The 57,479-nt window shown below is 39.6% G+C and carries 61 protein-coding genes and 1 other RNA gene (2 of these 62 cut by a window edge); 28 read left to right on the top strand and 34 right to left on the bottom strand.

Going from position 1 to position 57,479, the window contains the following annotated elements; all coding sequences use genetic code 11:
* The 11 genes in view from murC to mraZ are tightly spaced (at most 28 nt apart) and all read right to left on the bottom strand, a layout consistent with a single transcriptional unit that may run on beyond the window.
* Window positions 1-711, bottom strand: the 5' portion of a protein-coding gene (murC, locus tag H5116_RS05900; RefSeq protein ID WP_182715722.1) for a UDP-N-acetylmuramate--L-alanine ligase. It extends 741 nt beyond the left edge of the window; 711 of the gene's 1,452 nt are visible here — the first part of the coding sequence; its start codon is at window positions 709-711; its stop codon lies beyond the left edge, outside the window.
* Window positions 712-1,788, bottom strand: a complete 1,077-nt coding sequence (murG, locus tag H5116_RS05895) for an undecaprenyldiphospho-muramoylpentapeptide beta-N-acetylglucosaminyltransferase (protein ID WP_182715721.1) — start codon at window positions 1,786-1,788, stop codon at window positions 712-714. It lies immediately after the preceding gene.
* Window positions 1,785-2,960 (bottom strand): cell division protein FtsW, encoded by a 1,176-nt coding sequence (ftsW, locus tag H5116_RS05890; RefSeq protein ID WP_024606332.1) that lies wholly within the window; start codon window positions 2,958-2,960, stop codon window positions 1,785-1,787. The genes murG and ftsW overlap by 4 nt, the downstream gene beginning before the upstream one ends.
* Entirely contained in the window at window positions 2,957-4,291 is a 1,335-nt protein-coding gene (gene murD / locus H5116_RS05885; protein ID WP_182715720.1) for a UDP-N-acetylmuramoyl-L-alanine--D-glutamate ligase, read from the bottom strand. The genes ftsW and murD overlap by 4 nt, the downstream gene beginning before the upstream one ends.
* The gene (gene mraY / locus H5116_RS05880) at window positions 4,292-5,374 is read right to left on the bottom strand and encodes a phospho-N-acetylmuramoyl-pentapeptide-transferase (RefSeq protein WP_002957990.1); all 1,083 of its coding nucleotides are present in this window, start codon (window positions 5,372-5,374) and stop codon (window positions 4,292-4,294) included.
* Complete coding sequence (murF, locus tag H5116_RS05875) at window positions 5,374-6,756, bottom strand: UDP-N-acetylmuramoyl-tripeptide--D-alanyl-D-alanine ligase (protein ID WP_165743106.1); 1,383 nt, start codon at window positions 6,754-6,756, stop codon at window positions 5,374-5,376. Before murF ends, mraY begins: the two co-directional genes overlap by 1 nt.
* Complete coding sequence (gene murE / locus H5116_RS05870; protein ID WP_182715719.1) at window positions 6,753-8,231, bottom strand: UDP-N-acetylmuramoyl-L-alanyl-D-glutamate--2,6-diaminopimelate ligase; 1,479 nt, start codon at window positions 8,229-8,231, stop codon at window positions 6,753-6,755. Before murE ends, murF begins: the two co-directional genes overlap by 4 nt.
* Window positions 8,224-10,041, bottom strand: a complete 1,818-nt coding sequence (locus tag H5116_RS05865; RefSeq protein ID WP_182715718.1) for a penicillin-binding transpeptidase domain-containing protein — start codon at window positions 10,039-10,041, stop codon at window positions 8,224-8,226. Before H5116_RS05865 ends, murE begins: the two co-directional genes overlap by 8 nt.
* Complete coding sequence (gene ftsL / locus H5116_RS05860) at window positions 10,038-10,364, bottom strand: cell division protein FtsL (protein ID WP_002957986.1); 327 nt, start codon at window positions 10,362-10,364, stop codon at window positions 10,038-10,040. Before ftsL ends, H5116_RS05865 begins: the two co-directional genes overlap by 4 nt.
* On the bottom strand, window positions 10,361-11,299 hold the full coding sequence (gene rsmH, locus H5116_RS05855; RefSeq protein ID WP_024606338.1) for a 16S rRNA (cytosine(1402)-N(4))-methyltransferase RsmH: 939 nt from the start codon (window positions 11,297-11,299) through the stop codon (window positions 10,361-10,363). Before rsmH ends, ftsL begins: the two co-directional genes overlap by 4 nt.
* A gap of 28 nt (window positions 11,300-11,327) precedes the next feature.
* Complete coding sequence (gene mraZ, locus H5116_RS05850) at window positions 11,328-11,786, bottom strand: division/cell wall cluster transcriptional repressor MraZ (protein WP_007582904.1); 459 nt, start codon at window positions 11,784-11,786, stop codon at window positions 11,328-11,330.
* A 496-nt stretch (window positions 11,787-12,282) separates the two neighbouring features.
* Here mraZ and H5116_RS05845 point away from each other — a divergent pair, with 496 nt between their 5' ends.
* Genes H5116_RS05845 through H5116_RS05835 form a run of 3 tightly spaced genes read left to right on the top strand, consistent with a single transcriptional unit; the run spans window position 12,283 to window position 13,327 of the window.
* Window positions 12,283-12,621, top strand: coding sequence for a hypothetical protein (locus H5116_RS05845; RefSeq protein WP_002957982.1), 339 nt, complete (start codon window positions 12,283-12,285; stop codon window positions 12,619-12,621).
* 6 nt (window positions 12,622-12,627) lie between these two features.
* Window positions 12,628-13,083, top strand: coding sequence for a hypothetical protein (locus H5116_RS05840; protein ID WP_024596382.1), 456 nt, complete (start codon window positions 12,628-12,630; stop codon window positions 13,081-13,083).
* Between the two features lies 1 nt (window position 13,084).
* Complete coding sequence (locus H5116_RS05835; RefSeq protein WP_024596383.1) at window positions 13,085-13,327, top strand: hypothetical protein; 243 nt, start codon at window positions 13,085-13,087, stop codon at window positions 13,325-13,327.
* 3 nt (window positions 13,328-13,330) lie between these two features.
* Here H5116_RS05835 and H5116_RS05830 read toward each other — a convergent pair whose 3' ends face one another.
* The gene (locus H5116_RS05830) at window positions 13,331-14,305 is read right to left on the bottom strand and encodes a glutathione S-transferase family protein (RefSeq protein ID WP_182715717.1); all 975 of its coding nucleotides are present in this window, start codon (window positions 14,303-14,305) and stop codon (window positions 13,331-13,333) included.
* 21 nt (window positions 14,306-14,326) lie between these two features.
* Window positions 14,327-15,169, bottom strand: a complete 843-nt coding sequence (locus H5116_RS05825) for a pirin family protein (protein ID WP_154903858.1) — start codon at window positions 15,167-15,169, stop codon at window positions 14,327-14,329.
* Between the two features lie 201 nt (window positions 15,170-15,370).
* Between H5116_RS05825 and H5116_RS05820 the strand changes: the two genes are divergently transcribed.
* A complete protein-coding gene (locus H5116_RS05820; protein WP_182715716.1) occupies window positions 15,371-18,475 on the top strand; it encodes an EAL domain-containing protein in 3,105 nt (1,034 codons plus the stop codon).
* 88 nt (window positions 18,476-18,563) lie between these two features.
* A complete protein-coding gene (locus tag H5116_RS05815) occupies window positions 18,564-19,451 on the top strand; it encodes a LysR family transcriptional regulator (protein ID WP_154903856.1) in 888 nt (295 codons plus the stop codon).
* A gap of 3 nt (window positions 19,452-19,454) precedes the next feature.
* Here the strand turns inward: H5116_RS05815 and H5116_RS05810 are convergent, their stop codons facing one another.
* A complete protein-coding gene (locus H5116_RS05810; protein ID WP_154903855.1) occupies window positions 19,455-20,408 on the bottom strand; it encodes a YihY/virulence factor BrkB family protein in 954 nt (317 codons plus the stop codon).
* Window positions 20,409-20,535: 127 nt separating this feature from the next.
* Between H5116_RS05810 and H5116_RS05805 the strand changes: the two genes are divergently transcribed.
* Window positions 20,536-21,615 (top strand): mechanosensitive ion channel family protein, encoded by a 1,080-nt coding sequence (locus H5116_RS05805; protein WP_154903854.1) that lies wholly within the window; start codon window positions 20,536-20,538, stop codon window positions 21,613-21,615.
* Window positions 21,616-21,913: 298 nt separating this feature from the next.
* On the opposite strand, the gene H5116_RS05800 is transcribed toward H5116_RS05805, so the two are convergent.
* On the bottom strand, window positions 21,914-22,252 hold the full coding sequence (locus H5116_RS05800) for a transposase (RefSeq protein ID WP_259395014.1): 339 nt from the start codon (window positions 22,250-22,252) through the stop codon (window positions 21,914-21,916).
* A 320-nt stretch (window positions 22,253-22,572) separates the two neighbouring features.
* Between H5116_RS05800 and H5116_RS05795 the strand changes: the two genes are divergently transcribed.
* Both H5116_RS05795 and H5116_RS05790 read left to right on the top strand, forming a co-directional pair.
* Window positions 22,573-23,103, top strand: coding sequence for a DUF6795 domain-containing protein (locus H5116_RS05795; RefSeq protein WP_154903853.1), 531 nt, complete (start codon window positions 22,573-22,575; stop codon window positions 23,101-23,103).
* A 32-nt stretch (window positions 23,104-23,135) separates the two neighbouring features.
* Window positions 23,136-24,284: a lipase family protein gene (locus H5116_RS05790; protein ID WP_154903852.1), complete on the top strand. Its 1,149-nt coding sequence runs from the start codon at window positions 23,136-23,138 to the stop codon at window positions 24,282-24,284.
* A 268-nt stretch (window positions 24,285-24,552) separates the two neighbouring features.
* On the opposite strand, the gene rnpB is transcribed toward H5116_RS05790, so the two are convergent.
* Both rnpB and rsmI read right to left on the bottom strand, forming a co-directional pair.
* Window positions 24,553-24,930: RNase P RNA component class A (rnpB, locus tag H5116_RS05785), an RNA gene on the bottom strand.
* Window positions 24,931-24,971: 41 nt separating this feature from the next.
* Window positions 24,972-25,829, bottom strand: a complete 858-nt coding sequence (gene rsmI / locus H5116_RS05780; RefSeq protein WP_154903851.1) for a 16S rRNA (cytidine(1402)-2'-O)-methyltransferase — start codon at window positions 25,827-25,829, stop codon at window positions 24,972-24,974.
* A 61-nt stretch (window positions 25,830-25,890) separates the two neighbouring features.
* On the opposite strand from rsmI, the gene H5116_RS05775 reads away from it, so the two are divergent.
* Genes H5116_RS05775 through dolP form a run of 4 tightly spaced genes read left to right on the top strand, consistent with a single transcriptional unit; the run spans window position 25,891 to window position 29,349 of the window.
* On the top strand, window positions 25,891-27,768 hold the full coding sequence (locus tag H5116_RS05775) for a penicillin-binding protein activator (RefSeq protein ID WP_182715715.1): 1,878 nt from the start codon (window positions 25,891-25,893) through the stop codon (window positions 27,766-27,768).
* Between the two features lie 24 nt (window positions 27,769-27,792).
* On the top strand, window positions 27,793-28,164 hold the full coding sequence (locus H5116_RS05770; RefSeq protein WP_149602130.1) for a YraN family protein: 372 nt from the start codon (window positions 27,793-27,795) through the stop codon (window positions 28,162-28,164).
* 32 nt (window positions 28,165-28,196) lie between these two features.
* On the top strand, window positions 28,197-28,790 hold the full coding sequence (locus H5116_RS05765) for an SIS domain-containing protein (RefSeq protein WP_002957968.1): 594 nt from the start codon (window positions 28,197-28,199) through the stop codon (window positions 28,788-28,790).
* Window positions 28,783-29,349 carry a division/outer membrane stress-associated lipid-binding lipoprotein gene (gene dolP / locus H5116_RS05760; RefSeq protein WP_039485369.1) on the top strand — a complete coding sequence of 189 codons (567 nt, stop codon included), beginning with the start codon at window positions 28,783-28,785 and terminating at the stop codon, window positions 29,347-29,349. Before H5116_RS05765 ends, dolP begins: the two co-directional genes overlap by 8 nt.
* A gap of 57 nt (window positions 29,350-29,406) precedes the next feature.
* Here dolP and H5116_RS05755 read toward each other — a convergent pair whose 3' ends face one another.
* From H5116_RS05755 to zapE, 8 genes are all read right to left on the bottom strand, one after another.
* Window positions 29,407-29,844 carry a ClpXP protease specificity-enhancing factor gene (locus tag H5116_RS05755; protein WP_002957966.1) on the bottom strand — a complete coding sequence of 146 codons (438 nt, stop codon included), beginning with the start codon at window positions 29,842-29,844 and terminating at the stop codon, window positions 29,407-29,409.
* Window positions 29,844-30,470, bottom strand: coding sequence for a stringent starvation protein SspA (sspA, locus tag H5116_RS05750; RefSeq protein WP_002957965.1), 627 nt, complete (start codon window positions 30,468-30,470; stop codon window positions 29,844-29,846). The genes H5116_RS05755 and sspA overlap by 1 nt, the downstream gene beginning before the upstream one ends.
* Window positions 30,471-30,550: 80 nt before the next feature.
* Window positions 30,551-31,300 carry a cytochrome c1 gene (locus tag H5116_RS05745; protein ID WP_002957964.1) on the bottom strand — a complete coding sequence of 250 codons (750 nt, stop codon included), beginning with the start codon at window positions 31,298-31,300 and terminating at the stop codon, window positions 30,551-30,553.
* Complete coding sequence (locus H5116_RS05740; protein ID WP_002957963.1) at window positions 31,297-32,562, bottom strand: cytochrome b N-terminal domain-containing protein; 1,266 nt, start codon at window positions 32,560-32,562, stop codon at window positions 31,297-31,299. Before H5116_RS05740 ends, H5116_RS05745 begins: the two co-directional genes overlap by 4 nt.
* On the bottom strand, window positions 32,562-33,152 hold the full coding sequence (petA, locus tag H5116_RS05735; RefSeq protein ID WP_002957962.1) for a ubiquinol-cytochrome c reductase iron-sulfur subunit: 591 nt from the start codon (window positions 33,150-33,152) through the stop codon (window positions 32,562-32,564). The genes H5116_RS05740 and petA overlap by 1 nt, the downstream gene beginning before the upstream one ends.
* A 581-nt stretch (window positions 33,153-33,733) precedes the next feature.
* Window positions 33,734-34,126: a 30S ribosomal protein S9 gene (rpsI, locus tag H5116_RS05730; RefSeq protein ID WP_024595789.1), complete on the bottom strand. Its 393-nt coding sequence runs from the start codon at window positions 34,124-34,126 to the stop codon at window positions 33,734-33,736.
* Window positions 34,127-34,134: 8 nt separating this feature from the next.
* Entirely contained in the window at window positions 34,135-34,563 is a 429-nt protein-coding gene (rplM, locus tag H5116_RS05725; protein WP_002957960.1) for a 50S ribosomal protein L13, read from the bottom strand.
* Window positions 34,564-34,846: 283 nt separating this feature from the next.
* On the bottom strand, window positions 34,847-35,935 hold the full coding sequence (gene zapE, locus H5116_RS05720) for a cell division protein ZapE (protein WP_002957958.1): 1,089 nt from the start codon (window positions 35,933-35,935) through the stop codon (window positions 34,847-34,849).
* Window positions 35,936-36,070: 135 nt separating this feature from the next.
* Here zapE and H5116_RS05715 point away from each other — a divergent pair, with 135 nt between their 5' ends.
* The 3 genes from H5116_RS05715 (at window position 36,071) to H5116_RS05705 (ending at window position 39,181) form a co-directional block, all read left to right on the top strand.
* Window positions 36,071-36,514, top strand: coding sequence for a YhcB family protein (locus tag H5116_RS05715; RefSeq protein WP_076923715.1), 444 nt, complete (start codon window positions 36,071-36,073; stop codon window positions 36,512-36,514).
* A 129-nt stretch (window positions 36,515-36,643) separates the two neighbouring features.
* On the top strand, window positions 36,644-37,996 hold the full coding sequence (locus H5116_RS05710) for a Do family serine endopeptidase (RefSeq protein ID WP_024606350.1): 1,353 nt from the start codon (window positions 36,644-36,646) through the stop codon (window positions 37,994-37,996).
* A 102-nt stretch (window positions 37,997-38,098) separates the two neighbouring features.
* Window positions 38,099-39,181, top strand: a complete 1,083-nt coding sequence (locus H5116_RS05705; protein WP_024595792.1) for a trypsin-like peptidase domain-containing protein — start codon at window positions 38,099-38,101, stop codon at window positions 39,179-39,181.
* 86 nt (window positions 39,182-39,267) lie between these two features.
* Here the strand turns inward: H5116_RS05705 and murA are convergent, their stop codons facing one another.
* The 7 genes from murA to H5116_RS05670 are packed head-to-tail and all read right to left on the bottom strand — an operon-like array spanning window position 39,268 to window position 43,932.
* Window positions 39,268-40,527, bottom strand: a complete 1,260-nt coding sequence (gene murA / locus H5116_RS05700; protein ID WP_002957954.1) for a UDP-N-acetylglucosamine 1-carboxyvinyltransferase — start codon at window positions 40,525-40,527, stop codon at window positions 39,268-39,270.
* A gap of 13 nt (window positions 40,528-40,540) precedes the next feature.
* Window positions 40,541-40,798, bottom strand: a complete 258-nt coding sequence (locus H5116_RS05695) for a BolA family protein (RefSeq protein ID WP_002957953.1) — start codon at window positions 40,796-40,798, stop codon at window positions 40,541-40,543.
* Between the two features lie 5 nt (window positions 40,799-40,803).
* The gene (locus H5116_RS05690) at window positions 40,804-41,097 is read right to left on the bottom strand and encodes a lipid asymmetry maintenance protein MlaB (RefSeq protein WP_002957952.1); all 294 of its coding nucleotides are present in this window, start codon (window positions 41,095-41,097) and stop codon (window positions 40,804-40,806) included.
* Window positions 41,090-41,770, bottom strand: a complete 681-nt coding sequence (locus H5116_RS05685; RefSeq protein WP_039485391.1) for a phospholipid-binding protein MlaC — start codon at window positions 41,768-41,770, stop codon at window positions 41,090-41,092. Before H5116_RS05685 ends, H5116_RS05690 begins: the two co-directional genes overlap by 8 nt.
* A 5-nt stretch (window positions 41,771-41,775) precedes the next feature.
* The gene (gene mlaD, locus H5116_RS05680; RefSeq protein ID WP_002957950.1) at window positions 41,776-42,324 is read right to left on the bottom strand and encodes an outer membrane lipid asymmetry maintenance protein MlaD; all 549 of its coding nucleotides are present in this window, start codon (window positions 42,322-42,324) and stop codon (window positions 41,776-41,778) included.
* Between the two features lie 13 nt (window positions 42,325-42,337).
* Window positions 42,338-43,117 carry a lipid asymmetry maintenance ABC transporter permease subunit MlaE gene (mlaE, locus tag H5116_RS05675; RefSeq protein WP_002957949.1) on the bottom strand — a complete coding sequence of 260 codons (780 nt, stop codon included), beginning with the start codon at window positions 43,115-43,117 and terminating at the stop codon, window positions 42,338-42,340.
* Window positions 43,117-43,932 (bottom strand): ATP-binding cassette domain-containing protein, encoded by an 816-nt coding sequence (locus H5116_RS05670; protein ID WP_080945050.1) that lies wholly within the window; start codon window positions 43,930-43,932, stop codon window positions 43,117-43,119. Before H5116_RS05670 ends, mlaE begins: the two co-directional genes overlap by 1 nt.
* Before the next feature lie 255 nt (window positions 43,933-44,187).
* On the opposite strand from H5116_RS05670, the gene H5116_RS05665 reads away from it, so the two are divergent.
* The 13 genes from H5116_RS05665 to H5116_RS05605 all read left to right on the top strand — a co-directional run bounded on the left by H5116_RS05665 (window position 44,188) and on the right by H5116_RS05605 (window position 54,110).
* Entirely contained in the window at window positions 44,188-45,156 is a 969-nt protein-coding gene (locus tag H5116_RS05665; RefSeq protein ID WP_182692636.1) for a calcium/sodium antiporter, read from the top strand.
* A gap of 3 nt (window positions 45,157-45,159) precedes the next feature.
* The gene (locus H5116_RS05660) at window positions 45,160-46,131 is read left to right on the top strand and encodes a KpsF/GutQ family sugar-phosphate isomerase (protein WP_002957946.1); all 972 of its coding nucleotides are present in this window, start codon (window positions 45,160-45,162) and stop codon (window positions 46,129-46,131) included.
* Entirely contained in the window at window positions 46,132-46,683 is a 552-nt protein-coding gene (gene kdsC, locus H5116_RS05655; RefSeq protein ID WP_007580311.1) for a 3-deoxy-manno-octulosonate-8-phosphatase KdsC, read from the top strand.
* Complete coding sequence (gene lptC / locus H5116_RS05650) at window positions 46,680-47,234, top strand: LPS export ABC transporter periplasmic protein LptC (RefSeq protein ID WP_182715714.1); 555 nt, start codon at window positions 46,680-46,682, stop codon at window positions 47,232-47,234. Before kdsC ends, lptC begins: the two co-directional genes overlap by 4 nt.
* Window positions 47,224-47,769: a lipopolysaccharide transport periplasmic protein LptA gene (gene lptA / locus H5116_RS05645; RefSeq protein WP_182715713.1), complete on the top strand. Its 546-nt coding sequence runs from the start codon at window positions 47,224-47,226 to the stop codon at window positions 47,767-47,769. Before lptC ends, lptA begins: the two co-directional genes overlap by 11 nt.
* Window positions 47,766-48,491, top strand: coding sequence for an LPS export ABC transporter ATP-binding protein (gene lptB, locus H5116_RS05640; RefSeq protein ID WP_002957942.1), 726 nt, complete (start codon window positions 47,766-47,768; stop codon window positions 48,489-48,491). Before lptA ends, lptB begins: the two co-directional genes overlap by 4 nt.
* Before the next feature lie 69 nt (window positions 48,492-48,560).
* Window positions 48,561-50,060, top strand: coding sequence for an RNA polymerase factor sigma-54 (locus H5116_RS05635; RefSeq protein WP_002957941.1), 1,500 nt, complete (start codon window positions 48,561-48,563; stop codon window positions 50,058-50,060).
* 26 nt (window positions 50,061-50,086) lie between these two features.
* Window positions 50,087-50,374, top strand: coding sequence for a ribosome hibernation promoting factor (gene hpf, locus H5116_RS05630; protein ID WP_007580301.1), 288 nt, complete (start codon window positions 50,087-50,089; stop codon window positions 50,372-50,374).
* A 4-nt stretch (window positions 50,375-50,378) separates the two neighbouring features.
* Window positions 50,379-50,831, top strand: coding sequence for a PTS IIA-like nitrogen regulatory protein PtsN (gene ptsN, locus H5116_RS05625; RefSeq protein WP_024595797.1), 453 nt, complete (start codon window positions 50,379-50,381; stop codon window positions 50,829-50,831).
* Between the two features lie 18 nt (window positions 50,832-50,849).
* Window positions 50,850-51,695, top strand: coding sequence for an RNase adapter RapZ (gene rapZ, locus H5116_RS05620; RefSeq protein WP_002957938.1), 846 nt, complete (start codon window positions 50,850-50,852; stop codon window positions 51,693-51,695).
* 42 nt (window positions 51,696-51,737) lie between these two features.
* Window positions 51,738-52,010 (top strand): HPr family phosphocarrier protein, encoded by a 273-nt coding sequence (locus tag H5116_RS05615; RefSeq protein ID WP_002957937.1) that lies wholly within the window; start codon window positions 51,738-51,740, stop codon window positions 52,008-52,010.
* 131 nt (window positions 52,011-52,141) lie between these two features.
* Window positions 52,142-53,500, top strand: coding sequence for a magnesium transporter (gene mgtE / locus H5116_RS05610; protein WP_002957935.1), 1,359 nt, complete (start codon window positions 52,142-52,144; stop codon window positions 53,498-53,500).
* A 202-nt stretch (window positions 53,501-53,702) separates the two neighbouring features.
* Window positions 53,703-54,110, top strand: a complete 408-nt coding sequence (locus H5116_RS05605) for a protein disulfide oxidoreductase (protein ID WP_239022708.1) — start codon at window positions 53,703-53,705, stop codon at window positions 54,108-54,110.
* Between the two features lie 168 nt (window positions 54,111-54,278).
* On the opposite strand, the gene H5116_RS05600 is transcribed toward H5116_RS05605, so the two are convergent.
* Entirely contained in the window at window positions 54,279-56,456 is a 2,178-nt protein-coding gene (locus H5116_RS05600; RefSeq protein ID WP_182694728.1) for a YgiQ family radical SAM protein, read from the bottom strand.
* A 131-nt stretch (window positions 56,457-56,587) separates the two neighbouring features.
* A protein-coding gene (locus H5116_RS05595; protein WP_182715712.1) for an EAL domain-containing protein crosses the window boundary here: on the bottom strand, window positions 56,588-57,479 show its end. The gene runs 1,298 nt beyond the window's last position; 892 of the gene's 2,190 nt are visible here — the last part of the coding sequence; its start codon lies beyond the right edge, outside the window; its stop codon occupies window positions 56,588-56,590.

Genomic DNA, 57,479 nt, shown 5'->3' with positions numbered 1-57,479 from the left:
CTCAGCTGCAACTTCAGAGTCAATACATACAACAGCTAAACCATAAAACGGCAAGTTATGAATGAAATCGACATACGTGTCTTTCATTTTTTCAAGACTGCCGCCATAAGTATCCATGTGATCTTCTTCAATATTTGTGATGACCGAGACCATTGGCTGCAAGTGTAAAAACGACGCATCGCTTTCATCAGCTTCTGCTATTAAAAAATCACTTTTACCTACTTTTGCGTTACTACCTGCGCTATTTAACAAGCCACCAATAATAAAAGTTGGATCGAGCCCTGCTTGTCCATAAATACTTGCAATTAGGCTTGTTGTCGTTGTTTTACCATGCGTTCCCGCAATCGCTATACCGTGGCGAAAACGCATTAGCTCTGCGAGCATTTCTGCGCGGCGCACAACAGGGATTCTTGCGGCTTTAGCTGCAATAATTTCAGGATTTGTTTCATCAATCGCGCTTGAAACAACCACTACATTGGCATCTTTCACGTTATTTTCATGATGGCCAATAAATACCTCAGCACCGGCTTTAATTAAGCGATCTGTCATAGCGCTATGAGCAATGTCAGAACCTGTAATACGGTAGCCTTCAAAAGCGAGTACTTCAGCAATACCGCCCATACCGGCTCCACCAATACCAATAAAGTGAATGGTTTCTATTCGGCGCATTGCTGGGCGCGTGTGTTTTCCTTGTACTGACGTTTCTTTCACTTATTTTCTCTTATTTGTTACTTGCTCACAGTGCGTTGCTACGCTTGCTGTGGCATCTAAAATGGCTTGTTTATTTGCATTTGTAGCCATTTCAGTAATTAATGAAGGTTGGGCTAAATATGGGCTTAATAGTTCAACAATTGATTGTTTATTAAACTGCCCTTGTGGCATTAATAATGCGCCATTAGCCATCACTAAATATTGTGCGTTTGCTGTTTGATGGTCGTCCACAGCATGTGGAAAAGGGACAAAAACAGCCATTTTACCTGCTGCTGCAATTTCGCTAACAGTTAACGCACCAGCACGGCAAACAACAATATCAGCCCAGCTATACGCCGCGTCCATATCATCAATAAATTCAGCTATTTTTGTACTACCATCCGCAAAGCCATGCATTTTATAAGCTGTTTCTACAGTAGATAAATGACCCTTACCTGTTTGATGCCATACGCTTATAGGAGCTGTATTATTTAGTACTTTAAATGCTTCTGGTAATGTTTGATTAAGCACTTGTGCACCGAGCGAGCCCCCTACCACTAAAATATTAATAGGGCTTGATACATCGCGTTTGGCTATATTCATAACGCTTTGGCGAACTGGGTTACCTACTAGCTCGGCTTGACCCTGTGCAAAAGCACTTGGAAATGCTGCTAATACACGTGTAGCCACCTTAGCTAGCAGTTTATTACTCATACCCGCTACAGCGTTTTGCTCGTGAATAACTAACGGAATACCTAAACTCTTTGCGGCAATTCCCGTGGGTCCCGTAACATAACCGCCCATTGCGAGTACTACATCAGGACGCTGTTCTTTCAATACCTTACGCGCTTGCAATACTGCATTAACTACCATGAATGGGGCTTTAATAAGACGTTTTAATCCGTTACCACGAACACCTTTTACATTAATAAAATCAATATCTATATTATGCTTAGGTACAACGCTTGCTTCCATTCGATCTGGTGTGCCAATCCAGCTAACTTGCCAGCCCTGCTGTTTTAAATAATCAGCCACTGCAATACCAGGAAAAATGTGTCCGCCAGTTCCACCAGCCACTACTACTAATTTTTTACTCATCGCTTGCCTCCACGTGAGGTGGCTTGTTTGGTTGCCATTTTGGTTTCAAAATCTACGCGCAATAAAATGCCTGTGGCAATGGTCATAATTAACAAGCTTGAACCACCATAAGAAATAAATGGCAGGGTTAAACCCTTAGTTGGCAAAATACCCGCGCTCGCACCCACATTCACCATGGTTTGAAATGCAAACCAAATACCAATGGCAAACGAAAAATAGCCTTCGTATTCTTTGCCACATTTAAGCGCTTGTTGGCCTATTAATAACGCTCTAAATACTAAAGTAGCTAATACCATTAAAATACTTACAACGCCTATTAAACCAAGTTCTTCACCTATTACAGCAAAAATAAAATCGTTATGCGCTTCAGGTAAATATTGCAGTTTTTGTACACTGTTACCTAAGCCTTGGCCAAACCAACCACCTTGGCTATAAGCCATTAGCGATTGAACTAACTGATAACCTTTACCAAAAGGATCATCCCAAGGGTCCAAAAAGCCGACAACACGCGCCATTCGATATGGTTCAACAATAATCAGTAATACAACTAAACCGACGCCAGTTAGAATAAGCACAAAGAACTGCCATAATTTAGCGCCAGCTAAAAACAGTAAACCAACCGTTGTTACAAACATAACAACCACTGTGCCTAAATCAGGTTGCAGCAAAATAAGTAGCGCATACACTGCAAATACAGCTATTGGCTTTGCAAAGCCTTTAATATTTTCTTGTACTTCTTCGCGTTTTCTTACCAAATAACCCGCAATATAACTAAAAAAGTATAATTTAGCGGCCTCAGCAACCTGAAAACCAACAGGACCAATAGGTATCCATCGTTTAGCACCATTCACTTCACGCCCAACAATTAATACAGCTATTAACAGCACCATACCTAGTATTAATAAATAAGGGTTGGATCGTTTCCACCAATCCATTGGCACACAAACACTTATCCAAAAAAGCACAAAAGACATTGCCAAAAACATGCTGTGGCGAATAGTAATATGGTATGGGTCATCAAATAACCGCTCAGCGGTCGGCATTGAAGCGCTGGTTACCATGATAAAACCAACACCAATTAACATAATTACGCAGTACAACAGCGGTACATCATACAACTGACCTGAAGGTTTTGGTGTTAATGCATCTCTTATATCGGCAAAAGCAATCATAGTTGCCCTGCCATAACACATTGAATAAAGTCATCACCACGTTGCATATAGTTGTTATACATATCAATGCTGGCACATGCAGGTGCTAACAAAACAATATTGCCTGTACTACTAAGTACGCTGGCCAAAGCAACGGCTTCTTCCATGTTGTTAGTTAAATAGCTCTTATTGGTAATCGCAGCTAAGTCACTTGCATCTTTACCAAAACAAATTAATGCTTTTACATGCTGTTCTATGTAGGGTTTAAGTGCGTTTAAATCAGCGCCTTTAGCATCGCCACCTGCAATAACAATCAGGTTTTCACCATTACTAGCCAAACTATCTATTGCAGCAATGGTCGCTCCAACATTCGTTGCCTTTGAATCGTTAAAATACTTTACACCGTTAAGCTCAGCTACAAATTGGCAGCGATGAGCCAACCCATTAAATTGACCTAACGCGTTCTTATATTGCGCTTTACTTACTTCAAACGGACTTAAAAGCGCCATTACTGCAAGCGTATTTAAATAATTGTGTTTACCCACTACCGCAAGCGTATCAACAGGTAAAAAGGCATCGCCTTTAAGCATAAAATGAGTTTCGCCATTATGCTGCGCTAAATGGTAATCACCTTGTTGAGCACCAAAGCTGATTAGGGGGGCTGTACCACGCTCAACTGGATGTGTTTGAATATCGTCGGCATTGACAACAATAAGCTCTGCACCGTCATAAATACTTAGCTTTGAGTCTATATAAGCTTGGTAACTGTCGTATCGGTCAAGGTGATCTTCTGACACATTTAATACCGTTGCACTCACAGGTTTTAAACTCGTTGTGGTATCTAGCTGAAAACTAGATAACTCAAGTACATACACATCAAAATCATCGTTGAGTAAATCAAGCACCGCTGTGCCAATATTCCCACCCAAAGCAACTTTATAGCCGGCTTCTTTTAATACTTCATAAGCGAGGGTAACCACGGTTGATTTACCGTTAGAGCCCGTAACAGCAACAACCGGTTTTGTATTAATACGTGCAAATAACTCAACGTCGCCAATCACTTCAACACCTGCGTTAATTGCATTTGCAACAGCTGGTATTTTTAAGCTAAGCCCAGGGCTTATAATAATCATATTGCTTGAACAAAGCTCAGCGTCATCTAAATTACCAAAGTGGGTATCTAGATTTGGCGCATGCTCTTTTAACCAATCAATCCCCGGCGGGGTTGCTCGGCTATCAACGACCTTGGGGGCGAGGCCATGAGATAATAGAAAACGCACAATGCCCAGACCGGTTACACCGAGTCCGAGCACTGTTATTTGTTTGTTTTTTATCTCGTTTAAATACTGCATTTATCGAATCTTTAAAGTAGCTAAGCCAGCAAGCACTAGCACAACAGAAATAATCCAAAAGCGCACAATAACGCGAGGCTCTGGCCAACCTTTTAATTCATAATGATGATGAATCGGCGCCATTCTAAAAATGCGTTGACCGCGTAATTTATACGACCCCACTTGTAATATTACCGATAGTGCTTCCATTACAAATACACCGCCCATAATAATAAGTAGTAACTCTTGGCGTACTAAAACAGCAATAATACCTAATGCGCCACCAAGTGCTAATGAGCCAACATCGCCCATAAATACTTGTGCTGGGTAAGTGTTAAACCATAAAAAGCCAAGCCCTGCGCCCACAATGGCAGTACACACAACCACAAGCTCACTCGCTAGAGGTAAATGTGGAATATGTAAGTAAGCCGAAAAGTTAATATTACCTGTTAAGTAAGCAATAATTGCCAATGCTGCAGCCACCAAAATAATTGGCACAATCGCCAAGCCATCTAAACCATCGGTCAGGTTTACTGCGTTTGATGTACCGACTATCGCAAAGTACGTAAGCACAATATAAAACAAACCTAATTGCGGTAATACGTCTTTAAAAAATGGAACAACAAGAGATGTCTCAGATGCTTGTGCACTGGTAAAGTACAAAGCAGTAGCTACAACTAATGCAATGACCGATTGCCAAAAGTACTTCCACTTAGCAATTAAACCTTTTGGGTCTTTACGAATAACTTTACGGTAATCATCAACAAAGCCAACAATACCTAATGAGCCAATTACAAACAGTGTTGCCCACACATATTTATTTGATAAATCGGCCCAAAGTAGCGTGCTGGTAAAAATAGCCGCTAAAATAAGTAAGCCACCCATTGTCGGTGTACCCGACTTAGACAAATGCGATTGCGGACCATCGTCGCGAACTGTTTGACCTATTTGCATACGTTGCAAACCACGAATTAATTTAGGCCCCAAATAAAGAGACATAATTAGCGCAGTTAAAATACCTAAAATGGCACGTAGCGTTAAATACGAAAAAACATGAAAACCACTAAAATACTGTGTTAAATACTCTGCCAGCCAAACTAACATTATGATACTCCATTGATGGCTTGTTGCTGGCCATTAACTAAATCGGTTACTAATAATTCCATGCGAGAACTGCGCGATCCTTTCACTACTATTGTTGTTTTTTTATTCACTTTATTAATGCTTTCTTGAATTTTTTGCTGCATCTGTTCGCGGCTCGAAAAGTGACGATTAGGGAGTTCAAACACATCACTTGCGTATTTACTTAACACGCCTAATGTAAATAACTCATCAATCCCTTGTTCAAGTGCATACTCGCCAACTTCTTGATGGTACTTACGTGCATCTTCACCAAGCTCACCCATATCTCCGAGTGCTAAAATGCGGTGACCTTGCATATCACTTAACAAGTCAATTGCAGCCTTTACCGACTTAACATTGGCATTATAGGTGTCATCAACCACGGTAAGTAAATCAGACACTTCAATTAAATTAACGCGCCCTTTTACATCACCCATTGTGGCAAGTGCATTGGCTATTTCTTCAAGGGTTACATCAAATTCACTGGTCAGTGCTGCTGCAATAAGTGCATTACTAATATTATGCTTACCAGGTAGTGCCAAAGTAACAGGTACTTGCTTGTTTTTAGTGCAAAGCGTAAAGCTTGCACGTGCATTGGCATCAAGCGTGATGTTCTCTGCCCAAATATCGAGTTTTTCGGTTGTAGAAAAGCGTTTAACATTACGCCCTTCAAGTTTATCTAACCAATACTGGCTAAATTCACTATCGCAATTAACAATGGCAACGCCGTCATCTTTAAGGCCATCAAAAATCTCACCTTTAGCTTTTGCAACGCCCATTAAGCTACCAAAACCTTCCAAGTGAGCTGCTGCAACATTACATACAACGGCCACATCTGGTTTTGTCATTGCCGTTGTGTAAGCAATTTCACCTAAGTGATTTGCACCTAGCTCAATAACAGCAAAACGATGTTGAGGCTCTAAGCGCAATAACGTAAGAGGGACGCCAATATCGTTGTTAAAATTACCTTTAGTAGCTAATACATCACCGTGAACCGACAAAATTGCTGCACACATTTCTTTTACGGTGGTTTTGCCTACACTCCCTGTAATTGCAATTGTTTTAGGCGCCACTTGGGCCATAACAGCGGTGCCAATTGTACCTAGTGCAATACGTGTATCGCTTACTATAAATTGTGGAATATCTACATCAACTTTGTGCTGAACAATAACGCCTATAGCGCCTTTTTGTTTAGCCTCAGCTATAAATTTATGGCCATCAAAATTTGGCCCTTTAAGTGCTAAAAACACTTCGCCATCGCACACTGTGCGAGTATCAGTATTTATATTTAGCACGTGTTGATTATCACCTTGATAATCAGTTGTTAGCACATTAGCTAACCAATCAAAATCCATTGGGATCATTGTGTTATCCCTCTTACTGCTTTTTTTAGTTGTTCTTGTACATAGCGGCGATCGCAAAAGTCGATGCGCTTATCGCCTATAATTTGATAATCTTCGTGGCCTTTACCTGCAATCAAAATAACATCATCAGCTGTAGCATTTTCTATAGCAAAACGAATTGCAGTTGCTCTATCAGTCTCTAGATGTGCATTTTGAGGATGGGTTAGACCGCCTGCTACATCTGCAATAATGTCATCAGGATTTTCTGTTCGAGGGTTATCGCTGGTAATAATCACTTTATTAGCGTTTTGCTCTGCAGCTTGCGCCATTAATGCGCGCTTACCTTTGTCTCTGTCGCCACCGCAACCAAATACACAACTTACACCACCTGGCACATGCAACTGCAATGCTTGTAATGCAAGTGCAAGTGCATCGGGTGTATGGGCGTAATCAACAACACACGTTGGCATGCCAGCTTGGCTAAAAGCTTGCATTCGACCAGCGACTGGCTGTAACTGCGCACAACCAGCAACTAATTGCTCAAGCGGATAACCTAGCCCTAGTAATGTAGCGAGCGCTGCCGTTAAGTTATATAAGTTGAATTCGCCAAACAGAGGCGATTTAATAGAAATATCACCCCAACTTGTCGACAACTGCGCCGAAATACCTTCACTTGAATATTCAACATCAGAAAAATAAACGTATCGGGCATTCTTAGGAGCTAAGTTTTTGCGGCCATAACAAATTAGGTTATTAAAATCATACTTTTCAAGCCATTGCTCAGCTTGAAAGTCATCTTGATTGAGCACTACAACTTGCGGCTCAAAATCACGGAAAAGCATTAATTTCGCATCACCGTAACTTGCCATATCACCATGGTAATCTAAGTGATCGCGCGAAAGATTAGTAAACACAGCCGCTTTAAACTGACATTTAGCAACGCGTTGTTGCACTAACCCATGAGATGATACTTCCATGGCTATCAGCTTTTTATGCTGCGAATTTAAATCGCTCAAAATATGCTGTAAATCAACTGTTGAAGGCGTTGTGTTTATCAGTGGAATTAAGTTATCAGGATGGCCATAACCTAAAGTACCTATAATAGCCGACTCAGTACTACAAAACTGTGCTAAGTGGGCAATCATTGCTGTGGTGGTCGATTTACCATTTGTACCTGTCACACCAATTAAATCAAGAGTCTGACTTGGTTGGCTATAAAAGCGACTAGCTAATTCTGGAAGCTTTTTATCAAGCTCTGAGACTAAATACAGTGGCTCAAAACTGCTTTCAAATTCACATAATCTGTCAGCAATGATAGCTATTGCGCCATTTTCAATTGCTTTATTAATAAATTGTCCGCCATCAAGTGTATGGCCTTTAATAGCAACAAATACATCACCTGGCGTTACTTCACGGCTATCAAGGCGTAAATGCTTTACCAGTTGCGAGGGCGCATCTATTTCGATGTATTTTAAAATATCCTTTAAATCACGCATCGTTATCTTTACCTTGTACGTACGCAACCTCTTCCTTGTCAGGCGCTACGTTTAATATTCTTAATGCGTTAGAGATGATTTCTGCAAATGCAGGGCCAGCGGTGGCACCTCCATAGTACACATCACCACCTGGTTCATTAATCATAACTACCACGGCTAAACGAGGATTACTTGCCGGTGCTACACCTGCAAAGTAACCTACATATTCATCACCATAACCACCTGCTACGGCTTTTTTAGATGTACCTGTTTTACCGGCAGCACGATACCCATCAACTTTTATGTTGCGAGCAGTACCGTCTTTTTCAAATACACTTTCCATCATGTGGACTACGGCTTCTACGTCTTTTTGTTTAAAAATACGTTCGCCTTCAGGTATATTATCTTGCTTTAAAATAGTCAGTGGTCGATTAACTCCACCAGCGCCTAACATGGTATAAAAGCGCGCCATTTGCGCAGTACTTACCGAAATTGCATAACCAAATGATAAAGTGGCAATTTCAAAGTCAGACCAACGACGATTTGGATAAAACAAACCGCTGCTTTCACCTACCATTCCAGTACCGGTGTCACTGCCAAAGCCTACTTTTTGATATAAGCCAACAAGGTAATCTTTAGGCACTAACTGAGAAACCTTCGCAACCCCCATATTTGAGGAGTACTTTAGTATTTCGCGCAGTGTTAGTTCGCCGTGATTACGAGTATCTCTAACTAAACTACCACCTAAACGCATCCAACCTGGGTAGGTATCAATCGTGTCATCTGCCTGAATGGCGCCGTAGTCTAGCCCAGCTAAAATGGCTAGAGGCTTAACAGTTGAGCCTGGTTCAAACAAATCTGTAATTGCGCGATTACGACGCTTATGAGGTGCAGCATCGCTTAAGTTATTTGGATTAAATGAAGGACTATTTACCATTGCCAGCACTTCACCGGTTTTAACATCAACTACTATAGCTGAGCCCGATGTGGCTTTGTAAGTCAGTACAGCTGATTTTACAGCTTTGTAGGCAATAGCTTGAATTCGCTGGTCAATACTTAGTTCTATACTTTCTGGCTCTACGCGCTCACGCTCGTCAAGCACTTCTACTTCACGCCCTTGTGCGTCTTTACGTATAGTACGGCGGCCTTCCTCGCCCGTTAAAGCGTTTTCGTATAGCTTTTCAATGCCTTCAATGCCTTTACCGTCTATATTAGTAAAACCAATAACATGCGCGGTAACCTCACCGGCGGGGTAATAGCGTTTAGATTCATCTAGTAAATGAATACCTGGTAGGCGTAAATCGCCAATATAATTTGCTACAGCAGGAGTAACTTGGCGCTTTAAATAAACAAAGCGACGCGAGGGATCGTTTAAAAGTCGAGAATTAATCTTTTTAGGATCAATGCGCAATACATCTGCAAGCTCACGCCAGCGTAAATCGTTTTTATAATAAAGTGCAGTACGCTTATCAAGCTCGGCGGTATTTTCAGCTAAAGATAAATGATCTTCGCCGCTTTTACGTGCTTGTTTAATTACTTTAGAGACAAGCGACTTGTGCAATGCTTTAGGATCAGCATATACACTTACAACAGGCACACTTACCGCTAACTCTTTACCATTACGGTCAAAAATCATCCCGCGTTGCACATGTAGTTTTTCAACGCGCACGGTACGTTTGTCACTTTCTGAACGTGCTTTATCAGGTTCTATTACTTGTAAATAAGCAGCGCGAGATACGAGTGTTACAAACACCATAAACACAACTGCACACACCAGCATAAAGCGCCATGTGATTAAATTAGTGACTGGTTTTTTGCCTCTATTTCTCATTGTACTATTATTACCTGCTCATCTTGACTCGTAGGTCTTTTCATTTTCAATTGTGATGTAGCTACTTCTTCAATGCGTGCATGTTGCGAATAAAATTCTTCTTCAACAAGTAAGTAGCGCCACTCTAAATCGAGCTCATCGCGTTCTTGTAATAATTGATCTTGCTGTATAAGTTGGCCACGAGCTAAGTGGGTTGTTTGCACAACAGCTAAACTAGAAGCGAATATCACAACCAACAAGGCCGAGGTTAGCTTATTAGCTCCTAGGCCTTTTAATATTTCAAAGAATAAATTAGGTTGCCGATAGCTCGCTTTTTTACTCATCCCAACCTCTGTGCAATCCTAAGTACAGAACTACGAGAACGTGGATTACGCTCTACTTCTGCAGCACTTGGCTTAATAGCTTTACCCACTGCTTTTAACGTCAGATTTTTATTTATTTGTGCATCAGTTAAAGGCAAACCTCTGGGTAATGCTTCTCCCTTACTCTGTTTTCTAATAAACTGTTTTACAATACGGTCTTCTAAAGAATGAAACGAAATCACTACTAAACGTCCGCCTGGCTTTAGCACTTTAACTGCAGACTGTAGCGCAGTTTGAATCTCTTCAAGCTCACTATTAATGTAAATACGAATAGCCTGAAAAGTACGGGTAGCTGGGTGTTTAAACTTATCTTTTACCGGTACAGCTTCATCAACAAGGTCAGCAAGCTGCTTGGTAGTTGTGATTGGCGTGTGCTCACGAACTTCAAGTACTTTGTGTGCAATGCGTTTACCAAACTTTTCTTCGCCCAATTTTTTAATTACGTGGGTAATATCATCCAACTCAGCCTCTGCTAACCACTGTGCTGCACTGCGACCTGTTGTAGGGTCCATACGCATATCGAGTGGGCCGTCTTTCATAAAACTAAAGCCACGCTCAGCGTCATCTAATTGTGGTGACGAAACACCAATGTCTAATAAAATGCCATCGACTTTACCAATTAGATCGTTTTGCTGTGCTACTTCGTATAAGTTTGAAAAGCGAGTATGTGCAATTGCAAAACGCGGGTCATCAGCAAATTTTTCAGCTGATTGTATTGCTTGTGGATCTTGGTCAATTGCTTGCAGGCGACCTTCATCACCAAGGCGTGCTAAAATTTGCCCAGAGTGGCCACCACGTCCAAATGTACCATCCATGTATATACCGTCTGGCTTAATTGCAAGGGCATCGATGGTCTCATCCATTAATACGGATACGTGTTCAAATTGCGCTGTCATTAGCTATTGTGTGCCTTTTTTTGTGCCGTTAGAGTGTAAAATTATCTAAATCTTGGTTAGGTTCAAAATCACCAAGCCTTTCAAGCTCAGTATCTTGCTGCATTTGCTCGTGCCAACGCGCCTCGTCCCAAATTTCAAACTTATTCATCAAACCAACCAGCATGATTTTTTTGCCAAGAGATGCATGGGCACGTAATGACGGCGCAAGCAAAATTCGACCATTTTTATCAAGTTGATACTCTGTAGCGTTACCTAGCAACATACGTTGCATTCGTCGAGCTCGTGGATTCATATTAGATATTTTCGCTAAACGGCTTTCTATTTCGAGCCACTCAGCCAATGGATATAACCATAAACACGGTTCATTTAATGCGACGGTACAAATAACTGTCCCCTGATCTTCAGACAACAGAGATTCTCGGTACTTTGTCGGTACCGCAAAACGCCCCTTATCATCCAAACTCAGTGAACTCGCGCCACGAAACATAAAAAACCTACTTTGAAATTGTTTTATTCAATTTTTTGTTTATTTTATCCAATGAGATCCACTAAAAACCACTTTTTACCACAGTGCTCCAGTTTAGGGCTTGACAAGCCATTTTGTCAAGTAAGCTGACCAGCTTTAGTGAGTCTCAAAGCTAGAAAAAATAAGGGCTCAAGCGAAGCGTTTGAATTACGTGGGAAAAAGTGGGATTGAGGTAAAGAAAAATATCAGCATTGCTTTTATAACTTTCTGTTTACATGCATTGCTTACTGAATAACCAATGAATATTTACAATTTTTAAGGCGTTTTTATCCTCTTTGTAAAATTTACCTAGCCGTGTAGTAATAGTTACTGTTTATTTTAAAATACTAATTATCAAAAATTAAAAAATACAAACAAAAACCTTCAAATTCAGGCAGTTAAAATAAATAACAAGTTTGGTTTAATCATTGCATCATCTAAATCACTATTTAAATTTTTAACTTATTAAGGATTGATTATGGCTACTGCAACGAATACGAAACCAAATACAACTTCAGATGTTAAGCCTGACGTTAAACTAACAAATACTGAGTCTCCTCTTACAGAGAAAGCAACATCAGCGGCGCACGATGCTGTAGATGCACTTTCTAGCAAAGCTGCAACAGCTGAAAGCAGTGTGCGTAAAGGAGCTTCTAGCTCAGCAGATGCATTGAGCGAAAAACAACTTATTGCACGTGAAAAACTAAGCGAATGTACTGCAAAAACTCGTGCTTTTGCTTCTGAAAATCCATTAGCAACTGCGGGTATTGCTTTTGCTGCGGGTATGTTAATCACATCACTACTTCGTCGTAAGTAATTAGTGATGAATAACCCACAAACAACAGCAACCAAGGATGGTAATGCGCAAGACCAAACTACTGAGCAACATAGCCAAAAGGACGATTGGCAAGATCATGTTGCAATGCTTTTAGAGTATTCTAAGCAGCTCAAGGATGATTACCAAACTCAAGGAAAGATCACCCACCAGCTTGCTAAAGCTGAATGGCGGTTATCGCTTAGATCGCTTGCATTGATCACTATATTTTTAGGATGCTTTGCCAGTGGTTTGGTTTTGTTGTGGGCAGGATTTCTAGGTGCTGTTGGATACGGTGTATACGATGTTTTTGGGTCGGTATGGCTAAGTATAGCAACAGCTACTTTACTACAAGTTGCTTGTTTAATATGGCTTTGGAAAAATACAGTTTACTTAAGCAATAAAATTGGCTTTAGTAAAACACTTAAAAGTTTAAAGCAGCTATTTAACTTACAAGGAAATTAGTATGTTAGTTAACTACTTAATTAAAGCACCTAATGAAAACGTTGATGCTCTAAGTAAGCAAATGGATACGCGCAGTGAATTGAAACGCCAACATCATGCAGCGTTCCAATATAGACTAAAGCGTTTTGCCGTAACCAAAGTTGGGCTTTCAAGTGCCTTTATCGCAGGTGCAGCAGTACAAGCGGGTAAAAGCGAAACCAGCTTCGTAAGAAAATACGGCTGGCTAGTGAACTTGATAGCTTAAGCGCTAAACATTTCTACCGTGATCAGATAAGTAATCAATACTTGGACCACTTGGCACAACTTGTGTTGGGTTGATCATTGTGTGACTAAAATAGTAGTGACGCTTAATATGATGAAAATCAACTGTTTCAGCCACTCCTTTAACTTGATATAGCTCCCTAAGGTATCCACTTAATGCAGGATAGCTTTCAATTGTGCGTAAATTACATTTAAAATGGCCAACGTACACACTATCAAACCGAATGAGTGTAGTGAATAATCGCCAATCTGCCTCGGTGAGCCTATTACCTGTTAAATAACGCTGCTTGCTCAGTATCCCTTCTACTTTATCGAGTGCTTTGAATAAATCGTTAAACGCCTCTTCGTATGCATCTTGAGTTGTTGCGAATCCCGTACGATAAACACCATTATTTATATTTGGATAAATCAACGCATTTAATTCATCAATTTTTGGTCGTAGTGCCTCTGGGTAGTAATCATCGTTATTACCTGTTAATTCATTAAATGCACTATTGAACATACGTATAATATCGGCAGACTCATTACTGACAATTTTATTTAGCTTTTTATCCCACAATACGGGTACGGTAACTCGCCCGGAATACTTAGGATTATTTTTTGTATACACTTGATGTAAGTAGTTACTATTAAATAAAGCATCACCAGTACTGTGGTTTTGCGTATCAAAAGCCCAACCACTATCAAGCATATCAGGGCTAACAACCGACACCGTAATTAAATCTTGCAGTCCTTTTAACGATCTAAATATAAGCGTTCGATGCGCCCAAGGACACGCAAGTGACACATATAAATGATACCTGTTCGCTTGTGCTTTAAATCCGGCCTCGCCCGTTATTCCAGCGCTACCATCAACAGTTACCCAGTGACGTAACTGCGCCGTTTCGCGTTCAAACTTACCGTTACTTGAATCTGTGTCGTACCATTTATCTTGCCATTGGCCGTTAACTAATAATCCCATAAAACTCTCCTAAAAATACCGTTATATTTTGCCAAACTCGCCGCTTTGATAATCACGCACTGCTTGCTGTACTTCAGCTTGCGTCGTCATTACAAACGGACCCATATGAGCAATTGGCTGATTAAGTGGATCGCCTGCAAAAACCAAAACGCCAGCGCCGTGCTCAGAGCTAATATTAATATCACTGCCTGGTTCTAAAATAAGTAACTTACCCGCTGGTATTGTTTGATAGTCGCTCATTATTAGTGAGCCGCTATGAATATAAAGCATTACTTTTTGTTGGCTAAGAGGCTCTAAATAAATGCTTTTACCAGCAGGTAATGTAATATCAGCGAGCGCCGCATTAGCAGCTAAACTTTGCAGCTCGCTTGCAAGCGTTTCACTTTCGAACTGCCACGATCCCGCAAGTGCTTTTAACGTCACGCCTTGCGTATTTGTAAAACTAGGAGCTGGGTTTTTAGTCGTATCTTGATAACGTGAATCACGCATTTTTTCTGCGCTTGGCATGTTTATCCAAATTTGAAAGCCATGCAGACCATCTATAGCATCAGCGAGTGGCATTTCACTGTGCATGACGCCGCGCCCTGTGCTCATCCATTGCACATCGCCTGCTTTAATTGCTTCTTTGTTACCCATTTGGTCACGATGCTCAAAGCCACCTTTTAGAATATAAGTAAACGTTTCAATTCCTCGGTGCGGATGCTCTGGAAAGCCTCCCATATAATCTTTTTTGTCGTCTGACTTAAGTTCATCAATCATCAAAAACGGATCTAAATATTTACCATCAAACCCAGGTATACGGCTAATGCTCACGCCATCGCCATCTTGAGTTGCATAAGCTGTAAGTATTTTTGATATTTTCATTTTTTAATTCACTCTAAAGAATAAGTTTATGAGGCTATTAAATCATTCATTAAACAAAACAACTATGTCTTTAAATCGAGCTTAAGGTTCTAAAAAATAGAACGACATTGATTCATTGGTTACATTTTCAACCTTATAATTACTATGGTTATTTGGAGTGAATTTGGATACAATTGTTATTGCAAAATACGAAACTAAGGAATGGTTATTTTTACTTATTCTCTCAAACATCAGCTTTATCGTTTGCTTATATTGCTAAGCATTCCGGGCACAGCTGTAATTATTTTTACCCTGCTGCTTGAACGCCACCACTCTATTGAGCAAAGTGAAAAAAAAGTAGAAAACATTGCTAAGCAATTAATTTTACAGCAAAAGCACTTAGTCGATGATATTGACCGTTTAGCGCGTTATTTGTCTAAAGAGGAAAGTAAGAAAGAAAATCTAGCAACGTCCTGCCCTAATTATTTTAATCAATTTAGAGCTATTTATGCCCATGTTGCCAATATCGGGATTATAGATCCAAATGGCATTGTCATGTGTACAACAAGCGGATTAGCCAAAACAATAAGTATTGCAGATCGTGCGTATTTTCAAAATGCCTTAAAAAGTAACCAATTGTCAGTAGGTTATTTTCAGCACGATAGAAACTTGCAAAAAAACACCCTTAACTTTGCGTTACCTATCATTAATAAAAAAAATGTAATTCAGGGCGTTGTAGTTATCGTTGTTGCGCTTGACTGGTGGAACAATGCTTTTAATAATATTGAACTGCCACCTGGCTCTATTGCTGCAATCGCTGATTCTAATGGAAAAATTTTAGCGCGTTACCCACCAACAACTGCAGCCCTTGGCGATAATATTGCAAAGACTTTATTAGCAACTGATTCTTCGATTGATAATGAGGCATCAACAAAAATAAAATCTATTGAGGGTGAAGATCGAATGCTTCATCACTCTATTATTTATAAAGATCCGAGTAATAACAGCTTAAATATACATATTGCACTTCCTATTACGCATGCTTTAAAGCAAATAAATAATAATTTTTTTATAGCGATTGGTGTATTTATTTTATCACTGCTAGTGCTATGTTTAATTGCACGTAAGCTGCTTAAAACCAGCATTATCGACCCAATTAATAATCTAACAAATGCAACAAACGTGTTGGCTAAGGGCGAAATGCCGTCACAAAAAACACAGCCAAATAATCCAGAGCTAAATACTCTCTATCAGCGCTTTAAATCAATGGCGCAAACTAGGTTAACAGCTGAAGCTAATTTAAAAAACAAGCACGATGAGCTTACCAGCTTGCTTAATACTCTACCCGACAGTTACGTTAGAATTAACATCCATGGCGATATTCTCAACATAACGGGGCAATTTAAGCCTCAAGTAAACACAAACAGCACTGCAGTACCTCATTTGTCATCAATACTTTCTCACAACAATGTGCAGCTTTTGTTATCGCAGTTATCTAAGCTTGATGTTTCGAGTAATTTAGAATTTACACTCGAAAAATCAGATCCTAAACGCAGCTTTGAAGCGCGTATTAGTGCAATGCAAAGTAAAAATGAATACGTTGTTGTGCTAAGAGATATAACACAACGAAAAATAAATGAAGAAGCACTCCACCTTGCCTCGCTAGTGTATAACAACAGTAGTGAAGGCATGGCAATCACCGATCCAGCGGGTATAATATTTGATGTAAACCCTGCGTTTTGCAAAACGACTTTATATAATAAAGAAGAAGTTATTGGGCGATCCTCTTCAATTCTTTCATCAGGAAAACATGATAAGAATTTTTACAATAAAATGTGGTCTGAATTACAGCAAACAGGCCGCTGGCAAGGCGAGGTTATTAACCGTAAAAAGAACGGGCAGCTTTACTCTGAGTGGCTCACAATCGATACGGTTTATGATACAAACAAAGCACCTATTCGTCGAATCGCGATATTCACAGACCTCACTGAGAAAAAACAAGCCGATGAAACAATTTGGCGACAAGCTCACTATGATCACCTAACTGACTTACCAAATCGTTTAGAGTTAAAGGAGCGATTAAATCAACGATTTTCAAACGTTGTTACTCCCGACAATCAATTGGTTGTCATGCTTTTAGATATAGATCACTTTAAAGATATTAATGACACATTAGGCCATCACTATGGTGATAACTTATTAAAACTCGTATCTCAGCGTATAGTCCAGTCGGCAAAAAATGCTGAGTTTGTGGCACGTATTGGTGGTGATGAGTTTGTTATTGTGTTTAATCGTATAAAAAGTACGCGTCATATTAATCAAATTGCCAGTAATATTTTGCTTAGCCTATCGTCGGCTTTGCATCTTGAAAACGAAGAATTATTTATTAGCGCCAGCATGGGCATAGCATGCGCCCCTAATGATGGTGAAAATACTGAACAGCTTTTAAAAGCAGCCGATCAGGCTATGTATAAAGCAAAAAGTAATGGTCGTAACTGTTTTGAATTTTTCTCTGCTGACATGCGCGAATATGCACACGCGCGCATGGTGCTATTAAAAGACTTACGAAGTGCCATTGAACTTGAACAGTTTGAGTTGTTTTATCAGCCCATTGTTGCTTTGAATGATTTACATATTCATAAAGCTGAAGCACTTATTCGTTGGCAACATCCCGAAAAAGGCCTAATTAGCCCTGTCGCATTTATTCCTCTTGCTGAAGAAACTAGGCAAATAAATGCAATTGGCCAATTTGTATTTGCTCAAACCTTGCAAACGCTTAACGATATAAAAACCCTAACCGATGACACTTTTCAAATAAGTGTAAACGTGTCGCCAGTGCAGTTATCCACGCCAGAGAGTGGTATAGATGAATGGTACGATATGCTAAAAGCTGCAAAATTACCTGCATCCTCAATTGTGGCAGAAATAACTGAAGGCCTAATGATTAACCCCGAAGCATTAACGCAACGTCGCTTAAAAGAAATAGTAAAATCAGGTATGCAGCTTGCCCTTGATGATTTTGGTACAGGATATTCGTCACTCGCTTACTTACAAGAAATGGATACCGACTATTTAAAAATAGATAAACGTTTTGTTGATAATATCCAAGTAGGCAGTCAAGAACTTGCACTGTGTGAAGCAATAATTGTTATGGCGCATCAACTGGGCTTAAAAGTAATCGCCGAAGGAATTGAAACTAAATTACAAATGCAGCTATTACTTGAAGCCGGATGTGATTACGGACAAGGTTATTTATTTTCAAGACCTTTAAATAAAAGCAGTTTTATGGCACTTCTAGCTGATAAAAAAGTCGCTTTATTAAAATAAATAAACAAAAAATCACTGTTACGCAATAAATAATGCGTCTGCGCGGTCAAGTTAAGCAATCAGATATAAGTAGTAACAGGATTTAAAAATGGCAAAAGCAACATTAGAGCAATGGCGAATGTTTAAGGCGGTTGTGGATCACGGCGGATTTGCAGGCGCAAGTGCAGCTGTACATAAAAGTCAGTCAACCGTACACCATGCTGTTCAAAAACTTGAAGCCGCCTTGCAAATTAAGTTGCTTGAAGTAAAAGGTCGTAAAGCATTTTTAACCGATAGCGGTAAACTAATTTTACGCAGAGCTGAATTTTTAATTGAAGAAGCAACTAAAATAGAATCGGTAGCAAGTACACTAAGCGAAGGCGTAGAAAGCACGTTAAAAATAGCTGTTGATGAAGTTTTTCCACACACCATTTTATACCAGGCACTTGCTAAAACGAGTGAACTTTACCCGCTTTTAAAGATTGATTTAGTAGAAAGCGTGCTAACCGGTGCAAACGAATTACTACATAACTCAGTGGTTGATTTAGCCATTTCATCAATTCCTATCTATGGAATTAGTTGCAGTACGTTATGCGATATAGAGTTTATAGCCGTTGCGCATAAAGACCATGTATTACAACAACAAACTGAACAACTCAACTTTCGCGATTTAAAGCTACACCGGCAAATAGTAGTTCGCGACTCAGCAACACACACCAGTCACAATGATGGCTGGTTAGGTGCTGATATGCGCTGGACAGTAAGCCATTTACGCAACTCTATTGATATGGTTAGTCAAAATTTGGGTTACGCTTGGCTGCCAAAAACACAAATAGCACATTTAATTGAAGATAAAACGCTCGTCCCACTAAATTTAGACCAAGGTACAACCCGTACCCTTAATTTATATTTAATGTGCAACGACAACGACAGGCTTGGTCCTGCAGCACAAGAGTTTAAAGAGCAGCTTACGGCTCTCACTAACTTAGCTAGCTAATGGCTATTCGTTTTTTACATCGAGGTGATCTGCCACATAGGCGCCTCGCTGCCCACGCTCTTTAGCTGGGCCTATAGTACTGTCTTTACCTGTTTGCTGTTCAGTTGCAGCATTAATAACAGCACCTAATGTGATTATATAAGCGCTGATGTACAACCACATCAACATAATCACTACACCACCTAGTGAACCGTAAGTTTCGTTGTAACTAGAAAAACGCGACACATAAAATGAAAAACCTATAGATGCCAAAATCCAAAGCACAGTAGCAATAGACGAACCCATCGTGATCCAACGCCATTTGGCCGGTTTACGATGTGGGGCATAACGATATAAAAGTACCAATGCAAAATTAAAGGTAAAAGCTAATAATGGCCAAGAGATGAGTTTAATTAATAAATCTATACTTTCTTTGAGCCCCACTAAATTAAGCACAATAGGCAAAATACCAATAATTAATAACGCAAAAATTGCGACAACAATCGCCCCTACCGAAAATAAAAAGCGTACTAATTGAGCTTTAAAAAATGAACGTTTTTCATATTCACGATAACTAATATTACACGCAGTAATAAGTGCTTGGCTGCCCTTAGAACTACTCCAAATAGTAAGTATAAGCGTACCAATTGCACTTAAGCTCAAGCTTGCACTTGATGTTTTTGCAAGGCTAGAAACCTGAGATAAAATTAGTTCACTGGTACTTGGTGGGAGCAAAGTAACTATTTTACTTAAATGATCACTAATATCTGCAGGGGATGAAAAGTACGCATACACAGATACCATCGCCGCAATGGCCGGAAAAATAGCAAGTAACGCATAAAATGCCACACCCGCTGCCACTATAGATAAGTTATCTTCACTCATTTGCTTAAAAATGCGCTTAACAATATCCCACCAACCTATAAAAGGGATATGACTAGGCTGCTCAGCTTGCTGTCCTCGTTTAGCTTCTTTCATTCTAAACCTCAATATTTGTATTACATTACTACAGCAAAATGTTTGCCAAGTTAAATAAAGTATTTGGTACTAAACTTGCTGTTACCTAATATTAACGATTATAAAAACCAAACACGGACGATAAGCCATGCCTAGTAGCCAATCAAACATTATAGCTTTAAACAATACGCCTCACAGCACGCAAAGTTTTCAAGGCAATGTGTTTTCGTGGCAGTTTTTTCATGAACAAGCTGTGCAATTACTTCATGCAACAGCGCAAATATTACCCACACTATTACTCGGTATAATACTTTTAGCATTAAGCTATTTAATTGCAGGGCCACTTTCTCGATTGCTTATAAAGCCTATTGACTACATGACTGACAGTAAACTAGTTCATCTAGTTGTAAGGCGTAGTATAAGCACTTTAATTATTTTATTTGGCGTGTACTTATTCCTGCGTTTAGCAGGGCTTACAGAGTTTGCTGTTGCCATTATGAGTGGCACGGGACTAATAGGACTTATATTAGGTTTTGCCTTTAGAGACATAGCTGAGAACTTTATCGCTAGTTTATTACTGAGCATACAAAGGCCTTTTAAAATCGACGATGTAATTGAAGTAGACAATCGTTTAGGTGTTGTTAAAAAAGTAACCGCAAGAGCAACCACACTTGTTGATTACGATGGCAATCATATTCAAATACCCAATGCGACGGTATATAAAAATACCATTAAAAACCTGACTGCCAATCCAAAAATGCGCGGAAAAGTAGAAATTGGTATTGGCTATGATAACGATATACGCAGCGCACAAACCCTCGCCCTAGATATTGCCAATCAACAAAATGCGGTACTTAGCGATCCACCTGCGCAGGTTTTAATAAAAAACTTAGGTTCATCTACTATTAATTTCGTTTTGTATTTTTGGGTTAATAGCGAGCAGCACAGTCCATTAAAAGTAGCTTCCCAGCTTATGCGCGAATTAGTCAATGAGTTCACAAAACAAAACATCAGCATGCCTGATGATGCACGAGAAAGAATTATACTCACCGACCCTAGTGAAAATGTTTCTAATTTAGAGGAAAAACAACCATCGCAAGTGCAAAGCGAAAAAAGTGAAACAGTTGATCAAACTAAAACACTTGATGATGTGAGCAGTGATACCGACGAAATACGTGAACAAGCAGAGCAATCAAGAGACCCAGAACAAGGTAAAAATATTATTTAATAATGCTGAAGTTGTATATATTAGTATTTAGCTCAATATTAATACTCTCGACCCAATAAGCAAAATAAGCAAAATAAGCAAAATAAGTAATCAACGCTAATATATATTAACGCTGGTTAGGAAGTATCTTATGAAAAGGCAAAAGGCTTTATAGGATATTAATCGACTTTTGCCCTTTGTTTGCGGAGTTTTTCAAGTTAGTTGTCACATCAAATAAAATTTTATGCCGCCCGCATTGCTTCTTTTTTCTCTGGATTTAAATTTACTTCATTGGTCAGATGCCCACAGCTAGTCTGGTCTAGTTACTACTACAATCCACCAACACCGCCTTGTATCGACCTCTAAACAGTTCACCATCTGTATTATGTGTTCTATTAGAATATTGCGTATAGAGACCATTAATATGTTTCATGGCTCTGCCCATGTTTGCATCAGGGATTTTTATTAGTAGGTGGTAATGATCGGTCATTAAATAATACGAATGCACTTCAATATTAAAACGAAAACTGGCTTCCTCAATGCAGTATAAAAAATGCTTAGAATCGTCATCACTCAAAAAGGTGTTTTCACGCCCTCTTCCGCGATTCATCACATGATAAAACACATTTTCATACTCTATTCGTAGTGGTCTAGCCATAATAATAAACTCAATGAGCAATAAACTATAAATCTAGATCATTGATGTATGAAGGTAAGATTTGACCCTGCCGAATCGCTAAAAAGCAGTTAACACCCTCCTACCTTTATATTAATGACCTTAGCTCAAAGTCATTTTCTTCGCGCCCAGCTTCATCTTTCGCTTTATCTATACATCTTAAGTTTTAACTATTGTATTTTATATAAGCTTGTTTATCATATGAGATCTATTTACAAAGGCATGTGAATATTAAAGTTTGCAAGGGAATCATGTAGCCTCCCCACAAAAAATTCACAGCCTATTTTTAAGGCTTCTTGTTTATGTCATTTTTAACAACACTTAAAAAGTTTGGTAATCATATTGGTGCTTACAAAGTGCACTTGTGCCCTGAGGTAAAAGGCCAAGCTAGTGAAAAAGGCAAACCTTTATCGAATGTAAAAATAGAGAGAGTATTGAATTTTTCTGATGGTAAAAGTGTTGAAGATTTCACTTACACGGATAATAATGGGGGCTTCTCATTACCTGAAATTAATATCCGTTCTAATCAACCAGCAGTCCCACTTGCTGAGATTTTCACTTCTCAAGCTATTTATCTATCCTACAATAATGAAGAATATTGCCTTTGGGGTTCTAGATTATCAGGCGTTAAATATCGAGAGGAATATGCAAGAAAGTTAAGGCAATTAATAGCCGACATCTCTAATGGAAAGGTTCTTTTTAAATTTCAGAATAAGAAAACTGAAGGCTATAAATTTGAGGCTTTAAGTATTTGTCGTTGGTCTGATGATTTTGAAGTAGTGGAACAAAATGCTTATTTTGACCTTTCAGAAATTGAAACGGATAATAATTAATAAATCAAAAACTAAATTATAAGGAAATATTAATGAATGTTTTAAGCCCTGCAATAGCTGCTAATTTTGCAGCTATCTCATACGAAAGCCTTGACAAAAGAGGCTTGAGAGCTAATCCATATTTTGAAAGAATTAGCTCTTTATTTTCATTCGAATCAGAATCTATAAAAGGTGTAAGTGGTTCTATTCTCGAACGAGTTTTTAACCACTCGACCAATTTTGGCTGCATTGCAAAGGGTAAGAAAGGAGCATATGAAGATGATTATGTTTTAGCTTTACGAGGCACGGCTAAAGTTCGTGATGTTGTCACTGATTTACATTGTGGTTTAAGTACTTGTAGTAATAATCAACCTGTACATGCAGGCTTTAACCATACATTTAACTCTTTCAAAAATCAGTTAGAACTATACTTTAAAAAAAGCACTAAGAAAAAGTTAAACATTCATGTTGTAGGTCATAGTTTAGGTGGGGCTTTAGCAAACTTAGCTGCTAACTGGCTAAAGCAACGTTTCGGTGCCAATGTAAAATTATATACTTTTGGTGCGCCGCGCGTTGGTTATAATAGCTTTGCTGTAAAAACAGAGTCCGCAACAGATAACAACATCTATCGTTGCGTACATGCCGCAGATCCAGTTCCTTTAGTGCCTGTGTGGCCATTTATGCATACTGAACAAGAATATATTTTACACGGTGCTGCCACTATTACTCCAAAAGCACATAGTATGACTAATGAGACGCCAGGATATTTACATACAGCAAGCAACTTCAAAAGTTACTCTGCTATCAACAAAGGAATGGAAAAACGAATTCAAGAAGAGGTAAGGCTTGATTATGATAGACGGCTAGAATGTAGCCGCACGTCTAAATGGGCTAGGAAAATTGGTGCAGCTTTAATAACTCATTTACGTGATACTGGTAAGCTATATGCGATACAAAATCATTTATCGAACGCTCTCACAGTGTACGATCAGATAGCTAAAGCATTAGCTGATAGCATTGACTTCTCTAAAAACTGTACCAAAGATATAAAAGGGATTTTAGGGCACATACTAACATTTTGTGGCTATCCATTTAAGGTAATTTCTTTTACTTACGCTTCGATTAGACATATTTTACAATTAATGCTTAAAAATATTTTCGCACTTGCGGGTGAAGCGATAGCATTAGCAAAACCTTCCTAAAATGAAATTATACAAAAAAACCGCCAAATGGCGGTTTTTTATTAACAAGTAAAGCTGTTAGTGTTATGTGAAATTTAACAAAAGCCAATGTGCAAAAGCCAACGGGGCCAAATCTTGACTTCATACATCATAATTTCTCACTGCCCGGTTATCACTCTTTGTTGAAATTCTAACGAGTACTGCAAACAGATAGCCAAAAACTAATTACTTGCCTTAATTTACAAGCACAAAAAAGCCCGCAGCGTTAACTGCGGGCTTTTTTATTGAATGAGTGAGTCAGCCGGTAAGCCGGGTTTTGTCCTTTCCGAAGAAAGTGATAATCATTCGTCTAGGCCATAAATCGCTCTATGGCTCAAGCAACCTACCCGGTTCTCACGTGGGCCACGCGTTCATTATTTAAAATGATAGAACCCTATTTGGTCTTGCTCCGAGTGGAGTTTACCTTGCAACCGACTATTACTAGCGGCCCGGTGCGCTCTTACCGCACCCTTTCACCCTTACCAATCGAGATTGGCGGTCTCCTCTCTGCTGCACTTGTCGTGGGCTCACGCCCCCCAGCCGTTAGCTGGCACTCTGCCCTATGGAGCCCGGACTTTCCTCCCCCTGATCATTTTCGTCACAGGCAGCGATCATCTTGGCTGACTCGGCGCGCAGTATACATGAGGCTAATACCAAGCGCAGTAAAATTTACTCTTTTTCTTCAATAATTGTTTTGTATAAAGCGTTTTTCTTCATTCCAAAGTATTCAGCAACAACGCCACAGGCTTTTTTCATTGGCATTTCACTCTCAAGCAGTGCCAGCATTTTGCGCGCTTCTGGTGGAACATCGTCTACTAGTTTTGGTTTGCCCGGCAACATTAATACAATTTCGCCGCGTTGCTTAGTGGGATCATCTGTTAAAAACTGTTTAAGCTCACTTACACTACCATTAAAAAATGTTTCAAAGGTTTTGGTTAGCTCTTTAGCAAACACAACTTGCTGCTCATCACCAAGAGCTAGTGCTAAATCATCAAGGCTTGCCATAATACGGTGCGTACTTTCGTACATTATGCTGGTAATACCTGAGTTAACAGCTTCGGTAAAAAAGTCTTGGCGAGCTTTGCTTTTAGCTGGCGTAAAACCAATAAACTGAAAACGATCGGTTGGTAAGCCTGAACAACATACGGCTGTAATTGCAGCACATGCACCTGGAACAGGTGTAACATGAGCGCCTTGTTCACGACATAGATTTACAACCGCGTAGCCTGGATCACTAATTAGTGGCGTACCAGCGTCAGATACTAAAGCAATATTTAAACCTTGATTAAGTTGATCAATAATTTGTTGTGCTTTTTGCTTTTCGTTGTGGTCGTGTAATGCAAACGTTTTTGCCTTAATTCCAAAGTGGCTAAGTAGCTTGCCGGTATGGCGAGTGTCTTCAGCAGCTATTAAGTCAACTTGCGATAATGTCGCAATGGCACGGTGACTTAAGTCGTCATAATTGCCAATTGGGGTGGCAACAATGTAAAGAGTGCCAATTTTCTGTGAATTCTCCTCATTTAACATTGAGGTCTCCTGCGTCAGTCAGTAATATAAGCAAATCGCGTTAACGTATTGGGAAATCATTGTGCGACTTAAACTAGTTAGTCTATTAATTATATTGTCAGGGTTATCGGCGTGTAGCACAACCGAAAAACCAACTAAAAACAGCGATAACGTAAGTAACCGCACTAATGCACTGCAAAATCAGGCAAACAGTGCGCAATCTATCTATCAATTGGCGCAAAACCGCCAAGGTGCCGATAAAATACAGTTATTGTATAGCGCCCGTGATGCTGCAATTAGTGAGCAAAATTGGCCTTTGTTAGAGAAAATTGGTAATGAGCTTGAATTAACCGCAAGTGTTGATCAAATCCAAAACCGTCTTTATATTGCATTTGCACAAAAACAACAGAATAAGAATGATCAAGCTTTGGTGATTTTGCAATCGCTAGACGGACAACTGACTCAACCTGAGCATTTTGCATGGCATCAGTTTTTAACAGCCAGTATTTATGCATCGCAAAACTTTCCTAAAAAAGCTGCCCCCTATTTCTTTAGAGCTTCTGAAACAGCCACAAAAAACAATATAGAAATCCCTCAGCTCAATCAAAATTTGTGGGATAACTTAAAACAGCTCTCTTCATATGCGCTTGAACGTTTTAACCGTGGTTCGGTTATCCAGCAAGGCTGGGTAAACCTTGGTCTATACTATCAAGTATATGCAAGTAGCGGCGTGGAGCTAGACCAAGCAATTAATAATTGGCGCAGGCGCTATATTGGGCATCCGGCTTTTTCTGTATTACCTGAACAAGACGAAATGCTTACTGAGCTCGCCCCTATTAATATAGAGCGTTTAGTTGTGTTGTTTCCACAATCAGGCCCTAACGAACGCTTAGGTGATGCGCTTAAAGCCGGTGTGTTAGCTGCACTTGATACGCAAACTATCAACGACACTATTTTTATTGATGAAAACTTAAGTACAGAAGAAATTGCAGCGCAACTTGAAGAAATAAAGCCTGATTTTGTAATTGGTCCTCTACTTAAAGCAAATATTGATAAACTAGCCAATGCACAAACTCTTATTGATACTCCGGTACTGCATTTAAACACCTTTGATGGTGAGCGAATTTCGCTTCAGCATTATTACTTTGCATTGAACCCTGAGCACGAAGTACAACAAGCTCTGGAACACTTTTTAACTAAGGGCTATCAAAAGCCTATGCTGCTTGCGCCAAATAATGCAAATGGCCAACGTTTAGTTGATTATTTTAACCTACAGTGGCAACGCTACAGCGAAACCAAGCCACAAATCGGTTTTTATAACGATAAAAAAGATATGCCGAACACAATTACCAGCTTATTAGAAGTTGATAAGTCAAAAGATCGCATACAAACAGTTAAAGCATTATTTAAGCAAGAAGTAGAAAACGAAACGCGTTCACGCAGTGATATAGACGTTATTTATATTTTGGGTGATGCAATAGAAACTCGCTTAATTAAACCTTACCTTGATGTAAACGTCAGTACATTTGCTGATCGCATTCCACTTTATGCAAGCTCTAAAAGTCATAGTAAACAAATTGACAGTACAGACAAAGGCGACTTAGACGGCCTATACTTCACTGAATTACCGTGGATGCTTGATTCACAAATTAAACAACATAATTTACGCCAACAGTACAACTCTCTATGGCCAGAGCAAATTGATATTAGCCAACGCTTATTTGCAATGGCATACGATGCAGTATCAATATTACATGACATTAGACAGTTAAGCGTAATGCCAGGCAATCAATATAGTGGCTTAAGCGGTAAGTTATCTGTTAATACCAGCGGCCATATAGAACGTATGCTCGACTGGGCTCAATATACAAACCGTCGCATTAAGCCTGTGCAATTAGAAACACAACGCCCGGTACCATTGTTTATGCAATCAGCGGGTGATATACAAACTATAAATTAAACTTTATTAAGTTAAGGGGGCGGCATGTCGTGGTTTAAAGAGCTGTGGCACAATAGTCGCGAAAAAGGCCTGTATTATGAGCTTGAAGCGCAAAAATACTTAGTTACTCAGGGCTTAACACCCATTGAACGTAATTATTACTGCCCCTTTGGCGAGCTTGATGTCATTATGAAAGAAGGCGACACCCTTGTATTCATTGAGGTCAAGTTTCGCAAAAATAATGCCCGTGGCGGTGCCAACTATGCACTTAGCCCACAAAAACAAGCTCGATTAAAACGTAGTATTTATCATTACTTAGCAGCTAAAAATTTAACTAACCAAGCACTAAGAATTGATTATGTAGCCATTACAGGAGAAGCATCTCCTAATATTAATTGGCTTAAAAATGTATTTTAAACGCAAATACAAAGATAAATTATTGGTAGGCTATGCAAGACACAATTAAAGAAATTTTTACAGAAAGCATTCAAGTTCAAATCGCTGCTGGTGAAGTGCTACCTAGTGCGCTTGAGTCAGCTGCATTTACTATTGCACAAAGTCTGATCAACGGAAATAAACTCATTTGCTGCGGTACTGCAAATTGCCACATGCTCGCCCAGCACATGGCGGGAGTATTGGTTAATCACTATGAAACCGAGCGTCCTTGTTTACCCGCAATTGCTCTATCGCAAGAAAACGTTAACCTTGGACAAAGTACTCAGGTAGACGATCACGATACATTTGCTCGCCAAGTCCGCGCTTTTGCTCAGCAAGGTGATTTATTGCTTGTACTGGCTATTAACGGTAACGAAAAACATGTTATTTCTGCCGTTGAAGCTGCACTAACTAAAGATATGAAGGTCATAGTTATGGTTGGTGATGATGGTGGCGAGTTGGTTGGCCTACTTGGCCCTAACGATGTTGAAATTAGATCCCCATCTAAACGCCCTAGCCGCATTATCGAATCCCATTTAGTTAACTTACATTGTTTAAGCGAACTTGTTGATTTAACGCTTTTCCCTCAGGATGAAAATTATGTTTAAACGCTCTCTTATTGTTTTAGGTACTGTTGTATTACTACAAGGCTGCGCAGCTGCTGTTGTTGCAGGTACAGCCAGTGCAGTAACTGCAGCGAACGATCGCCGTACCATTGGCTCTCAAATTGACGATAACAATATTGAAATAAAAGCCAGTATTGCACTTAGCGAAGTAGAACGCCTTGAAAAGTTTGCCAATATAAGCGCTGTAAGCGTTAACGGTATTGTTTTACTTGTAGGCCAAGTATCTAATGAAGAAATGAGAAACGAAGCACAGCGTACCATTGAGGGCGTTTCAGGTATTCGTAAGATACATAACCAAATTCGTATTGGCTCAAATATTGGCATTACTACACAAACGCATGACTCTTGGTTAACTTCTAAAGTAAAAGCTCAGCTACTAACAGCAAAAGACATTAGCAGTAATAACATTAAAGTAGTTACTGAAAACGCTGAAGTATTTTTAATGGGTTTAGTATCTGACTCTGAGTCTACTCAAGCTGTAAACATTGCCCGAAATGTATCTGGCGTAGAGCGTGTAATTAAAGTATTCGAATATATGTAAAGTAAAATACAGACATAAAAAAACCGCTTATTAAGCGGTTTTTTTTGCATTTACTTATTATTTAATAACGCGTAAATGAGAGCCTTTTTTCTTCTGTGGCTTTTCTGGTGGTGTTTCATCAATAAATTCAGCTGATGAATCAACACTTTCAAGCTCAGGCACAAAATCGTCTTCGTCCTCTAAAAACTCATCTGCAGTAAAGACTGTTCCTTCGCCATTTTCACGCGCGTATATTGCAAGCACAGCACCTAGAGGCACATACACTTGCATTGGCTGACCACCAAAGCGCGCATTGAAGCTAAGTTGGGTTAAGTCTAACGAAAACTGTGTGACCGCTGATGGACTTATGTTTAAAACAATTTGTCCGTCTTGAACAAACTGTGTTGGCACTTGTACATTTGCAAACCCAGCGTCTACCACTAAATGCGGTGTACACTCGTTATCGACTATCCAATCAAAAAAAGCACGTAATAAATAAGGACGATTAGGCGTCATTATAAACGGATCTCACGCTCAGCTTCAGTTAAAGAGGCTTGGAATGACTCACGTTCAAATAAACGGATCATGTACTCTTTAAGCTCTTTAGAACCTGCACCATTAAGCTCAATACCAAACTCTGGTAAACGCCATAATAGTGGAGCTAAATAACAATCTACTAAGCTAAACTCTTCACTCATAAAGTAAGGTGCTTCGCTAAAAATAGGTGCTACAGCAAGTAATGCTTCTGTTAGCTCTTTACGAGCTTGAGCAGCATCTGACGTGTTGTTACTGATTTTGTCAGCTAGGCTGTACCAGTCAGTATCAATACGATGCATCATTAAGCGGCTACGACCACGCATTACCGGGTAAACAGGCATTAGTGGAGGATGAGGAAAACGCTCATCAAGGTATTCCATGATGATGTTTGCCTGGTATAAACCAAGCTCACGGTCAATCAGTGTTGGCACTGTGCCGTAAGGGTTAATTTCGTGAAGTGCTTCTGGCAAGTTATCTTTTTCAGCCAAATGAATATCTACACTTACACCTTTTTCCGCAAGTACAATACGTACTTGGTGGCTATACATACAGTTAGCACCAGAAAAAAGGGTCATTACAGGGCGCTTATTGGCAGCTACGGCCATGCCTATACCTCCATTAAATAACTAAAACAGCAAAAGGGGCTTAAGCCCCTATTGCAAAATTACCTTTAAAAATGTTCAACTTAATGAACATCTCTCCAGTATTCTTTCTTAAGCATAAATGCCAAGATAAATAGAATTATTAAGAATCCTATTACCTTAATACCTAGCGCTTCCGATTCAAGACGTGAAGGTTCACCCACGTACTCAAGGAAGTTTGTTAAATCACGAGCCGCTTGGTCGTATTCATCTACGCTTAATTCACCCGTACCATCAGTTTCAGTAGCAATAACTTTGGTCACAGTGTGGCCATGTTCTTCTACTTCTTTAGTGATAGGCGTTGGTAAACCTTGTAGTTCTTGAAGAACATGAGGCATACCTACCGATGGAAAAACAATATTGTTAACTCCAAACGGGCGAGATTCATCTTTATAAAACGATTTTAGGTACGTGTAAATATAATCTGGTGATTTTACACGTGCAATAAGAGTTAAATCCGGCGGAGCCGCACCAAACCATTTTGCTGCATCGTCTTTTGTAATTGCGTTTGTGATATGGCTACCGACTTTAGAGCCGTCAAAAATTAACTGCTCTAAACCAACTTCTGTTGGGATACCGATATCACGAAAAGTACGCTCATAACGTTGATACTGCATTTGGTGACAACCAAGACAGTAGTTCATGAACAACTTTGCACCGCGTTGTAAAGATGGTTGATCAGTAAGGTCGTTATTCGCTTCCATTAAAGGAACCGACGGACCTGCTGCCATAACCATGTTAGGCAACAAGTTTACTGATAAAGCAAATAAACCAATAATAAGCTTCTTCATCATTTCGTTAACCTCTCTGGCAATGGCTTAGTTTTTTCGTTCTTACTGTATACAAACAACAGTACGAAGAACATAAAGTAAGTCACAGTACAGATTTGAGAAATAATCGTTTTCATATCAGTTTGTGGAGTTGCACCCACCCAACCAAGAAGAACGAAAGTTACAACAAAGCCTGCAATGTTCCATTTATGGAAACCACAACGGTAACGAACCGATTTAACTCTACCACGGTCTATCCAAGGTAGTAATGCAAGTACTACAATCGATGCACCCATCGCCGCAACACCGATTAACTTATCAGGGATTGCACGTAAGATTGCATAGAATGGCGTAAAGTACCAAACCGGGAAAATATGCTCAGGTGTTTTAAGTGGGTTAGCTGCCTCGAAGTTTGGACCTTCTAAAAAGAAGCCATTCATCGCCGGCATAAAGAACACAACCCAACAAAACAGTATTAAGAAACCAACCACACCCACAATATCTTTAACTGTGTAGTAAGGGTGGAACGGTATCGCATCAACAATGTCTTTTTTGTTAGTGTAATACTCGTGGAATTTAAATTTAGGCTTATCTTCTTCAGCTACTGAGCCTTTCTTACGTTTAATCTCAATACCTTCAGGGTTATTTGAACCCACTTCGTGTAGAGCAACAATGTGTAAGAAAACTAAGATTACAATAACCAGTGGTAGTGCAATTACATGTAATGCAAAGAAGCGATTAAGTGTTGCACCTGATATTACGTAGTCACCACGGATCCAAAGTGTTAAGTCATCACCAATAACCGGAATAGCACCGAATAATGAAATGATTACTTGTGCGCCCCAGAACGACATTTGGCCCCATGGTAATAAATATCCCATGAATGCTTCAGCCATTAGCGCTAAGAAAATGAACATACCAAATAACCACAGTAATTCACGCGGTTTTTGGTAAGAACCGTAGATCATGCCACGGAACATATGCATATATACAACGATGAAAAACGCTGATGCACCTGTTGAGTGCAAGTAACGTAGTAACCAGCCATATTCTACATCACGCATGATGTACTCTACCGAAGCAAAAGCACCTTCAGCAGACGGAACAAAGTTCATCGTTAACCAAATACCTGTTAGGATTTGGTTTACTAGTACTAACATGGCTAGTGAGCCAAAAAAGTACCAGAAGTTAAAGTTTTTAGGTGCTGGATACTGTGCAATGTGCATGTTCCAAACACGTGTCATTGGGATTCGGTCGTCTATCCAACCAATAATCTTACCAAACATTAGGCTACCCCTCTTTCTTCGCCCACTAAAATAGTGGTGTCATCTAGAAAAGTATAAGGTGGTATTTCTAAGTTTAATGGTGCAGGTACCGATTGAAATACTCGACCAGCCATATCAAATTTAGAACCGTGGCACGGGCAGTAGAAACCGTCATCAGTCCCTTCTACTTTCTCACCAAAATTACCTTGTAAAAAGCCTGGTGAACATCCTAAATGCGTACAAATACCTACAGCCAAAAATATTTCTGGACGTAATGAACGGTAATCATTTGTTGATGATTCTAATTGTTGTGGCTCTTGCGATTGCGGATCACGAAGTTGACCTTCATGTTCTTTCATCTGCTCAAGCATTTTTGGGGTACGTGATACAACCCATACAGGTTTACCACGCCACTCGACACGTATTAATTGTCCAGGCTCAAGTTTGCTGATATCTACTTCTACAGGCGCACCCGCAGATTTAGCTCGCTCACTTGGATTCCAAGACGCAATAAAAGGAACAGCAGCCCCAGCCGCACCAACACCACCTACAACAGAGGTAGCTATGGTTAAAAAGCGACGTCGGCCATTGTCTACAGGCGCATTGCTCATCCACTTATCTCCACTATGATTCTCAACACTTGCTATATTGAGAACATCAGTTACAGCAGGTTAATTATTCGAAATTTTTAAAATAGAAGCGATCATAATTAAAACCCTTGATTAAAACAAGGTTATTCAAAGCCCCATGCTCGAATAAACCTGACTTGATCAAAAATTTGATTAAGCTAGCTCGAGAATAAAGCCGAACGACTATAATAACGCTTCTGTAAAAACAATATACTGACCGAGATCAACACCACTAAGAGGAAACAGTAAAAACTGTACATAGTGTCGTTAAACTCACTCATTTTACTTCCACGCCAATTGTAGCAAAAAATTCCACCAATTAACTGATGGATTTAAACTAATTACGATAATTATTTAACTTTTTTGCAGCTATCTGAGTGTTTTTTAACTTTCGTTCGATTAATACGCAGTTATTAATAAATTTGATCATCATTAATTACAGCAATACCAAGTATGGCGACCGCTATAAACAAATTTAAATTAAGTAGCAAATGTAAACTTTTTGATTTGAAAACAAAAAACCCAGCATAAGCTGGGTTTTTGAATTCTTGATAACGTATAGATTAACGTTTTGAGAACTGTGGACGCTTACGCGCTTTCTTAAGACCCACTTTCTTACGTTCAACTTTACGTGCATCACGTGTAACAAAACCTGCTTTACGAAGTTGTGGACGTAGTGACTCGTCAAACTCCATAAGTGCACGAGTGATACCGTGACGGATAGCACCAGCTTGACCAGTTGTACCACCACCAGAAACGGTGATGTAAAGGTCAAATTTTTCAGTCATATCAACTAGCTCAAGAGCTTGATGAACAACCATGCGTGCTGTTTCGCGACCAAAATACTCTTCTAGAGAGCGTTTGTTGATTACGATGTTACCAGTGCCTGGGCGTAAGAATACGCGAGCACTTGAACTTTTACGACGACCTGTACCGTAGTATTGATTTGCCATGATGGTGCTCCTTAAATGTCTAGAACCTGAGGCTGTTGTGCAGCATGGTTATGCTCAGTACCTGCGTAAACTTTAAGTTTACGGTACATAGCGCGGCCTAAAGGACCACGTGGCAACATGCCTTTTACAGCTTTCTCGATGATCATTTCAGGCTTTGCAGCTTGAAGTTTATCAAAAGTAGTAGACTTAAGGCCACCTGGAAAACCAGAGTGAGCGTAGTACACTTTATCTTTGAATTTGTTACCAGTTACAGTAACTTTTTCAGCGTTGATAACGATGATGTAATCACCAGTATCTACGTGAGGAGTGTATTCAGCTTTATGCTTACCGCGTAGGCGGTGAGCGATTTCAGTAGCGATGCGACCTAAAGTTTTACCTTCAGCGTCAACTACGTACCAGTCACGTTTTACTGTTTCTGGTTTAGCAACAAACGTTTTCATTTATAAAAATCCAATGTTTTTCAATTAAAACCACAAGTAGTTAATATTAACTACTGCTCTAAGTTTGCTATAACCCCTTCGAGTTTTAGACTTTTGCGCCGCTCACAAGTGGCTAGACTATATGAGGACATAGAACGCAACGTGGCAGACGCGGGAGTATACCAGCACTTAAAACACATTGCTACTCGCCGGTTGTTTTTTCCACAAGAAATTTCAGAAATAAGAAGTACTATATATGTACCTCTTTTTTTATAGTTGCCCTATTACACATTTACTTACTTATTTAAACTAAATGCTCTCTAGCTAAATATTCTAAGGATTGCATTTCTTGTAAACGACTAATACAACGCTTAAATTCAAAATTTAAATTACCTTGGGTATAAAGTTCGGTAATAGGTTTTTCAGCCGATATAATTAAAGTTACATGGCGCTCGTAAAATTCATCCACTAAAGCAATAAAACGTCTAGCAGCATCATCATTAGTTTGACCTAGCTGTTTTACGTTAGAAATAATCACCGTATTGTATAAGCGGCTAATCTCCATGTAATCGACCTGGCTACGTGCTGTTTCGCACAATTCACTAAACTCAAACATCACAACGCATTTAGCTACTTTACGCGTTTTGATTTTTCGCCCTTCTATCTCTATCGGCTCATCTAATTGCCCTGGCTCTGGCGATAACTTATCGAAGTACTCAAATAGGTTTTTATCCGCATCTTCATCTAACGGACTATGAAAAATTTCAGCTTGCTCTAAAGTACGTAAGCGATAATCGATACCTGAATCTACATTAACTATCTCGGTATTTTTTTTAACAAGCTCAATAGCTGGCATAAAACGAGCTCGCTGTAAGCCATTTCTGTAAAGTTCATCTGGCACTATATTAGAGGTTGCTACAAGTACTATGCCCCGTGCAAATAGCGCTTCCATTAAGCCACCTAATAGCATGGCATCAGTAATGTCTTGTACAAAAAACTCATCAAAGCAAATAATGTCTGTTTCTGCTTTAAAAGTGTCAGCAATTTTTTCTAATGGATTAGCCGTATTATTTAGCTTTTTAAGCTCGTTATGCACTCGGTGCATAAATCGATGAAAGTGCACACGCATTTTACGTGTGCCCGGTAATGATTCGTAAAAAGTGTCAACTAAATAAGTTTTACCACGCCCTACTCCCCCCCAAAAGTACAAACCTTTTACAGGCGCAGGTTCTTCTTTACTAAATAGCTTAGCAAAAAAGCCTTTTTGTTTTGGCTTTGTCTGAGTTAGGTCATCGTATAGACGTTGTAAATGGCGCACAGCATTTTCTTGTGCTGCGTCGTGTACAAAGTCATCTCGCTTCAAGTCTTGTTGGTATGTTTGCCAAGGAGTCATATCTATTTACAGTTAAAACACAGTTTAATTTGCAAAGTATATTAACACGCATCATAACTCGGGGTATATTACACTTAGTATGATTTATAATTGAATCAAGCATTCGTTAGTTATTTTCCCAAAGGGGTAGTTTTTATGGGCACAGTTATGTGGGTAGGTTTGGTTGTTATTGTTGCTGTAGTAGCATTTTTTATTGGTGCATTTGTTACTAAAAAACAGTTCAAACAAGATGAATTAAAAGAACAGGCTGAGCAAGCTGAAAACGCATTAGAGCAGTATCGCCAAGATGTCGCTGATCATTTAGCAAATACGGGTAAGCTCGTAAATAAAATGAAAGAAAACTATGATCAACTGCTTAGTCACGTTGAAGAAACAAACCAGCTTCTTCTAGAAGATAGAAATAAAGTACCAGCGGAACCATTCTTTTCTAAAGAAACCACAGAGCAATTGCAGGCGTCTTTGAAAGAACGTAGTTCAGATCGCTCATCTGCTGCAGCGCAACCCGCTGATTATGTATCAGGTGAATCTGGTTTATTTGCTGGTCAAAATAAAGTTTCAGAACATTCTAAAGCATCTTGATGAACTTTTTTTAGACCCCATAGTCTTTAGATATAACAGCTTTGTTGTTTTATCTTAATAAACCGAAAAGGGCTGCTGTAAAGTAGCCCTTTTTGTTTTGCTTTATCTTAAGTGGAGTTACCCCTGACTATGAAAATGAAATTATCACTTATCAGCGCAGCTATTTTATCTACAAGCTTGTTAATGAGCCCAGTAGCGTCTTATGCAAAAATGCCAATTGCAGTAAATGGTCAACAACTACCAACTCTTGCCCCCATGCTAGAGAAAATATCTCCAGGTGTTGTAAGTATCCAAGTTTCAGGCTCAAAAGAAGTACGCCGCCGTGCAGATCCGCTTGAATACTTTTTTGGACAGCAACAGCCTCGCAGTCAAAAGCGTCAATTTAGTGGATTAGGCTCTGGGGTGATTATTGATGCTGATGAGGGTTATGTAGTCACTAATAATCACGTAATCCAAGATGCCGAAAAAATGGTAGTAACCCTCGAAGATGGCCGTGAATTTGAAGCAACTAAAATTGGTACTGATACAGAATCAGACATCGCTCTTTTACAAATAGACGCTGATGACTTAACTGAAATAAAACTCGCAAATTCAGACAGTTTACGAGTGGGCGACTTTGCTGTTGCTATTGGTAACCCATTTGGACTTAGCCACACAGTTACATCTGGTATTGTTAGTGCTCTTGGTCGTAGTGGTTTAAATATTGAGGGCTACGAAGATTTCATTCAAACCGATGCTGCTATTAACCAAGGCAACTCTGGTGGTGCATTAGTTAACTTAAACGGTGAATTGATTGGTATTAACACTGCGATTTTAGGTGCTTCTGGCGGTAACGTGGGTATTGGTTTTGCCATTCCATCAAACATGATGAAAAACTTAGTTGATCAAATTGTTGAACACGGTGAAGTACGCCGAGGTTCGCTGGGTATTTCTGGCCGCCCACTTGATGCAGGCCTTGCTAAAGCGCAGCAACTTGACGTTAAACAAGGTGCTTATGTAATGCAAGTAATGGACGACACTGCTGCAAGTAAAGCAGGTATAAAAGCAGGTGACGTAATTGTTAGCATTAATGGCGGTGATATTAGTGGTTTCCATGAACTACGCAGCAAAATTGCTACGCTAGGTGAAGGCCGCGAAATAAAACTTGGTATTTACCGCGATGGTAAAATTAAAACGGTAAAAGTAACTCTTGATGGTGCATCAGGTGTTACAGCGACTGGCGAAGAGCTGCATCCTGCGTTCCAAGGCGCGACACTTGAAAACGTGCAAAAAAATAGTAATAAAGGTGTTGAGGTTACGTCTGTAGACCCTCGCTCACCTTCTGCCCGTGTTGGCCTTGAAGAAGGTGATATTATTATGCAAGTGAATCGCCAAAGAGTAGAGACTATCCGTGATATGAATAAGATTATCGAAAACACTAAAGGTAATATCGTACTTGGCGTGCAACGTGGTCGTGAGTCTATATTTATTTTAATTCAGTAATAAATAGCACTATTAATGTAATAAAAATAACAGTGGCACTTGCCGCTGTTATTTTTTTTATGTCATCATAAAGAGATTGCTCACTTACATAATAAGAAAACTGTGCTGAAATTAATAAAATTTATTCTTCCCCCTTTATTTGCAGGTCTAAGTATTGCTTTTTTAGTGGTTTTTTTCAGCCCTAATATGCGAGCCGCCTTACTTCCTAATGTTCCCCTTCCAAGCGCGATGAGTGCGAGTCACCTAAGTTTTTCTGATGCAGTTAAACGAGCAGCTCCTTCTGTAGTTACTATTTTTTCAGAAAGCATTTCCAAAGAACCTCGTTATAAAAGAAAAAACACGGTACAAGAGCTAGGCTCTGGCGTCATTATGTCGCAAGACGGTTATATTCTTACTAACTATCATGTTGTTAATAATGCAGACCAAATTATGGTTATCTTAACCGATGGCCGACGCTTTTTTGATGTGCAACTCATTGGTTTTGATACTATTACTGATTTAGCCTTACTTAAAATCAATGCAGATCACCTCCCAGTGATTCCCGTAAACGATAGCTATGTATCAAATGTAGGCGATGTTGTACTTGCTATAGGCAACCCGCTTAACTTAGGGCAAACAATCACTCAAGGCATTATTAGTGCAACGGGTAAGCAAAAAATTACAGATAGCCCTTACAATAACTTATTGCAAATGGATGCAGCTATTAACGTGGGCAACTCCGGCGGCGCATTAGTTAACTCCAATGGTGATTTAGTCGGCATTACTTCTGCACAATTTAAAACGCGTGAGAACTTGAATATTCAAGGAATATTTTTCGCGGTTCCTTACTCACTTGCTAAAAAAGTGATGGGTAAACTCATTCGTCACGGTCGGGTTGTGCGCGGCTATTTAGGCTTTGAAGGCACAGCAGTAGATAGTACGGGTAAAGAAGTAAACGACAGCCTAACGCCGGTTACCGGCATGCGTATTACTAATTTAGACCCTTTGGGGCCAGCATGGCAAGCAGGCATTGAAGAGCAAGATATCGTCATTAAAATTGCAGGGCTTTCGGTAGCAAACCCACAAAAAGTGCTTGAAAAAATAGGTAATACGGAGCCCGGTAAAGAAATAGAATTTGAGCTATACAGAGATGGCAAAATAGAAAAAATCATGGTGGTGGTAGCTGAGCTTGAAACAAAGCTTTAAAAAAGAGTAATACCAATCGTCAATAAAAAGGTCGGATAGCAATTTGCGTATCCGACCTTTTTTAAATAGCTTAACTAGTTATCTACTTAGCTACTTCTACGTTTAATGTTTGCACCCAACGCACTTAGCTTATCTTCAATGCGCTGATAGCCTCTATCAACGTGATAAATACGGTCAACAACCGTTTCACCCTGTGCCACTATACCCGTTAAAATTAAGCTAGCTGAAGCGCGTAAATCGGTTGCCATCACTTGCGCACCCGTTAAGCTTTCAGTCTCACCACAAATTGCGGTATGCCCTTCTAAACGAATATTAGCGCCCATACGCTGCAACTCTGGTACATGCATAAAACGGTTTTCAAAAATCGTTTCTGTGATCGTTGCACTACCATTTGCTACTACATTCAATGCTGTAAACTGAGCTTGCATATCCGTAGGAAAACCTGGGTGTGGAGCTGTTTTAATATTCACGGCTTTAAGTTCTCGGCCGCGCATATCAAGATAAATACTATCGTTATGTACTTCTAGGTGCGCATTCGTAGCACGTAGCTTTTCAATCACAGGCTCAAGAGAATGAAAGTCTGTATTTTTACAAAGTACTTCACCGCCAGCCATTGCTGCTGCGACTAAAAACGTCCCAGTTTCAATTCGGTCAGGTAAAATACTGTGTTCACAGCCAGCTAAACGCTCAACGCCTTCAACTTCAATGCGGCTAGTACCTGCACCTGTGATTTTAGCGCCCATAGCAATTAGGCAGTTAGCTAAATCAATTATTTCAGGCTCGCGTGCCGCATTATCAAGTATGGTTTTACCATCAGCGAGGGCCGCTGCCATTAATAGGTTTTCGGTAGCGCCTACACTTACCATTTCCATAAAAATTTCAGCGCCTTTTAAGCGACCATTAACCTTGGCATTAATATAACCATTTTCAACGTTTATTTGTGCGCCCATGCGCTCCAAACCTTGAATATGGATATCAACAGGGCGAGCACCAATAGCGCACCCACCAGGTAAAGACACTTGAGCCTCACCAAAACGTGCAACTAGAGGGCCTAATGCAAGCACAGAGGCGCGCATTTGCTTTACTAAGTCGTAAGGCGCTAATGTTTTATTAACCGTTGCACCGTCAATTACTAGCGTATCGCCCTGCCAATTAACATCTGCACCTAAAGTTTTTAATAAGGCTTCAGTGGTCACTATGTCGCGAAGACGCGGTACATTAGTAAATATACTTTTACCATCAGCTAATAGTGAAGCAAATAAGATAGGAAGTGCGGCATTTTTAGCGCCCGAAATAGTCACTTCACCAGCAAGTGAAGTGCCACCTTGAATTACAAATTGATCCATTAGGAGGCCCTAGTTATTGCGGTAAAATGAATTTTTGTTCACGCTTCCACTCTACAGGAGTAAATGCACGAATAGATACTGCGTGAATTGTCCCATCTGAAATTGTATTCATTAATGGACCATAAACTAGCTGCTGCTTTTTAACTCGGCTTAAACCGTCAAAGCATTCGCCTACTGCAACAACTTCATAATGACTACCATTGGCTTTTACATGTACTTCAGCTAATTGAAGTTCTTCGCGTAATAATGTTTCGACTTGGCTAGTTTCCATAACTCTCACTCAAATAGGGTTGTAACCTGACCCAATTGCATTAAATTTTGCAATTGCTCAGGTAGGTTTTGCAATTCAAGGCGAATGCCTTGCTGCTTTAATTCTGCAAAAGAGTGAATTAACCAAGCTAAGCCAGCTGTGTCAACCCTTGATACTCCACTTAGGTCGAAATAGATGATTTTATGCTTAGTTAATAACTTATTGTTCAGAAGCTGTTCATCGCCAATTGAATTTCGAGTAAGCTCACCGCTTACTCCAAAATGTTGTCCATCAACTTGGCTTATTGCCAATTTAGTCATTCGAGTTACTGCCTCTAAACTGAACTGGTAGCTGACTCTTTTGCTCTAAAAGGTTACTTACATTATCAATACCTTGCTGACGCAAAATACCTTGCAGCTCGCTTTGCTTTGCATCCAGTAAACTAATACCTTCGGCAATCATATCGTACGCGCGCCATTCACCGTCGCGGTCTTCGCGTACTTTAAAATCGATTCTGATATCAGGTTTACCGTCTTCAATAATTTTAGTCTTAACAACAACGACGTCTTTACCTTTAAACGCTTGCTCTGCACCAAACTCAACTTTCTGATTTGTGTATTGAGTAAATACACCTGCATAAGTCGCAACTAAGTACTCTCTAAATACACCAATAAAGCGTTGAATTTCTTTAATTGCTTTGGCCTTTTCAGCCTCGTCGGTAATTGCACGAACTTTAGATACTTCACTGCCAAGTACACGAAGTGCTGCATATTTATAGTCGATATAAGGCATTAATTCTTCTTCGACTATTACGCGAAGGTATTCCTGATCTTTAACAATTAATGGCTGATCTTTTTTAATGCGCGCAAATGTATTATCGGCAACTTGGCGTACCATTTTATTAGGATCGACTAATTTCACATCTGCTGCACTTACGCTTTGAGTTAGCGTCATTGTGCCAATTGCTACAATAGCTAAAAACTTTTTCAACATAATAATTACTCACTACCTTGGTTGAATAAAAACTGCCCGATTAATTCTTCAAGTACAATGGCAGACTTAGTATCAGTGATTGAATCGCCATCACCTAATGCTTTACTTTCCACACCAAATAAATCGTCAATTGCTTCATCTTGCTTGTTTTCTGTCACTGTTTCGCCTAAACAACGTTGCTTAGCAGAATCTGGAGAAATTACAGGGTGAATACCTAAGTACTGCTCACCTAAAATACCCGACGTTAAAATAGAGATTGAGCTTGTGTCTGAAAAACGACATAAGTACTGTGCGTCAATGGTCATATTAACGACTGGTAAAAACTCTTGTGGGTGAACATAAATTGATTCAACACGGCCAATTACAACACCACCTACTTTTACTGGCGCACGCGCTTTTAACGAGCCGATGTTTTCAAACTTGGCATTAAGCGTATATGTTTCGCCAGAGCCACTAATACCTGAATTGGCAACTTTAAGTGCAAGCATCGCAAACGCTAAAATGCCAAGTGCTACAAAAAAACCAACTAAAATTTCTAATTTCCGTGAATTCATTATCTATACCCTATTAGCTGGTAAACATTACCGCTGTCAAAATAAAGTCAAAACCTAAAACTGCTAATGACGAATGAACAACCGTTTCGGTGGTTGCTTTGCTGATCCCTTCTGAGGTCGGCACACAGTCATATCCTTTATAAAGCGCAATCCAGGTCACCACTATGGCAAATACAAAGCTTTTAATAATACCGTTTAGTATGTCTTGCTGAAACGACACTTGCGATTGCATGATTGACCAAAAACTACCTGTATCAACCCCCAGCCAATCTACCCCCACTAAATGAGCGCCTATAATTGCTACAGCTGAAAATATCAATGCAAGCAATGGCATGCTTATAAAACCCGCCCAAAAGCGCGGTGCAATAATACGTTTTAGCGGATCGATTGCCATCATCTCAAGTGATGAAAGTTGCTCTGTTGCTTTCATTAAGCCAATTTCAGCTGTCAAAGCGCTACCTGCGCGTCCTGCAAATAATAATGCAGTAACAACCGGGCCTAGTTCTCGCAATAAGCTCAGTGCCACTAACGGCCCTAAACTATCCTCAGCGCCATAACCAACCAATACGGTGTAACCTTGTAAAGCCAACACCATACCGATAAACAAACCCGACACCATAATAATGAGTAACGATTGCGAACCAACCATATAAAGCTGGCGAACAAGTAACGGTGTGCCTTTTTTAAAATTAGGAACATGCGCTAATGCACTAAACAGCATATAAGCAGAACGACCAAGGGCCGCAAAGCGTCCTAGCGTTTTATGTCCTAGCTTTTGAAATAAATCCAACATTATGCTTTTTCTCCAAGTAGTTCGTCTGCATAAGCCTGAGCCGGAAAATGAAATGGTACAGGACCATCCGACAAGCCTTTTAAAAACTGTTGAACTAAAGGAGATTCATGATTACGCATTTCATCTGGAGTACCAGAACCAATTACCCCTTGATCGGCGATAATTATAACGTGTTCGGCAATACTCATTACCTCTGTTACATCGTGCGTCACGATTAAAGACGATAAACCTAATACTTCGTTGAGCGACTTAATTAGCTTAACCAATACGCCCATCGAAATAGGATCTTGCCCTGCAAATGGTTCATCGTACATGATTAGCTCTGGATCAAGTGCTATAGCGCGTGCAAGTGCAGCACGCCTTGCCATACCGCCGGATAACTCAGATGGCATTAAATCTTTAGCGCCACGTAGTCCAACCGCTTGCAGTTTCATTAACACAACTAATCGAATCAGGTCTTCACTTAGCTTTGTGTGCTCTCTTATAGGAAACGCGATATTGTCAAATACCGACATATCAGTAAACAACGCACCACTTTGAAAAAGCATACTCATTTTAGTACGTGCTTCGTATAACTCTTTACGAGACATTTTAGGAATGCTGCCACCTTCAAATAAAATATCACCTGAATCTGGTTTAAGCTGACCACCAATTAAACGCAACATAGTGGTTTTGCCAATTCCGCTTGGCCCCATAATCGCAGTAATTTTACCTTTAGGAACGCTAAAACTCATATTTTTATATATGGTTCTATTGCCTCTCGAAAAGCTAACATCCTTGACTTCTACTATTGATTGCGACAAGTCGCTCTCCATAAAAATGTTCACTAGTGCCCCTATTTTAAAGCTTTTTTGTCAAAGATGGAAAAAACAATTCGTAAGATTTTGTAATACACCCATGAAAAGGATTATAAGACTCGCTCAAAACAGCTTAACCCCGGCTTAAATTTTTAAATTAGCTGTTTAAAAGCAACATTGTTACCTAGTTGACCTTACTCTTTTATTTATACTTTCATCTTGGCTTTTGTTACTATTCGCGCCATCCGTATTTTGTATAACTGGCTTAACACAATGGTTACCTCGTTTGTTATTTTAATTCTTGGTTTTGCAGCTCTTGTTTGGAGTGCCGATAGGTTTGTTTATGGGGCTGCGGCTCTTGCTAAAAACTTTGGTGTACCTACACTTATTGTTGGTTTGACCGTTGTAGCCATGGGCTCTTCAGCCCCTGAAATGATGGTTTCAGCCTCTGCCGCTTTGGCTAACAAAACCGACACAGCCGTTGGCAATGCTGTTGGCTCTAATATTACAAACATTTTACTTGTGTTAGGTATCACTGCTCTATTTCGCCCTCTTTCAGTTTCATCTAGTACGTTAAAACGTGAAATGCCATTAGTGATGCTCGTATCTTTAGCTACTTGGTATGTGTTCTCAGATAACTACTTTTCATTTAGTGAAGGTGTTGCGCTTTTAGTTGGCTTTATCGTATTCATCGGTGGGTTAATCATTGTATCTATGCGTGCAAAAAACCAAGATGACCCATTTGTCTCAGAAGCCTGCGACGATGTACCAAACGATGTACCTACTAAAAAAGCGGTATTTTGGTTAATTGTCGGCATGGTACTCTTGCCGGTTAGTTCTCATTTTTTAATCGGCTCAGCTGTTGATATTGCTAAATACTTCGGCTTAAGCGACTTAGTCATTGGTTTAACAATTATTGCCATTGGTACTAGCTTGCCTGAACTTGCCGCCTCGGTTGCAGGTGTACTTAAAAATGAAGATGATTTAGCACTAGGTAATATTGTTGGCTCAAACATATTTAATATTTTAGCTGTATTACCTCTAGCAGGTATTATTAATCCTTCAGCAATTGATCCATCGTTAGTAAGCCGAGATATATTAATTATGATTGGTGCAACACTTGCTCTTATTATTATGTCATTGAACTTTAGAGGCACCCAGCGTATCAATAGGGTAGAAGGCGGCTTATTGCTAATAGCGTTTTTGGGTTACCAAGGGTATATTTTTAGTCAAGTAGGGTAAATGATGGCAACGCTAAACTTTATTGAACAAGGCCTTCGCGTTTTAGATGTTGAGCGCCAAGCACTTAGTGATATTGCACAATATGTAGATGAAAATTTTCATAACGCGTGCCAATTAATGTACGACTGTGAAGGCCGTATTATTGTTATTGGCATGGGAAAATCAGGCCATATTGGCAATAAAATAGCGGCAACCCTTGCAAGCACTGGCAGCCCTGCGTTTTTTGTTCACCCTGGTGAAGCAAGTCATGGTGATTTAGGTATGATCACTAAAAATGACGTGGTTATGCTTATTTCTAATTCAGGGGAAACCAGCGAAGTTTTAAATATCATTCCGGTTTTAAAACGACTTGGTGCCAAAATGATAGCGATGACTGGCAATACACAATCAACAATGGCAACCCTTGCTAATGTACATGTGTGCATTAAAGTAGAAAAAGAAGCTTGTTCATTGGGTCTAGCCCCTACATCAAGTACCACTGCAACGCTTGCGATGGGCGATGCCATGGCAGTTGCATTATTAGAAGCTCGCGGCTTTACAGCTGATGACTTCGCGCTATCTCACCCAGGTGGTAGTTTAGGCAAGCGCTTATTACTTACTTTAAAAGATGTTATGCACAGCGGCGCAAATACACCTATTATTGATGTTTCACAAACAGTTAAAGATGCTCTAATAGAAATGTCAGCTAAAGGATTAGGTATGACAGCCATTGTTGATGAAAATCAGCAACTCGTAGGGTTATTTACCGATGGTGACTTACGTCGCATTTTAGAACAAAGAATTGATATTCATACAACACAAATAGATGTTGTTATGACTAAGTCATGCACTACAGCTACGCAAGATATTTTAGCCGCTGAAGCGCTCAATATTATGGAACGTAAACGTATAAATGGCCTAATCGTCGTCAATGAGAAAAACCAACCTATTGGCGCATTAAATATGCAAGACCTATTAAAAGCAGGAGTGTTATAAATGCAATTTGAAGAACTCTATCAACCGCTGAGCGATGATGCAAAAGCACGCGCTAAAAAAGTAAAACTACTTATATGCGATATTGATGGTGTATTTTCTGATGGCCGTATTTACCTTGGCAATCAAGGTGAAGAGCTAAAAGCATTTAATACAAAAGATGGTTTTGGCATTAAAGCACTTATAAACAGTGGCTTTGAAGTAGCTGTTATTACTGGTCGTCATTCACAGATAGTACAACAACGTATGAGCAGCTTAACCGTACAGCATATTTATCAAGGCCAAGAAAATAAGCTCATTGCCTATCAAGAATTAAAAGATAAACTCAACCTTAGCGATGAACAAATTGCTTATATTGGTGATGACGGTCCTGACATGCCTGTTATGGAGTTAGTAGGCTTTGCCGTTGCAGTAAATGATGCCCACCCTCTTATTAAGCGTTTGTCACATTATGTAACGCAAATGCCTGGTGGTTTTGGCGCTGTGAGAGAACTCACCGATTTGCTCATGCTTGAAAATGGTAAAGCATTGACTACACAAGGCACTAGTTCATGAATGCAGCGCGCATAATATTAAGCGTTTTATTCATTAGCTGTATGGTTTGGCTTTGGTACCCTTATTTTGCACAAACAAATATTGTGCCTCAGGCTGAGCCTGAAGTTGTTGCTAAGCCTGATTACATAGCTATTGAGCTCAAACAGACAGCCTATGATGAGCAAGGTAAAATTAGCCACAAAGTCACTGCGGCTAAAATGGAGCTATACCAGCAATTAGGTTTCACGTTTTTTGAAAAACCCATTTTTACTTTATATAACGAGCAACAAACGTGGCAAATAAATGCAGACGAAGCAACATTATATGAAGATAAACAATTAATTTTAGAAGGTAATGTGGTTGCCAAAAATTTAACCGATAACGCCATGATAGACAAAATCAATGCTGATAATATTCAGGTTGATATAAAGTTATTAACAATGCGTTCGGAGCAACCCGTCATTATCACTGGACCCAATTTAAAAATCACCGGTAAAGGCCTAGAAGCCGACTTGAAAACCGAAGTGATAAAACTAATTAACCATACGCGAACCATATATTATGACCAATAAAATATTAAAATCACTTATAATTCCTACACTTATACTAGCGTTTAATAGTAGTGCTGCAGAGCAAAACACGCAACCTGCTGCCAATCAAATTTCAATAAGTGCCGACAAGCAAGAAGGTCAATTGAAAGCTAATGTGGGTATTTTTGAGAAAAACGTTGAGATTATTCACGGTAATCGCCGCATTACAGCCGATCGCCTAGAAGTACACAAACGTGATGAACTTGGTGATAATAAACAATTATTAATTGCCACAGGTAGCCCTGCGCACTTTGAAGAAAAGCAATCAGACGGCACGACTATGAGCGCCAGTGCTGACGAAGTACGTTATGATGTATCTAAGCGTTTTTTAACGCTTGTTGGTAATGCACAAGTTTCGCAAGCCGGACAAAAAATAAATGCTAAAAGCATTACCTACGACATAGAGCAGCAGCTCATCAGTGCCGAAAAAGATGAAAACTCAACTGACCGCGTTCACACAATTTTAGTACCGATCGAAGCTAAAAAAAGTAAAAAAGGCGATAAAGGTCAACCATGAGCACATTAAAAGCAGAACTATTGGCAAAAAGCTATAAAGGTCGTGAAGTTGTAAAAAACGTCGGCCTTGAAGTACAAGCTGGCAGTATAGTTGGCTTACTTGGCCCTAACGGTGCTGGTAAAACAACGACTTTTTATATGATTGTAGGGCTTGTTCCTAGCGACAAAGGTAAAATATCTATTGATGATAACGATATTACTCTTTTACCTATGCATAGTCGTGCTAGATTAGGCATAGGCTACTTACCACAAGAGTCATCGATTTTTAGAAAGCTGACTGTTTATCAAAACTTAATGGCCATTTTAGAAACGCGCAAAGAACTAAATAAACAAGCCAGAGAAGACACGCTCAATAACTTATTAGATGAATTTAGCATACAACACATTCGTGATAGCCAAGGTATGGCATTATCGGGGGGAGAACGTCGTCGTGTAGAAATAGCACGAGCGCTGGCAGCAGATCCTAAATTTATATTACTGGATGAACCGTTTGCCGGTGTTGACCCTATTTCGGTATTAGATATAAAGAAAATAATAGAACATCTTAAAAATCGTGGGATTGGTGTATTAATTACCGACCATAACGTAAGAGAGACCCTTGATGTTTGTGAAAAAGCCTACATTGTTTCTCATGGGGAGCTGATTGCATCAGGTACTCCAGAACACGTATTAAATGATAAAACAGTACGCGATGTTTACTTAGGCGAGCAATTTAGGCTGTAACATTTACGCCATGTCTTTAAGCATCTGCTAGTATTAATTATAACAACATAAAAGGATTGTTAGAGATACATGAGGCAATCACTACAGCTGCGCATGGGCCAGCAACTTACAATGACTCCACAGTTGCAACAAGCTATTCGTTTGTTGCAACTCAGTACATTGGATCTCCAGCAAGAAATACAAGAAGCTCTCGACAGTAATCCACTATTAGAGGTTGAAGAGGCAGACTATTCCGAAGACGCTGCTGGTAAAAACGAGCAAAAAGCTGATACCGATGACATAACTGTTAGCGCATCTGCTGATGATGCTCCGAGCGAATACGAACAAGATACTGGTGAAGCACTTGCAAAAGACACGCTAAGTGACGACATGGCTATGGATGTCAGTTGGGATGAGTACATGAGTGCCGCTCCTGCAGCCTCATCAGGTCCAATGCCTGAAGACGAATCAATATACCAAGGCGCCTCTACTGAAACGCTCCATGAGTATTTAATGTGGCAATTACAACTAACGCCATTTAGCCCTACAGACGAAGCTATTGCTATTGCTATTGTAGAAGCTGTCGATGATTCAGGTATTTTAACACTAAGCTGCGAAGAGATTTTAGAAAGCTTTAATCAAGAAAACGAAGATGATAACGAAGTCGAACTTGATGAAATTGAAGCGGTATTAAAACGCATCCAACTGTTTGATCCTGTTGGTATTGCTGCACGTAGTTTACAAGAGTGTTTGTGTATTCAGCTTAATCAATTTGATAAAGAAACACCTTATATTAATGAAACGAAAATGATTTTAACCGAGCATATTGATCTATTAGCAGCTCGCGACTATCGTACATTAATGAAAAAAACTAAGCTCAAAGAAGAAGAGCTTAAAGAAGTAATGACACTAATACATACTCTCAACCCAAAACCTGCAGATACTATTGTAAGGGAAGAATCTGAGTATGTTATTCCTGATGTGTCAGTTAAAAAAATTAAAGGCCGCTGGGTTGTCGAATTAAACCCAGATAGCATGCCTAAAATTCGTGTTAATAGCCAATACGCAGCAATGTCTCGCACTGTAAAATCAAGTGGCGACAGCCAGTTTATTCGCTCACATTTACAAGAAGCTAAATGGTTTATTAAAAGCTTAGAAAGTAGAAACGACACGCTATTAAAAGTTACTAATTGTATTGTTAAGCAACAACAAGGCTTTTTTGAACATGGCCCTGAAGCCATGAAACCAATGGTTTTAAATGATGTTGCTGAAATGGTAGAAATGCACGAATCGACAATTTCTCGCGTAACTACTCAAAAGTACATGCATACACCCCGTGGTATATTTGAGCTTAAATATTTTTTCTCAAGCCATGTAAGTACTGAAAACGGTGGTGAATGTTCATCTACAGCAATACGTGCGCTTATCCGAAAATTAATCGCAGCAGAAAACTCAGCAAAACCATTGAGTGATAGCAAAATAGCGGATATATTGGCTGAGCAAGGAATTAAAGTAGCGAGACGTACAATCGCAAAATACCGCGAATCTCTTGCTATTCCACCGTCAAATCAGCGTAAAAGTCTGATTTAAGACGCTAAACTAAGAGGGTAATGCTTATGCAACTAAACTTAACTGGTCGTCACGTAGAATTAACCGATTCACTAAGAGACTATATTAATACTAAATTTGCGAAGCTTGAAAGACACTCTGATCATATTAATAATGTTCATGTCATTCTCGATGTAGAAAAATTAAATCAAAAAGCAGAAGCCACAATACACGTAAGCGGTGCTGAGCTATTTGCCTCTACAGAACATCAAGATATGTATGCCGCTATTGACTCGTTGATCGACAAGCTCGATCGCCAAGTAATCAAACACAAAGAGAAGCTTGCTCGACACTAATATGATGAAATTAAGTTCACTTATATGCCAGGACTGCAGCAAAGCTGCGGTCCTTTTTAATAGCAAAAAAAGAATTTTAGAGTTCATTAGCGAACTTGCTCACGACAAACTTCCGTATTTACCGCAACAAGATATTCTTAATGCTTTAATGAGCAGAGAGAAATTAGGTAGTACAGGTATAGGGCGTGGCATTGCTATTCCTCATGGAAGAATGAGCGGTGCAGAAGAGCCTTTGGCTTTAGTGCTCGTTAGCGAAACTCCAATAAACTTTGATGCAATCGATAATCGCCCTGTTGATATTTTTGTCGCACTCATCGTACCAGATGGCGATAACCAGCAGCACTTAAAGACTCTAGCAACCATTGCTGATAAACTAAACAACAAAGATTTTTGTAAACAGTTACGCAGTGCAAAATCTGATACTGAGCTTTACCAAGTTATTGTCGATCAATCATAGTTTTATAAAGGGTGTTAAATGGAGTTAATTATCATAAGCGGCCGTTCTGGTTCTGGAAAGTCGGTTGCTTTGCGCGTTGTAGAAGATTTAGGTTATTATTGCGTAGATAATATTCCAGTAAACCTACTTCCTTCATTAGTTCGCAGTGTATCTGATAGCTACGATAAAATTGCTGTTAGCATTGATGTGCGCAACATCCCTAAAGAACAAGATGAATTTAACGATATTCTTGAATACTTACCAGGCTTTGCAAACCCTACGTTATTTTATTTAGATAGCGACGATCAGACATTGATCAAACGTTTTTCTGAAACACGCAGATTACACCCACTATCAATAGACTCGTTGCCCCTTGATTTAGCCATCAAAAAAGAAAAAGAATTACTTGATGTATTAACCACTCGCGCCGACTTTATGATAGATACGACTGATTTAAGTGTTCATCAACTCGCTGAATCTATTCGTGAAAAGATTTTAGGTAAAAAAGATAAGCAACTGATTGTCACATTTGAATCATTTGGCTTTAAACACGGTATACCAAAAGAAGCAGACTACGTATTTGATGCACGCTTTTTACCAAATCCACACTGGGAACCAGAGTTGAAGCCTTTAAATGGGTTAGATCAACCGGTTAAAGACTATTTAGCTAATCACAGCATAGTGCAAAAATTCACATGGCAAATTCAAACATTTGTACAAACGTGGTTACCGCATTTAGAACGAAATAACCGCAGTTATTTAACCATTGCTATTGGGTGTACAGGCGGGCAACATCGCTCTGTGTATTTAGCGCAAACTATCGGTGAAAGTTTTGCAATGACACATCCCAATGTAAAAATTCGCCATCGCGAGCAAGAAAAATAATATAGCTGAATAATCACCTGTTCAGCTTAGGTAGAGTAAGTTATGCATTGTGAAGATACCTTTTTAATAAAAAACAAATTAGGCTTACACGCCAGAGCAGCTACTGTGCTTGCGCAATTAGCAGTACAATTTGATGCGACAATCACATTATTCCAAGATGACAAAGAAGCAGCAGGCGATAGCGTACTTGCATTAATGTTACTTGAAAGTAGCCAAGGAAAAGAAGTTAAAGTTGTTTGTAAAGGCCCTGATTCTGAGCAAGCTTTACACGCTGTTGGAGAATTAATAGCACAACGCTTTAATGAACAAGAATAATCTGTTTTATAAAAACAATATTCGCATTACTAGTGCTTCAATTAAAACAGATATATAAAATAAATAGGTTAGTAACGCCAGTTAACTCACCTCCCCCCATAAAGTAATATAACAATTTATAAAGGACGCCAATGCCAGAAGCTTTTGAACAAGATTATCCACTACAGCAACTAAAGCAGGTGACGAAGTCACTCAATAGTGGTCAATTTGTTCAAGTTAGGCGCATGCTCGCAAAAACGGCTCCTTGTGATACCGCATTATTATTAGAATCATCACCGCATAAAATTCGCCGACTGCTTTGGCAATTGGTCGATCCTGATGTGCAGGGTGATGTTCTTGAAGAATTATCTGAAGATGTTCGTTTAGGCATTATTGCCCAAATGGAACCTAAGCACATTGCCGCCGCAACTGAAGACATGGGCCACGATGACTTAGGTGAAGTATTACGTAGCCTGCCAGATACCGTCTATAAAGACGTTGTTAGCGCGATGGACATTCAAGACCGTGAACGTGCCACGCAAGCACTGTCATATCAAGAGCGTTCAGCAGGTGCGCTAATGAACACCGATACGGTGACCATTCGCCCTGATGTAACACTCGATGTTGTACTTCGTTATATTAGACTGCGTGGTGAGTTACCAGAGGGTACAGATGATTTATATGTTGTTGATAAACATAACTGCTTTATAGGCGCTTTATCGCTGAGTACATTATTAACTAATCCGCCAGAAAAAATTGTCCGCGATTTAATGGATGAAGATTGTGAGTCTATCCCAATCTCAATGGATGAAAGTGAAGTAGCGCAATTATTTGAGCGTCATAATTGGATATCGGCCCCAGTGGTGGACGATAACGACCAACTCCTCGGTCGTGTTACTATCGATGACATCGTTGATGTAATCCGAGAAGATGCCGAGCATAGCTTATTAAGCCTAGCCGGTCTTGATGATGAAGAGGATACATTCGCGCCAGTACTAAAAAGCTCTAAAAAACGCTCAGTTTGGCTAGGAGTTAACTTACTAACCGCACTTGCAGCTGCTTTTGTAGCTAGCTTTTTTGAAGGCACTTTAGATGTGCTCCCTATTTTGGCTGTGCTTAACGGTATTGTCCCTTCTATGGGTGGTGTTGCTGGTAGCCAATCATTAACGCTTGTTATCCGTGGTATTGCAGTAGGTCATATAAACCAAACAAACCAACGTTTCTTGATGATGAAAGAACTGGCCATTGGCGCGCTAAACGGTATTTTGTGGTCACTATTAATTGCGGGTGTTATTGCGCTATGGCAGTGGGACTTTATGCTTGGTGGCGTACTCGCCTTCGCTATGTTTATGAACTTAGTGGTGGCAGGTGTTGCTGGGGCAAGTATTCCAATAATTCTTAAAAGAATGAATATAGACCCTGCTCTTGCAGGGAGTGTGGTGCTAACCACGGTGACTGATATTGTTGGTATATTCGCCTTTTTAGGTACTGCTACATGGTTGCTGATATAAATTAAACGCTTTAAATGTAAAAAACTACAGCAAAAATACTTAGGGTAAATCAGTAGCTATGGCAACGGATACCAAACATAAAAATGACATACCTAAAAAAACGCTAAAACAAAAAAGCGTATCCATATTAAAAAGCGTACTGGTATATGGCTCTATATTTTTCGTCATTTATACTGCCGTCAATTGGTGGCGGCAACCTGTCATGCCAGCAAATCCTCAATTACAATTAATCGATTATAAAGGGCAAAACATTGATTTAGCAGCAATGAGCCAAGATAAACCCACGCTTGTGTATTTTTGGGGAACTTGGTGTCCTATTTGTAGTATTACCTCCCCTGCCATAAACGAACTCGCAAACGAGAATAAATACCCCGTCGTGAGCATCGCGATAAAATCAGGCTCTGATCAAGAGCTGCATGATTATTTAAATGAGCAAGGCTACAGCTTCAGTACTGTTAACGATCAACACGGGGAGATATTTTCCGATTGGCAGGGACAAGTCACGCCATCTTATATAATCTTAAAAGATAATAAAATGACGCAAGGACTCACCGGCATTCAGCCGTTATGGTCACTTAAATTGCGTTTGTGGTTATCATCAATGCTTTAAAAAAAGCTAAACTTAGCACAGGATATCTAAAGAGAAGGGGCTCTAAAACCTCACTCTTTATCACCTACAATAATATAGATAATAAAGAGCAAAGCTGACTTAATTTACGTATACAAAAGCTAAAAAACGCGTACCGCAATTAGCCTTATCTATTAGCAAATAAAATTACTAACGTGTGCTTTGACGATTACCGCCCACTTTTGGCTTAGTGTTTGCCTTTTTAAATTGGCTAAAACCAGTATGTCGCGTTAGTGCCGGACGCCCACCTTTTTTACCACCTTTACCTGATTTTTCATCGCGCCCTTCTTCTGGCACTAAACAGTTAGGCCCTTTACCAATTAAATTAGCTTTACCCATTTTACGTAGAGCTTCACGTATCATTGGCCAACCAGCTGCATCGTGGTAGCGTAAAATAGCTTTATGTAATCTACGTTGGCGTGCGCCTTTAGGTACTGGAACAACTTCTGAGTTGTTTTTTATATTACGCAAAGAGTTCATCTCTGTATGGTAAATAGTCGTCGCATTAGCCATAGGTGATGGGTAAAAATTTTGTACCTGATCAAGCTTAAAGTCGTTTGATTTAAGCCATAAAGCCATGTTTACCATATCTTCATCTTTTGTACCTGGGTGAGCAGATATAAAGTAAGGAATTAAATACTGCTTTTTACCGGCTTCTTTAGAGTACTTATCAAATAGTTCTTTAAATTGATCGTACGCTCCCATACCTGGTTTCATCATTTTTGATAATGGACCATCCTCTGTATGCTCTGGCGCTATTTTTAAGTAACCGCCTACATGGTGCGTTACTAATTCTTTAACGTAACGCGGGTCGCGTACAGCTAAATCGTAACGTACACCTGAAGCAATCAATACCTTTTTAATACCCTTAACTTCACGTGCTTTTTTATACAAATCTATTGTTGGCGTATGATCTGTATCCATGTGTTTACAAATATCTGGATACACACATGATAAGCGTCTACAGGTACTCTCGGCCTTTTTGCTCGTACAGCGCAGCTTATACATATTCGCCGTTGGGCCACCTAAATCAGAAATAACACCAGTAAAGCCGGGAACTTTATCTCTAATTTGTTCAATTTCTTCAATAATAGATTCTTGTGAACGACTTTGAATAATGCGCCCTTCATGTTCTGTAATTGAGCAAAACGAACAACCACCAAAACAGCCACGCATAATATTAACAGACGTTTTAATCATATCGTAAGCAGGGATTTTAGCATCACCATAACTTGGGTGAGGAATACGCTGATACGGCAAACCAAATACAGCATCCATTTCATGTGTTTCTAATGGATATGCTGGCGGGTTTACCCAAATAGAGCGATCGCCATGTCGTTGGTAAAGCGCTCTTGCACAACCAGGGTTTGTTTCTTGATGTAAAATTCTCGAGGCATGGGCGTATAAAGGTTTGTTAACACTTACTTGCTCATAAGCAGGTAACTTAACATAGGTTTTTTCCCACGGCTTAGGACGTGCAGGCTGAACCATGATTGGTTTTGCCGCTTCTGCTTTTAAATCAATACCCGCTTGTTTAAATTCAGATTTACTACAGCCAACATCATCCGCGCCATATGGGTTTGGAATAGGGTCTATTTTACCAATTTTATCAATAGCGGTAGAATCACTGCCACGCCAACCAGGTAGAGGCTCTTTTCGAATAACAGCCGTGCCGCGAATATCCTGAATCGTATCCATCGTTTCACCCGCCGCAATACGGTGTGCAACTTCAACTAGCGGGCGCTCTGCGTTACCGTAAATTAAAATATCGGCTTTTGCATCAAACAAAATACTACGACGTACTTTTTCCTGCCAATAGTCGTAATGAGCAATACGGCGAAGGCTGGCTTCAATACCGCCAATAACAATTGGGATACCTTTGTATGCTTCACGGCATTTTTGCGAGTAAATCATCACGGCGCGATCTGGGCGCTTACCGCCAACGTTATTAGGCGTGTAAGCATCATCGTGGCGCATGCGTTTTTCCGCTGTATAGCGGTTGATCATCGAATCCATGTTGCCGGCTGTTACACCAAAAAATAAATTCGGTCTGCCGAGCTCCATAAATGCATCTTTAGAGTCCCATGCAGGTTGGGCAATAATCCCCACTCTAAAGCCTTGCGCTTCAAGTACACGGCCAATTACAGCCATACCAAAACTAGGATGATCAACGTACGCATCGCCACTAATTATTATTATGTCGCAACTATCCCAGCCAAGTGCATCCATTTCTTCACGTGTAGTTGGTAAAAATGGCGCGGTGCCATAACATTCAGCCCAGTATTTAGGGTATGAAAATAAGGCGCGCTTAGCTTTGAGTGTGCTCATAATTGTGGCCGTAGAATAACAAAAGGCGCGAATTATACCCTACTAAATTCTTTATATATACAAAGTAGTCAAAGCATATCGCGCTTTAAATTCTAAATCGTTCATTAGCTTAAATAATAAGTTAATCTTTTTTAGCGTTTATTTATAAATTCTATCAATTCATGCTCAGGCATTGGTTTAGCATACATAAAACCTTGTACCTCATCACAGCCTAAGTTTTTTAAGAACTGAGCTTGTTCTTGTGTTTCAACGCCTTCAGCAATCGTTTTTAAACCCAACTTAGCACCAAGAGAAATAACTAAGGCAGCAATAGCGCCAGTGTCATCATTTGGCAGATCCTTAATAAATGCACGATCTATTTTCAATCTATCCAAGGGTAAACTTTGTATATAACTAAGCGATGAAAAGCCAGTCCCAAAGTCATCAATAGCAACTTCCATCCCTAGCTCTTGAAGCTCTCTAAGTGTATTAATAACAGTTTCGAGTTCATCCATTACTACGCTTTCAGTGACTTCTAATTCTATGTTTTTTGGCTTAACGCCATATTTTAATAATGTATTTTTAACGTTTTGAGCATAGCCTTTTACTTTAAACTGCGGAACAGACACATTAACCGCAATACAAATTTCGGTACCCATATTTTCTAGGCGCTTTTGTTGTTGGCAAGCTTGCTCTAAAACCCACTGCCCTATATCAACAATCAAGCCCGCATCTTCTGCAAGTGGAACAAATACCGCTGGCGATATATATGATCCATTACCGGTGGGCCACCTAAGTAATGCCTCACATCCAATTAGAGACAAGTCTCCTAATGAAAGTTGAGGTTGGTACCATACCTCTAACTTGTTTCGAGCAAAATCATGGCGTAATTGCCTAATAATTCCTATGCGCCAAGCCATTTTATCTTGCATGTCTACACTGTAATAAATTCCCTCTTTGTGTTTTGTTTTTTTAGCTTGATTAAGTGCAATATAAGCAACTTTAAGTGTATCAATCCCGCTACTTTGAAAGTCTTGCTGTTGG

The organism is Pseudoalteromonas sp. SG45-2, assembly GCF_014164115.1.
Lineage (GTDB): Bacteria > Pseudomonadota > Gammaproteobacteria > Enterobacterales > Alteromonadaceae > Pseudoalteromonas > Pseudoalteromonas distincta.
This window is presented reverse-complemented; position numbering and strand designations above follow the sequence as displayed.

Excerpts from the sequence above, each read along its gene's own strand:
- murG (WP_182715721.1), bottom strand. The coding sequence starts at position 1,788 with ATGAGTAAAAAATTAGTAGTAGTGGCTGGTGGAACTGGCGGACACATT.
- ftsW (WP_024606332.1), bottom strand. The coding sequence starts at position 2,960 with ATGATTGCTTTTGCCGATATAAGAGATGCATTAACACCAAAACCTTCA.
- murD (WP_182715720.1), bottom strand. The coding sequence starts at position 4,291 with ATGCAGTATTTAAACGAGATAAAAAACAAACAAATAACAGTGCTCGGA.
- mraY (WP_002957990.1), bottom strand. The coding sequence starts at position 5,374 with ATGTTAGTTTGGCTGGCAGAGTATTTAACACAGTATTTTAGTGGTTTT.
- murF (WP_165743106.1), bottom strand. The coding sequence starts at position 6,756 with ATGATCCCAATGGATTTTGATTGGTTAGCTAATGTGCTAACAACTGAT.
- murE (WP_182715719.1), bottom strand. The coding sequence starts at position 8,231 with ATGCGTGATTTAAAGGATATTTTAAAATACATCGAAATAGATGCGCCC.
- H5116_RS05865 (WP_182715718.1), bottom strand. The coding sequence starts at position 10,041 with ATGAGAAATAGAGGCAAAAAACCAGTCACTAATTTAATCACATGGCGC.
- ftsL (WP_002957986.1), bottom strand. The coding sequence starts at position 10,364 with ATGAGTAAAAAAGCGAGCTATCGGCAACCTAATTTATTCTTTGAAATA.
- rsmH (WP_024606338.1), bottom strand. The coding sequence starts at position 11,299 with ATGACAGCGCAATTTGAACACGTATCCGTATTAATGGATGAGACCATC.
- mraZ (WP_007582904.1), bottom strand. The coding sequence starts at position 11,786 with ATGTTTCGTGGCGCGAGTTCACTGAGTTTGGATGATAAGGGGCGTTTT.
- H5116_RS05845 (WP_002957982.1), top strand. The coding sequence starts at position 12,283 with ATGGCTACTGCAACGAATACGAAACCAAATACAACTTCAGATGTTAAG.
- H5116_RS05840 (WP_024596382.1), top strand. The coding sequence starts at position 12,628 with ATGAATAACCCACAAACAACAGCAACCAAGGATGGTAATGCGCAAGAC.
- H5116_RS05835 (WP_024596383.1), top strand. The coding sequence starts at position 13,085 with ATGTTAGTTAACTACTTAATTAAAGCACCTAATGAAAACGTTGATGCT.
- H5116_RS05830 (WP_182715717.1), bottom strand. The coding sequence starts at position 14,305 with ATGGGATTATTAGTTAACGGCCAATGGCAAGATAAATGGTACGACACA.
- H5116_RS05825 (WP_154903858.1), bottom strand. The coding sequence starts at position 15,169 with ATGAAAATATCAAAAATACTTACAGCTTATGCAACTCAAGATGGCGAT.
- H5116_RS05820 (WP_182715716.1), top strand. The coding sequence starts at position 15,371 with ATGGTTATTTTTACTTATTCTCTCAAACATCAGCTTTATCGTTTGCTT.
- H5116_RS05815 (WP_154903856.1), top strand. The coding sequence starts at position 18,564 with ATGGCAAAAGCAACATTAGAGCAATGGCGAATGTTTAAGGCGGTTGTG.
- H5116_RS05810 (WP_154903855.1), bottom strand. The coding sequence starts at position 20,408 with ATGAAAGAAGCTAAACGAGGACAGCAAGCTGAGCAGCCTAGTCATATC.
- H5116_RS05805 (WP_154903854.1), top strand. The coding sequence starts at position 20,536 with ATGCCTAGTAGCCAATCAAACATTATAGCTTTAAACAATACGCCTCAC.
- H5116_RS05800 (WP_259395014.1), bottom strand. The coding sequence starts at position 22,252 with ATGGCTAGACCACTACGAATAGAGTATGAAAATGTGTTTTATCATGTG.
- H5116_RS05795 (WP_154903853.1), top strand. The coding sequence starts at position 22,573 with ATGTCATTTTTAACAACACTTAAAAAGTTTGGTAATCATATTGGTGCT.
- H5116_RS05790 (WP_154903852.1), top strand. The coding sequence starts at position 23,136 with ATGAATGTTTTAAGCCCTGCAATAGCTGCTAATTTTGCAGCTATCTCA.
- rsmI (WP_154903851.1), bottom strand. The coding sequence starts at position 25,829 with ATGTTAAATGAGGAGAATTCACAGAAAATTGGCACTCTTTACATTGTT.
- H5116_RS05770 (WP_149602130.1), top strand. The coding sequence starts at position 27,793 with ATGTCGTGGTTTAAAGAGCTGTGGCACAATAGTCGCGAAAAAGGCCTG.
- H5116_RS05765 (WP_002957968.1), top strand. The coding sequence starts at position 28,197 with ATGCAAGACACAATTAAAGAAATTTTTACAGAAAGCATTCAAGTTCAA.
- dolP (WP_039485369.1), top strand. The coding sequence starts at position 28,783 with ATGTTTAAACGCTCTCTTATTGTTTTAGGTACTGTTGTATTACTACAA.
- H5116_RS05755 (WP_002957966.1), bottom strand. The coding sequence starts at position 29,844 with ATGACGCCTAATCGTCCTTATTTATTACGTGCTTTTTTTGATTGGATA.
- sspA (WP_002957965.1), bottom strand. The coding sequence starts at position 30,470 with ATGGCCGTAGCTGCCAATAAGCGCCCTGTAATGACCCTTTTTTCTGGT.
- H5116_RS05745 (WP_002957964.1), bottom strand. The coding sequence starts at position 31,300 with ATGATGAAGAAGCTTATTATTGGTTTATTTGCTTTATCAGTAAACTTG.
- H5116_RS05740 (WP_002957963.1), bottom strand. The coding sequence starts at position 32,562 with ATGTTTGGTAAGATTATTGGTTGGATAGACGACCGAATCCCAATGACA.
- petA (WP_002957962.1), bottom strand. The coding sequence starts at position 33,152 with ATGAGCAATGCGCCTGTAGACAATGGCCGACGTCGCTTTTTAACCATA.
- rplM (WP_002957960.1), bottom strand. The coding sequence starts at position 34,563 with ATGAAAACGTTTGTTGCTAAACCAGAAACAGTAAAACGTGACTGGTAC.
- zapE (WP_002957958.1), bottom strand. The coding sequence starts at position 35,935 with ATGACTCCTTGGCAAACATACCAACAAGACTTGAAGCGAGATGACTTT.
- H5116_RS05715 (WP_076923715.1), top strand. The coding sequence starts at position 36,071 with ATGGGCACAGTTATGTGGGTAGGTTTGGTTGTTATTGTTGCTGTAGTA.
- H5116_RS05710 (WP_024606350.1), top strand. The coding sequence starts at position 36,644 with ATGAAAATGAAATTATCACTTATCAGCGCAGCTATTTTATCTACAAGC.
- murA (WP_002957954.1), bottom strand. The coding sequence starts at position 40,527 with ATGGATCAATTTGTAATTCAAGGTGGCACTTCACTTGCTGGTGAAGTG.
- H5116_RS05695 (WP_002957953.1), bottom strand. The coding sequence starts at position 40,798 with ATGGAAACTAGCCAAGTCGAAACATTATTACGCGAAGAACTTCAATTA.
- H5116_RS05690 (WP_002957952.1), bottom strand. The coding sequence starts at position 41,097 with ATGACTAAATTGGCAATAAGCCAAGTTGATGGACAACATTTTGGAGTA.
- H5116_RS05685 (WP_039485391.1), bottom strand. The coding sequence starts at position 41,770 with ATGTTGAAAAAGTTTTTAGCTATTGTAGCAATTGGCACAATGACGCTA.
- mlaD (WP_002957950.1), bottom strand. The coding sequence starts at position 42,324 with ATGAATTCACGGAAATTAGAAATTTTAGTTGGTTTTTTTGTAGCACTT.
- mlaE (WP_002957949.1), bottom strand. The coding sequence starts at position 43,117 with ATGTTGGATTTATTTCAAAAGCTAGGACATAAAACGCTAGGACGCTTT.
- H5116_RS05670 (WP_080945050.1), bottom strand. The coding sequence starts at position 43,932 with ATGGAGAGCGACTTGTCGCAATCAATAGTAGAAGTCAAGGATGTTAGC.
- H5116_RS05665 (WP_182692636.1), top strand. The coding sequence starts at position 44,188 with ATGGTTACCTCGTTTGTTATTTTAATTCTTGGTTTTGCAGCTCTTGTT.
- H5116_RS05660 (WP_002957946.1), top strand. The coding sequence starts at position 45,160 with ATGGCAACGCTAAACTTTATTGAACAAGGCCTTCGCGTTTTAGATGTT.
- kdsC (WP_007580311.1), top strand. The coding sequence starts at position 46,132 with ATGCAATTTGAAGAACTCTATCAACCGCTGAGCGATGATGCAAAAGCA.
- lptC (WP_182715714.1), top strand. The coding sequence starts at position 46,680 with ATGAATGCAGCGCGCATAATATTAAGCGTTTTATTCATTAGCTGTATG.
- lptA (WP_182715713.1), top strand. The coding sequence starts at position 47,224 with ATGACCAATAAAATATTAAAATCACTTATAATTCCTACACTTATACTA.
- lptB (WP_002957942.1), top strand. The coding sequence starts at position 47,766 with ATGAGCACATTAAAAGCAGAACTATTGGCAAAAAGCTATAAAGGTCGT.
- H5116_RS05635 (WP_002957941.1), top strand. The coding sequence starts at position 48,561 with ATGAGGCAATCACTACAGCTGCGCATGGGCCAGCAACTTACAATGACT.
- hpf (WP_007580301.1), top strand. The coding sequence starts at position 50,087 with ATGCAACTAAACTTAACTGGTCGTCACGTAGAATTAACCGATTCACTA.
- ptsN (WP_024595797.1), top strand. The coding sequence starts at position 50,379 with ATGAAATTAAGTTCACTTATATGCCAGGACTGCAGCAAAGCTGCGGTC.
- rapZ (WP_002957938.1), top strand. The coding sequence starts at position 50,850 with ATGGAGTTAATTATCATAAGCGGCCGTTCTGGTTCTGGAAAGTCGGTT.
- H5116_RS05615 (WP_002957937.1), top strand. The coding sequence starts at position 51,738 with ATGCATTGTGAAGATACCTTTTTAATAAAAAACAAATTAGGCTTACAC.
- mgtE (WP_002957935.1), top strand. The coding sequence starts at position 52,142 with ATGCCAGAAGCTTTTGAACAAGATTATCCACTACAGCAACTAAAGCAG.
- H5116_RS05605 (WP_239022708.1), top strand. The coding sequence starts at position 53,703 with ATGCCAGCAAATCCTCAATTACAATTAATCGATTATAAAGGGCAAAAC.
- H5116_RS05600 (WP_182694728.1), bottom strand. The coding sequence starts at position 56,456 with ATGAGCACACTCAAAGCTAAGCGCGCCTTATTTTCATACCCTAAATAC.